This is a genomic window from Streptomyces sp. RKAG290 (assembly GCF_023701695.1).
In the GTDB taxonomy this organism is placed as follows: Bacteria; Actinomycetota; Actinomycetes; order Streptomycetales; family Streptomycetaceae; genus Streptomyces.
Window position 1 is genome coordinate 2,525,423 of sequence record NZ_JAJOZC010000001.1, and the last position, 57,312, is coordinate 2,582,734.

The following is a 57,312-nucleotide window of genomic DNA, read 5'->3' on the forward strand; positions in this document are numbered from 1 at the left end:
TTACCCGACAACGCGACCGAGTGGTGGATCTACCTCGGCGTACTCGCCCTCTACCTGCTCACCCGCTGGCTGCTGGCCTGGCGGCAGGCCAGGAAGGAGGGTGCCGAGCACCCGGCGCGTGCGGCGTTCGACGACGACGAGCCCCAGGAGACCCACTCCGTCGTCTACTCCCTGGGAGCGTTCCGCACCTACCGGCAGCTCTTCGGGTTCGCGGGCGGCGCGCTCCTGGTCGCCCTGGTGGCCGGCCTGACCGACGGGCGGCTGCAACTGGTCCTGATGTGCACCCTCGCCCCCGCCGTCGTCGTCGCCCTGGCCTACCTCGACTTCCACGCCGCCAGGAAGCGACGCGCACGCGCCGGGTCACCCGGGACGGCCTCCGTCTAGCGGCCCGGGCGCCGATCCCCCGGGCGCGCCCGGCCCCGCCTCCGCCCACACCGTCTTCCCTGGACCGAGCCGGTCGCTCACGCCCCAGCGGAGTGCGACGGCCTCGACGATCAGGAGGCCCCGCCCTCCGTCGGCGTCCGCGTCGGGCTGCTCGACGGCGGACCGCTCCGGCCGGTCCTCGTGCGTGTCGGACACCTCGACCCGCACGACGCCGGTCGCGTACGTGCACACGAGCCGCAGCTCGAAGTCGCGCCCCGGCACGCGTCCGTGCAGGACCGCGTTGGCGGCGAGCTCCGCGACGAGGAGGGCCACGTCCTCGGAGAGCGGGGTGCCGTACGGAATCCCCCAGGAGTCGAGCTTCCACCCGGCCAGACGCCGCGCGAGGGTCGCACCCAGGCGGGTGGCCGAACACCTCTGGACGAACACACTTACGGTTACGGGCGGTTGGGCCTGCAGAGCTGTCATGCGCCCAGCGTTCCGCCTCCACCGGCGCCACGAGCAGGAACGACGCCCATACAGATCCGGCTGTACTGGTTCACCCACTGGACCGGGCGGGTAACTTTCCGTAACTCTGGCCGGGTTGATCGATGCGCGGAGACGGGGCGGCGATGACGGCGGACCACGACAGCACCATGACGAGCACCGAACCCGAGCTGTCCGACAGCCTGAAGACGTTCGGCGCCGTCCTGAAGGCCCTGCGCGAGACCGCCGACCTCACCCAGGAGGAGTTCGCGCCCCGGGTGCGGTACTCATCGGCCTACATCGCCAAGATCGAACAGGGCAAGCGTTTCCCGCCGGAGTCCCTCCCGGAACGTGCGGCTGACGCGCTGGGCCCGGTCGCGGGCAAGGTCCTCACGGCGGCCGCGCGAAGCCTGCGGCGGAAGGCGGGACTGGCGTCCTGGTTCCTGCAGTGGGCGGGGATCGAGGAGGAAGCGATCACGCTGTACGCGTACGAGTGCCGGGGGATTCCGGGGTTGCTGCAGCCGGAGAGCTATATCCGAGCGGTCTTCGAGCGCCAACTGCCACCCCTGACAGAGGCGCAGATCGGGCGACAGGTGGCAGCCCGGATGGAGCGGCAGCGGCTGCTGACCGAACGCCCGAACACCGCCTTCAACTTCATCATCGAACAGGGCGTTCTGGAGCGCCGCCTGGGCGGAGCCGAGGTCACCGAGGTCGCCATCGACCACCTCCTGGGCCTCGGCCGGTACACGAACGTGGAGATCCAGATCATGCCGCTCAGGCAAGAGGACCACACAGGAATCGACGGTCAGATGTATCTGGCCGAAAGCCCGGACAACCAGTGGTTCGGCTACACCGAGGGGCACCGCTCAAGCGCCCTGCTCACCGCTTCGAGCGAAGTCAGCATCCTGCTTCAGCGCTATGGCAAGCTGCGTTCCCAGGCCCTGGATTGCCGGGCTACGGTGAGCTTGCTGGAACAGATGCGAGGAGCGCTATGAGCACCACCACGGAGCTGAAGTGGTTCAAGAGCAGCTACAGCGGCGGCGACGGCGACAACTGCATCGAGGTCGCCCTCGGTACCGAAGCCGTCCGCGTCCGCGACTCCAAGGACACCGGCCTCCGCCCGCTCAGCGTCTCCACCACCGCCTGGTCGGCCTTCGCCGCGTACGCCTCAGCCACCCGCACCTGCTGATCCTCACTCCGGCAGCAGGTGCCCCCGCCGTGAGAGCAGGAAGCGCTTGAACGCCGCCACCGGCGGGGTGTCCGGGTGGCCGTCCAGCCAGGCGACGCCGATCTCGCGGGCCGCGCGCGGGGCCGTGACGTTCAGCTCGACGACTCCGGGGCGGGCCACCGCCGGAGGCGGCAGGAGGGCCACGCCCAGGCCCGCCGCGACCAGGCCGCGCAGGGTCTCGGCCTCCTCGCCCTCGAAGGCGACGCGCGGGACGAAGCCCGCCTGCGCGCAGAGGTCGTCCGTGATGCGGCGCAGGCCGTAGCCGGGTTCCAGGGTGACGAAGGCCTCGTCGGCCGCCTCCGCGAGGCGGATGCGGCGGCGGGTGGCCAGGCGGTGGTCCTCGGGGACGACCAGGCGCAGCCGCTGCTCGTCCAGGCGCAGGGCGACCAGGTCCGGGGCGTCCGGGACGGGTGAGGTGAGGCAGAGGTCGAGGCCGCCCGCGCGGAGGCGTTCGATCATCGCCTCGCCGTAGTTCTGGACGAGTTGGAAGCGGACCCGGGGGTGGTCGGCGCGGAAGGCCCGGAGCAGGGAGGGGACGGTCTCCGAGCCCAGGGTGTGGAGGAAGCCGAAGGCGACCTTGCCCGCGGTGGGGTCGGCGTCGGCCCGTACCGAGTCGGCGGCCTTCTCCACCTCGGCGAGCGCCCGCTCCGCGGAGCCGAGGAAGGTGCGGCCGGCGGGGTGAGGGAGACGGTGCGGCCCTTGCGGGCGAACAGGGCGACTCCGAGGTCCTGCTCCAGTCTGACCATGGCGCGCGAGAGCGTGGACTGAGGGACGCCGAGCTCCTGTGCGGCGCGGGTGACGTGCTCGTGGCGGGCCACCGCCTCGAAGTAGGCGAGGCGTGGCGCGAGGACGGCACGAATGTCTTCTTCGTAACTGCTTGGTGACAGCCGCGGCTGTGAGCTGGGTTGATGCGCCATGGGATTGATTATCGCTGTTTTGTGCATTGGACGCATGAAAGCTGTGCGGCCTACGTTCGTCACATGCCTCCCGCCAGTACCGGGGCGTCCACCCTCATCGTGGCCGCCTCGTCCCAGTCGTCCCCCGTAAGCACCGTCACCGCCGCCGAGACCGCGGACCGGCTCGAGCCGGGCGGGCCCGGCTACCGCCGGATGAGCTTCGCGCTCTTCGCCGCCGGTGTCGCGACCTTCGCGCTCCTCTACTCCACCCAGGCGCTGCTGCCCGCCGTCTCCGCGTCCTTCGGCGCGACGGCCGGGCAGGCGAGCTGGACGGTCTCCGCGGCGACGGGGGCGCTGGCGCTCTGTGTGCTGCCGATGAGCGCGCTGTCCGAGCGGTTCGGGCGGCGGCAGATGATGACCGCCTCCCTGGTGGTCGCGGTGGTCGTCGGGCTGTTCGTGCCGTTCGCACCCTCGCTCGGCTGGCTGATCGCGCTGCGCGCCGTGCAGGGCGCCGCGCTCGCCGGACTGCCCGCGTCCGCGATGGCGTATCTCGCGGAAGAGGTACGGCCCAAGGCGCTGGTCGCGGCGATCGGGCTCTTCGTGGCCGGCAACAGCATCGGCGGGATGAGCGGCCGCATCCTCACCGGCTGGGTCGCCCAGCTGTGGGGCTGGCGCGCGGCGCTCGGCGCGGTCGGTGTGCTGGCCGTGGCCTGTGCGGTCGTCTTCCACTTCATGATCCCCAGGGCGCGCCACTTCACCCCGGGTTCGCTGAACCCGAAGGCGCTCGCCAGGACCGTCGGCGGGCACCTCGCCGATCCGCTGCTGCGCCGCCTGTACGCGATCGGCGCACTGTTCATGACGGTGTTCGGCGCGGTCTACACCGTGATCGGCTACCGGCTCGTGGAAGCGCCGTTCAACCTCCCGCAGGGGATCGTCGGCTCGATCTTCCTCGTCTATCTGGTCGGCACGGTCTCCTCCGCGGCGGCGGGGCGGCTGGTGGCCCGGCTGGGGCGCCGCGGCGCGCTGTATCTCGCCGTCTCCACCACGGCCGCCGGTCTGCTGCTCTCGCTGGCCGACCAGCTGGCCGCCGTACTCCTCGGCCTGGTCCTGATCACGGCGGGCTTCTTCGCGGGGCACGCGGTCGCCTCCTCGTCCGTGAGCCGTACGGCGACGAAGGGCCGCGCCCAGGCGTCGGCGCTCTACCAGTCGGCGTACTACCTGGGCTCCAGCGCGGGCGGCACGCTGGGTGCGGTCGCCTTCCACGCCGGCGGCTGGGCGGGCACGGTCACGCTGGGACTGCTCGCGGTCCTCGGTGTCGTCTCGATCACGCTGTACGGGTCCAGGTCGGCGCGCATCGAGCGTCGTCGTTCGGCCGTGATGGCTTCCGTACCGAACTGAGACATTCGGCGCACAACCAACCGCTCCCCCTCGCGCGTCTAGCAGTCGGAACCACCGCACTGCGCGCGAAGGGGAGTTGGCGTACATGAGAGTCACGGGGAACACGGGGAACATACGGGGCGTGCGGATGCGGCGCGGACTCGCGCTGTCCGTCGCGGGCCTGACCGCCGTACCGGCGCTCGTTCTCGGCACCGGCACCTCCGCGCAGGCGGCCTCCTGCACGGCGTCCAAGGGGCCGTACCAGAAGCAGGTCGAGAAGTATCTGCACCGGCCGGTGGACGGCAAGCAGTCGGCGGCCGACTGCAAGGCCATCCGGTCGTTCCAGAGCACCTACGGGGTCACCCCCACGATCGGTTACGCGGGGCCGGTCACCTGGCGCACCATGCAGACGCTCACCGCCCAGAAGGCGGCCGGCAAGAACCCGAACAAGGCCAAGAAGTGCCCCACGAACAAGGGGCGCATCGCGTGCGTGGACCTGACCCGGCAGCTGAGCTGGATCCAGGACGGCAGCAAGCTGAAGTTCGGCCCGGTGCCGGTGCGGACCGGGCGGGACGGGTACGAGACCCGCGGCGGGGCGAAGAAGATCTACTGGCGCCACATCAACCACGTGTCGTCGATCTACCACGTGTCGATGCCGTACTCCCAGTTCTTCGACGGCGGCCAGGCGTTCCACTCGGTGGGCGTGAAGATGTGGAACCCGCCGGGGTCGCACGGCTGCGTCAACATGCGCACCGCCGACGCGAAGTCATACTGGAATCTGCTGAAGAACGGCGACGACGTCTTTGTGTACGGGCGCAAGCCCGGAACGTGACCGCTTTCTGCTCTTCCTGCCCCCGTTGTCAGTGCCCTGCGGTAGCTTCCGAAGTGCTGAAGTGAGCGGTGTCACAGCGCAACAGGGGTGGAGCGAAGCGATGAGTGATCTGACGGCAACCACGGCGGACATCGACAGCCGTCTGGAGGGACACCGGGTCGAGCTGACCGGCTTCTGCTACCGGATGCTCGGCTCGGCCTTCGAGGCGGAGGACGCGGTCCAGGACACGCTGGTGCGTGCCTGGCGCAACTTCGACAAGTTCGAGGGCCGGTCCTCGCTGCGCTCGTGGCTGTACCGGATCGCGACGAACGTCTGTCTCGACATGCTGAACGCGGGCAACAAGCGGGCCAGGCCGGTCGATCTCACGGGTCCGACCCCGCTCGCGCAGGCGGCGCTCAATCCGCTGCCGGAGAACACCTGGCTGGAGCCGATGCCGGACGGGCGGATCCTGCCGTCGGTCGCGGACCCGGCAGAGGCGGCGGTGGCGCGTGAGTCGGTGCGGCTCGCGTTCGTCGCGGCGCTCCAGCATCTGCCGCCCAAGCAGCGGGCCGTGCTCATCCTGCGCGAGGTGCTCGCGTGGAAGGCGAGCGAGGTCGCCGAGCTGCTGGACACCTCGGTCGCCTCGGTCAACAGCGCCCTGCAGCGGGCGCGGGCCACGCTGACCGACCACCAGAGCGTGGCAGCCGACGCCGCCGACCCGCTCGACGAGGAGCAGCGCAAGCTCCTGGAGCGGTACGTGGCGGCGTTCGAGGGCTACGACATGGCGGCGCTGACCGCGCTGCTCCATGAGGACGCCATCATGACGATGCCGCCGTTCGACCTCTGGCTGCAGGGGCACGACGACATCACCGGCTTCATGCTCTCCATCGGCGCGAGCTGTGCGGGCTCCCGGCTGGTCGCGACGTCGGCGAACGGCACCCCGGCGTTCGCGCACTACAAGCCGAATCCGGACGGGCCGGGCTTCGTGCCGTGGGCGGTGCAGGTCATCGACATCTCGGACGGTGCGATCACCGGGATGCACTGCTTCCTGGACACCCCGCGCTGGTTCCCGCTGTTCGGGCTGCCCGACCACCTGGAGGCCGACGCCGGGTGAGGCGGCGGCTGGTGGCGGGTGGGTGGTGCTGGCCCGTCGCAGCGTGGGGCGTCACGCAGTGGGTCGGTGAGCCGGCGGCGACGCCGCTGGCCCCTGTCGCGCCCCCGGTCCCGGGTGCGGAGCCGGGGCCGCAGCCGGAGTTCGACTGCCAGCCGGTCTGAACTCCGCGCTGCCGATCATCTGGGTGACCGCTAATGCGGCCTACGGGCAGGAGCGCCCCTGCGGCGAACGCGGGAAGATGCCGACACGGTCCATGCCCTGGCGGTGCCCAAGTCGCAACAGACCAGCCGCCTAGGAGAAGCTGGCGCATCCGCCGTGTTCTGAGCCGTGCCCGGGCCGAGCCTGGCAGCGGATCTGCTGCCAGGCGACGGAGCGAAGGGGCGACGAATCTATTAGACCGTGTCCAAACTGCCTGCGTCGACGAGCGGCTCAGAGCCCACCCACCCATTACTGCTGGGTACTTTCCCACCGCTACCCAGCGCCGCACCTATCCCGATCAGTCGAGTCACGAACTACCGCCCACCTGACAGAGCGCCAGCCCGTCAATTCCCAAAATAGCCCTACGACCAGGGCAAATGGAGAAGCATGACTGGGGTGATAGGACGGGGCCGCCTGTCATCTGCGCCGCGGGGCTCTACTGCGGACGCCATATCATCGCGATCGCGGGCATCAGAAGGATCACGGACCGGCGGGCAAAACGACTGTCGAGCCGGGATGCAGCTGGCACCTTTCGGCCATTCCAAGTGATCACTGTTGCACACAGTGCGACCGACTCATATCTTTTGACGATCACCCGGGCAGCCGGGAAGCGGGCAACGCCTCAACGCATTGGTTTCCAGGCCATTGAGATGCGTTGAAGCACTGCCCGCTCACTTACCCGAGAGGAATAGTAGTGAACAGACGCCAGATTGGCATCGGTGTGGCGACAGCTCTCGCAGCGATGACCGTCGGATTCGCCGCGCCAGCCGCCACAGCTACCCCGGCGCAGCAAAGCCAGGCCTCTCCCGCGGCCTTCCAGGCCACTACGGACGAGATCGAGGTCAACTCGCACGCCACGTTCGTCTCCTACCTCAATACGGCCGAAGGTCAGGCCATGCTCGCCGAGGCAGAGCTGACCGCAGCTGAGAGCTCGGCCCTCTACTCCAGCGACGTAACCACCGACGCAGTGGTCCAGGGCCGCTTCTCGGCTCTTGTGAAGCTGGTGAAGAAGGTCAAGGGCTGCACCACCGCGGTCAAGGCCGGCTGGAGCACCTTCAAGGTCTGGTACAGCGACAAGGTTCCGCGGGCCGTCCGTTGGGCCATCGCGTGGAGCTCAGACATCTACACGATCTACTCGTACATCCGGTCCCACATCTGATCCGCACTCGGACACGGCCGTGGGGTGGGCCCTCGCGTTGCGCCCCCACGGCCGCCGTGCGGCGTCACCTTTCCATTAACACAGGCGCGCACTACCGCAGTCACACCAGATCCCGGGCCTTTCTGACCGGAGATACAGATGTTCACGATGCGCCATGAAGGCAAAGACCCCCACGCGTTCGTTGGCACTCTTGACTGGATCGTCACCGCGATCTTGTTCGGTTTCGCCCTAGCCCTGGACTACGGATTTGGTGCGCGCTCCAACGTCGCCTACGCGGCCTGGCCGCTGTGGGCTTGGAGCGCGGGACTACTCCTGACCCATTGGAGCACCATTATTCGAGGGAAGGACGCGGAGCTCTGGGGATTCTGGGCCGCCGCAGTGGCTCACCTCTTCGCCATATGGCACGTCATCGCAGTCGTCAAGGACGTGACATGAAGACCTTCAACACGTGCGCCGCAGCAATCGCAATAGCAGTCCTCGCGGCCGCATCTACCACCAGCCTGTCGTCAGCGACTGCGGCGACCAACCCCATCACCTGTCAATCGGGACCCATCGCGCCAGCGAGTGTCAACTACGTTGCTAGCGCCAGCATCTGCAAGAACAGCACCACCAAGCAGACCCGCATCACCGGAAAAATATCAGGACTCTCCAAAACTGGGGGCCACATCACTGTCCAGGTGAGCACCTACAGAAAGACCGTCTCGGTGTGCGGTGCGGAGGACAAGACGATAGACACCGGCTGGTTGTCAGGAAACGGGAATTGGATGGTCCAGTACGCCGACGGGGGCTGTCCCAGCCGGGGCTGACTTCACCTGCCAAGCCGTCGTCCAGATATCGGCAGAGCTAAAGAACGCGCAAGATTGGCCTCCCCCACAAGGACCGGTGGCCGGTTCTCCTCGCATCCGCGGGGCCAGCCGGCCACTTTCAGCTTCCCAATTCCCAGCGCCAGGTGTGCGGGGCGGCGAAGGCAAGGCGACGACCGTGGCGTGCGCTTGCCGGGCTTGACGCGATAGACGGACTTGCCGGGGTCGTCGTAGTAGAGGCGATCGGGAGCACACCCTGACCACAAGTTCCACCGCCAGGTCGGCCAGCAGCTGCGCCAGCCGGGGCACGTCGTAGCCAAAGTCCAGCATGATCATTGCGTCCGGGTCGTCCTCGTGGCGATGGCCGAGCCGGTGAGACGGTCCAAGATCTCGCAGATCTCGTCGGCGGCCAGTTCGGGGGCCTCGTCGCCCGATGCCGCGCGCACCGTGTCCAGGACGGCGGTCCAGGAGATATCCGGCCGGGCTCGACCGCGGCGACGAAGGAGCAGGGCCAGCCCGGAGCGTTCAGGCCGGCGTTCGCCCATGTCCGCTGACGTAGCAGAGCCTGCGCTCGGGGCGGGTGTCAGCATGCGGCCACTGCAACGAAGTCACGTCCACGGCCGGCACGACCCATCGTTCTCCTTGATCACCGGTGTGGTAGCCAACAGGGCGCACAGACGGCCGCTCTCCAGCCAGCCCGTTTTGACCGAGTTGTACAGGGAACCGTGACCGCGCCGGAACTCCAGCTCTAGGTGTTCTGTCCATGGAGGTTGGGTGCGGTAACGGTGGTCACCGTCTGGGGTTCTTGAACGGGTGAGGGCCTTCCGGGTTCGGTGTGGATTGCGACGTCTACACCAGCCCGAAAGGCCCTCATGCCCCACCGTAATGCCCCCTGACCGAGACCGCACGTCTGCGGCTGGCCCGCTTCGTGGTCGATGACGGGTGGCTTCTGCGTCGGGCAGCGGAGCGGTTCCAGATCTCGCCGACCACAGCACGGCGGTGGGCCGGGCGATACCGCAGGCTCGGCGAGGCAGGGATGGGCGACCGTTCCAGCCGCCCTCACCACAGCCCTCGACGCACGCCGACCCGGACCGAACTCCGGATCATCAAAGTCCACCTCGCACGCCGGTGGGGACCAGCCCGCATCGCGCACCTGCTGGGTTTGGTGCCCTTCACTGTGCACCGGGTACTGGTCCGCTTCGGCCTGACCCGGCTCAGCCATCTCGACCGGGCTACCGGCCGGGTCATCTGCCGCTACGAACGCGACCGGCCCGGCGAACTCGTGCAGGTGGACATCAAAAAAACGCGGCACCATCCCCGACGGCGGCGCCCAGGCAGTCGGAAACACTCATATCAAAGGCCGTTCTGGTTCCGGGAGATCGTCACTCCGAGAACACGACCGGCCGTCTACGTGTCACGGCCCTCCCCGCGGTATTCCCACCACGCCACTCACAACGGGGTTCGATTCCGAGCCAACGCGGTTAGAACGCAAGGTCAGACCCATCGGGGCGCTGGCGGACCGTGAGCTGCACCTTCCCAAGTCCTGGACCGACACCCTCGGCCTCCGCTTGAGAAGGCGCCTCCGCAATCTCGATCACCTCACCCAGCCCTACCAAATCGAGGAGGTGTTGGAATTCAGGCCGTGTCCCGAGCAGCCGCAGCTGCCTACCGCCCGATCTCCGTGCTACCAGCGACAAACGCGCGATCGCCTCCACAGACACCAGGTCCGGCTGGACGATGCCGCCGACGTCACAGTCCACCACGGTCGCGTCTGACGTGGCCAGTATCGCTTCCAAGTCGGAGCAAAGGTGGGGCACGCCAGCCCTGGTGACGCGTCCGGACACGATGAAAGTAGCCGGTGTCAAGAATTCCATACCAAGGTGACTGGCCCGGCAACGAGAACTCATCGCAGCGCCATGGTGCTTCTCGTCCAACGGGGAAGCCTTCGGTGTCCAGTCCCGGGGGCGAAGAGCCGAAAGAGGTCGACGCCCCTTCTCTCATGTCGTGCACCTTGCCCGATGCAGTCGTGGTTGGCGTTGTTCCGCAAGGGAGCCAGGGCCTGGGCAGCCTGGCACGAAAACGCCAAAGGTGTGGCGGATCCGCAATTCTTCGGCATGCGGTGTAAGGCCTGCGCTGGAGAGGTTCCGCGGCGGCGTTGTGCTCCTTGGGCAGCAGGGGCGACACGGTGGGTGCCTCAATAGGCTCTACCTTGCAGCACTCCGGCGCGACCGGCTCCACTTCGATCCGGACGAGCTCGACTCAGTCCTGGACGTGGCACGGCCGGGATCTTCGCTAACTACGCACATGTCGGTCCCGCCCTATCGGTGCGTCACCGAGTCCAGCATGCCGAACGGGACCGGCGGCAGTCCACCGGTCCCGTTCACCCGTATGGGGAAGCCGCAGGTCAGGCGATACGTTCCCGCACGACCGGGGTGGCGGTGAACGCCGTGCCGGCCGGTGCGATGTCGTAGGAGTCCGGCAGCGCCTTCAGCGCGTACTCGAACTTCTCCGGGGTGTCCGTGTGCAGCGTCAGCAGCGGCTGCCCGGCGGTCACCGTGTCCCCGGGCTTGGCGTGCAGCTCGATGCCCGCGCCGGCCTGGACCGGGTCCTCCTTGCGGGCGCGGCCCGCGCCCAGGCGCCAGGCGGCGACGCCGATGTCGTAGGCGTCCAGGCGGGTCAGTACGCCGGAGGCCGGGGCCGTCACGACGTGCTGTTCGCGGGCGACCGGGAGCGCGGCGTCCGGGTCGCCGCCCTGGGCGGAGATCATCCGGCGCCAGACGTCCATCGCGGAACCGTCCGCGAGGGCCTTCTCCGGGTCGGCCTCCTTGAGTCCGGCCGCGTCCAGCATCTCGCGGGCGAGGGCCAGGGTGAGGTCGATGACGTCCTGCGGTCCGCCGCCGGCCAGGACCTCCACCGACTCGCGGACCTCCAGGGCGTTGCCCGCGGTCAGGCCGAGCGGGGTGGCCATGTCGGTGAGCAGGGCGACCGTCCGGACTCCGCTGTCGGTGCCCAGCGCGACCATGGTGGAGGCCAGTTCGCGGGCGTCCTCGAGGTTCTTCATGAAGGCGCCGGAGCCGACCTTGACGTCCAGGACGAGTGCGCCGGTGCCCTCGGCGATCTTCTTGGACATGATCGAGCTGGCGATCAGCGGGATGGCCTCGACGGTGCCGGTGACGTCGCGGAGCGCGTACAGCTTCTTGTCGGCGGGGGCGAGCCCGTCGCCCGCCGCGCAGATGACCGCGCCGGTGGTGTCGAGGACGTTCAGCATCTCGGCGTTCGAGAGGTGCGCGCGCCAGCCGGGGATGGACTCCAGCTTGTCGAGGGTGCCGCCGGTGTGACCGAGGCCACGCCCGCTGAGCTGCGGCACGGCGGCGCCACAGGCGGCGACCAGCGGGGCGAGCGGCAGGGTGATCTTGTCGCCGACCCCGCCGGTGGAGTGCTTGTCGGTGGTGGGGCGGGAGAGCGCGTCGAAGTTCATCCGCTCGCCCGAGGCGATCATGGCGGCGGTCCAGCGGGCGATCTCCGTGCGGTTCATGCCGTTCAGCAGGATCGCCATGGCCAGCGCGGACATCTGCTCGTCGGCGACCTCACCGCGGGTGTACGCGTCGATGACCCAGTCGATCTGCTCGGGGGTCAGCTCGCCTCGGTCCCGCTTGGTGCGGATGACGGAGATGGCGTCCATGTCCTGGAGTCCTTCCGGCCGGTACGTACGCTTGAGTCCCGTTGACTCTACGCGCATAGAGGATGAGAGAAACCGCCGGACGGGGAGGAATTCCGGCCCGTCCGGCGGTGGTGAGGAGCGTGGTTCAGCCGAGGTGCCCGGGCCCGAACGGCTGGGGCAGCATCTCGTCGAGCGTGCGGAAACCGTCCGGTGTCTCCAGTACGAGTGCGGGCCCGCCGAACTCGTACAGCAGCTGCCGGCACCTGCCGCACGGCACCAGGATCTCGCCCGAGCCGTCCACGCAGGTGAAGTGGGTCAGCCGGCCGCCGCCGGTGGCGTGCAGCTGGGAGACCAGTCCGCACTCGGCGCACAGCCCGATGCCGTACGAGGCGTTCTCGACGTTGCAGCCGACGATCGTACGGCCGTCGTCGACGCGCGCGGCGACGCCGACCGGGTAGCCCGAGTAGGGCGCGTACGCCCGGGACATGGCGTCCCGGGCAGCGGCCCGCAGGGCGTCCCAGTCGGCCTCGGCCACGGCGGCCGCACTCGCACCGGCGGTCGGCGTCACTTGCCCTGGCCCTTGCGGTAGCGCATGCCGTCCGCCTTCGGCATCCGCAGCCGCTGCGCGGAGAGCGAGAGGACGAGCAGCGTGACGATGTACGGCGTGGCGCTCACGAACTCGGTGGGCACGGTGTCCGTACCGAGGTACCAGACGAGGACCGCGGCGGCGATGACCGCGCTGATCACACCCTGGAGGAAGCTCTTGCGGTAGAGCTTCCAGGCCGCGATGCCGGCCAGCACGACCACGAGCAGCAGGAGCAGCGCGTGGACGGACTCGCCGCCGTTGCGCAGCTGGAGCGCGTCGGCGAAGCCGAACAGGCCCGCGCCCATGGCGAGTCCGCCGGGCCGCCAGTTACCGAAGATCATCGCGGCGAGACCGATATATCCGCGGCCGCCGGTCTGACCCTCGTTGTAGATGTGCGAGGTGACCAGGGAGAGGAAGGCGCCGCCCAGCCCGGCCAGGCCGCCGGAGACGACCACCGCGATGTACTTGTACGTGTAGACGTTGACGCCGAGGGACTCGGCGGCCACCGGGTTCTCGCCGCAGGAGCGCAGCCGCAGGCCGAAGGCGGTCTTCCACAGGACGAAGAACGTCAGGACGAACAGGACCACGGCCACGATCGTCAGCAGCGAGACGTTGGTGACCAGACCGCCGATGACGCCGGCCAGGTCGGAGACGAAGAACCAGTGGTGCTTCTCGACGGAGTGCAGCCAGCTGGAGAGACCCGGGATCGTCACCGAGGTGATCTCGTCGGCCGGCGGGGACTGTTTCGGCGATCCGCCCTTGGCCGCCGCCTCGCCCGAGTTGAACCAGAGCTTGGCGAAGTAGGTGGTGAAGCCGAGCGCCAGGATGTTGATGGCGATGCCGGAGATGATGTGGTCGACGCCGAAGGTGACGGTCGCCATCGCGTGCAGCAGTCCGCCGAGCATGCCGCCGAGGACACCGGCGAGCACGCCGAGCCAGGGGTTGGTCTGCCAGCCGGCCCAGGCACCGAAGAAGCTGCCCAGGATCATCATGCCTTCGAGGCCGATGTTGACCACGCCGGAGCGCTCGGACCACAGGCCGCCGAGACCGGCCAGGCCGATCGGCACGGCCATCGCGAGGGCCGCGCTGATCTGTCCGGCCGAGGTGACGTCCTGCGCGCCGGTGATGGCGCGCACCGCGGACAGCGCGAGCAGCACGCCCGCGATGATCAGGAGGATGACGGGGAAGGAGAGGCGGGTGCGGCCGCCCTTGCCGCCGGCGACCTTGGGGGCCGCGGGGGGCGGGGTGGAAGTCGCCGTGACGGTCACGCCGACACCTCCTGCTGGTCGGAGTTACGGGCGGCCTGTGCGGCGAGTTCCGCGCCGACCTTGCTCTGCTGGCGCTTGAGTCCGTAGCGGCGGACGACTTCGTAGGCGATGACGACGCACAGGACGATGACGCCCTGGATCACGCCGACGATCTCCTTGTCGTACCCCTCGAACTCCAGCTTTCCGGTGCCGCGTTCCAGGAAGCCCCAGAGCAGCGCGCCGAGCGCGATGCCGATGGGGTGGTTGCGGCCCAGGAGCGCGATGGCGATGCCGGTGAAGCCGATGCCCACCGGGAAGTCGCCGCTGTACTCGTAGCTGTCGTTGAGCAGCGTCGGCATGCCGATCAGGCCGGCCACGGCGCCCGAGATGAGCATCGAGGTGACGACCATCTTCTTGACGTTCACCCCGCTGGCCTCGGCCGCGGAGCCGGACTGGCCGACGGTGCGCAGGTCGAAGCCGAACCGGGTGCGCGAGAGCGTGAACCAGTAGGCGATGCCCGCGACGACCGCGATCACGATGAAGCCCCAGACGGGCGACGGGGTGGTCGGGAACTCGAAGAAGTGCGAGGACTCCGGGAGCGGCTTGGTGGAGATCTTGGTGCCGGCCTCGTCGAGGTGGCCGAGCCGGTTCTGCTGGAGCAGGTAGCCGATGATCGCGGTCGCGATGGCGTTCAGCATGATCGTCGAGACGACCTCGCTGACGCCGCGGGTGACCTTGAGGACACCGGCGATGCCGGCCCACATGGCGCCGACGATCATCGCGGTGAGGATAATCAGCGGGATCTGCAGGGCGCCGGGCAGGGTCAGCGCGCCGCCGACCGCCGCGGCGAAGAACGCGGCGAGGCGGTACTGGCCGTCGACGCCGATGTTGAAGAGGTTCATCCGGAAGCCGACGGCCACCGCGAGACCTGCGAGGTAGTACGTCGTCGCCTTGTTCAGGATGTAGACCTGGCTGTCCGACTTCACCCCGTAGTCGAACATGATGCCGAAGGCGCTGAACGGCTCCTTGCCGGTGGCGGCGAGCACGAGTGCCGTCACCAGGAAGGCGACCACGATCGCGAGTACGGGGGCCGCGATCCCCAGGAGCAGCCGCTCCTTGTCGATCTTCTTCATCGGTCCTCTCCCCCGTCCCGGGGGTCGGTCTCGGTGCGGTCGGCAGCCGGGTCCTGCGGTGCCGGTGAGTCCGCCGGCCGCGGTGACGTCTCCGGTGCCGGTGAGTCGGCGGGCCGCAGTGACTTCGCCGGTGCCGCCGGTTCGTCGGGCGCTTCGAGGTGGCCGCTGGCGGCGCCGGTCATCGCCGAGCCGAGCTCCTCCGGGGTGACGGTCGCCGGGTCGGCGTCCGCGACGAGCCCGCCGCGGTACATGACGCGCAGCGTGTCGGAGAGCCCGATCAGCTCGTCCAGGTCGGCGGAGATCAGCAGCACCGCGAGCCCCTCGCGGCGCGCCGCACGGATCTGGTCCCAGATCTGGGCCTGGGCGCCGACGTCCACGCCCCGGGTCGGGTGCGCGGCGATCAGGAGCTTGGGCGAGTGGCTCATCTCGCGGCCGACGATCAGCTTCTGCTGGTTGCCGCCGGAGAGCGAGGCCGCGGTGACCTCGATGCCGGGGGTGCGCACGTCGTACTCGCGCACGATCCGCTCGGTGTCGGCGCGGGCCGCCTTGAGGTCGAGGAAGGCGCCCTTGCTGTTGGGGCGTTCGGTGACGTGGCCGAGGATCCGGTTCTCCCAGAGCGGGGCCTCCAGCAGCAGTCCGTGCCGGTGCCGGTCCTCGGGGATGACGGCCATTCCGTCCTCGCGGCGCTTGCGTGTCGCCGCGCGGGTGATGTCCGCGCCGTCCAGGGTGAGGGCACCCGCGTCGAGGGTGCGCATGCCCATGATCGCGTCGACCAGTTCGGACTGGCCGTTGCCCTCGACGCCCGCGATGCCGAGGACCTCGCCCTTGTGGATGGTGAAGGTGATGCCGTCCAGCACGGAGCGCACCACCCCGTCCGGGTCGGTGGCGGTCAGCCGCAGTCCGTCGACGGTCAGCATCGGCGTGTCGGTGACGGTCGACTCGCGGGTCTCCGGCGACGGCAGCTCACTGCCGACCATCAGCTCGGCGAGCTGCTTGGTCGTGGTGTGCGCGGGATCGGCGGTGCCCACGGTCGTACCGCGGCGGATGACGGTGATCTCGTCGGCCACCGACAGCACCTCGCCCAGCTTGTGCGAGATGAAGATGACGGTCAGGCCCTCCGCCTTGAGCTCGCGCAGGTTGTCGAAGAGCGCCTCGACCTCCTGCGGTACGAGGACGGCGGTGGGCTCGTCGAGGATCAGGGTGCGGGCGCCCCGGTAGAGGACCTTGAGGATCTCCACGCGCTGGCGGTCGGCGACGCCGAGGTCCTCGACCATGGCGTCCGGCCGGACGCCGAGACCGTACGACTCGGAGATCTCCTTGATCTTCGCGCGGGCCCGGTCGCCGATGCCGTACAGCTTCTCGGAGCCGAGTACGACGTTCTCCAGGACGGTCAGGTAGTCGGCGAGCATGAAGTGCTGGTGCACCATGCCGATGCCGCGGTCGATGGCGTCGCCCGGGTTGGAGAACGTGGCCTGTTCGCCGTCCACCGCGATGGTGCCCTCGTCCGGCTTCTGCATGCCGTACAGGATCTTCATCAGAGTGGACTTGCCGGCGCCGTTCTCACCGACGAGAGCGTGGACGGTGCCGCGGCGCACGGTGATGTCGATGTCGTGGTTGGCCACGACCCCGGGGAACCGCTTGGTGATGCCGCGGAGCTCCACGGCATGAGGACTGCTGGACGCGTTGATGGCGCACTCTCCTTGGCAGGAGCGGAGGGCAAAGGCGGTGGGGGTGCCGATAGCGGGGGCGGAAAAAGGTACCGCGCCGGAACGGGCGCTACGCGCGTAGCGCCACCGAATCGTTGGCCACCTGTTCACAGGTGGCGTACGGGGACCGGTGACGGTACGTGAATCGGGGCCCGGGAGAGCGGCCGAAGCCGCTCTCCCGGGCCCCGATTCGACGGGCCGGATCAGGTCGTGGTCTTGACCTTGATGCTGCCGTCGACGATCTTCTTCTTCGCCGCGTCGAGCTGTGCCTGGATGTCCTTGAGGTGGTCACCCGTGGTGGTCAGGCTGACGCCGCCCTTGGCCAGGGAGTACGTCTGCGTGCCGGTCAGCGGCTTGCCGTCCTTGACGGACTTGATCAGGTCGAAGACGCCGGCGTCGACGTTCTTGACGACCGAGGTCAGGATCGTGTCCTTGTACTTCGCCAGCGCCGGGTCCAGGGCCTGGTCGGAGTCGACACCGATGGACCAGGCACCCTTCTGGCCCGCGACGGCCTCGATCGAACCGGCACCCGAGCCGCCCGCGGCGGCGAAGATGACGTCGACGCCCTTGTCGAGCATGCCCTTGGCGGCGGCCTTGCCCTTGTCGGGGCTGCCGAAGCCGGACAGGTCCGAACCGGTGGACAGGTACTGGATCTGCACCTTGGCCTTGGGGTTCGTGTCAATGACGCCCTGCTGGAAACCGGCGGCGAACTTCTTGATCAGCGGAAGGTCCACACCACCGATGAAGCCGACCTGGCCGTCCTTGGACTTCAGCGCCGCCGCGACACCGGCGAGGTAGGAGCCCTGCTCCTCGGTGAAGACGATCGAGGCGACGTTCTTCGCGTCGGAGACCGAGTCCACCAGGCCGAAGTTGACCTTCGGGTACTTGGGGGCGATCTTGTCGACCGCGTCCTTGTAGGCGAAGCCGATCGCGATGACCGGGTCGTAGCCACCCTCGGCGAGCGACTGCAGCCGCTGCTCGCGGTCGGCCGGGGTCTCACCGTTCTTGGCGGTGAGCTCCTTCGTCTGCGCCTTGAACTCGGCCTTGGCCTTGTCCAGACCGCGGGCTGCGGAGTCGTTGAACGAGTTGTCGCCACGGCCGCCCACGTCGTAGGCCATGCCGATCTTCAGCTGGCCCTTGTCGGACGTGCTGCTCTCGTCGGACGAGCTGCCACACGCGGTGGCGGTGAGCGCGAGCGCCGCGGTAACGGCACACGCTGCGGTGATCTTGGATACCCGGCGCAAGGGAAGGCTCCTTCAAACCTGACCGAAGCGCCTCTTCCGGCGCTGGTTTCGCGGCGATCGTAACGCGCGTAGATGTCAGATAAAGCCCTGTACGGAAGCCGTTATCGGATCGTCGCGAACCGGGGGTGACCTGTCCTGTTACGGATGGTTGACATCCAGCAACGCGGAGGCGGTGAAGAGCTCCACCCCAACCGTGATCGCCTCCTCGTCCACGTCGAAGTTGCCCCGGTGCAGGTCCAGACCGCGCGTGTCGCCGGGGGTACGGACCCCGAGCCGGGCCATCGCGCCCGGCACGTGCTCCAGATACCAGGAGAAGTCCTCCCCGCCCAGGCTCTGTTCGGTGTCCTCGATCGCATACGAACCACGGCGGGCGGTCATCGCGCCGGCGAGCAGGTCGATCGAGGTGCTGTCGTTGACCACCGGCGGAACGCCCCGGATGTAGTTGATCAGCGTCTTCGCACCGTACATTCCGGCCACCTCGTCGATCGCGGCGTGCACCAGGTCCGGTGCGTCGCGCCAGGCGGTCAGATCCAGGCAGCGAACCGTGCCGGACAGTTCGGCGTGTTGCGGGATCACGTTGCACGCGTGCCCGGTCTCCAGGCGTCCCCAGGTCACCGCGAGCCCGGCCCGCGCGTCGACCCGGCGGGACAGCAGCGCGGGGACCTCGGTGGCCACCTTGGCGGCGGCGGTGACCAGGTCGGTGGTCAGGTGCGGGCGGGCGGTGTGCCCGCCGGGCCCGTCCAGGGACAGCTCCAGGCGGTCGCAGGCGGAGGTGATGGCCCCGACCCGCAGCCCGATCCGCCCCACGTCGACCTTCGGGTCGCAGTGCACCCCGATGATCCGGCCGACGCCCTCCAGCGCCCCGGACCCGATCGCTTCGGGCGCCCCGCCGGGCAGCACCTCCTCGGCCGGCTGGAAGACCAGCCGCACCGGGTTGGGCAGCAGCCCCTGCCGGTCGAGCTCGGCGAGCACGAGGCCGGCGCCGAGCACCGCGGTGGTGTGGACGTCGTGCCCGCAGGCGTGCGCCCGGTCGGGCACGGTGGACCGGTACGGGACGCCCGCCTTGGTGTCCGGGATGGGCAGCGCGTCGATGTCGGCCCGCAACGCCAGCATCGGCCGGGTCGCCTCGCTCCGCGTCCCCACGTCACAGATGAGCCCCGTCCCGGAGGCGAGCACCCGGGGCGCCAGCCCCGCCAGCTCCAGCCGGGCCTTGATGGCCGCGGTGGTGCGGAACTCCTGGTTGCCGAGCTCGGGGTGCATGTGCAGATCACGCCGGAAGGCGATCAGCTCGGCGCGCAGCGCCTCGGACAGCGTGCCGGGCAGTGCCTGGCCGCCCTGGCTCACGGCGTCGCTTCCGGGAAGATCGGCATCGGACTCGCGGGACATCAAGTGGTTCACCCGTTCAAGGTTAGGCCCACTGCCCCATCAACTGACCACAGATCAACAAAAGTTCAGCCGCATAGAGGAACAAAAAGCGGTGCCGGAGCGTGTGACGGGCGAGCGAGATGGGTACACTCGCCCGCTTTCTGGCCTGACGAGCACGGTGGGTGACGTCCTGCGCATGGAAAGTGCTGTGCCACTTCCGGGCCCACCGCCTACGCTACGGCCCCGGTGCGCAACCGGCCGCGCGAGCGGCGGCGCACCATGACGGTCTCCTGCGAGGAGCCGCGCGACGAGGGCCTCGGAAGTGACCAGCACAGTCGATCAGCGTGTTCAGTCGTGCCCGGACTGCGGGACGGAGGTCCGCACGCAGTACGGGTTCGTGCCCTGGTGCGCGGACTGCGACTGGAACGTGGACCCGGGCGGGGCCGGGGAGCCGGCCGGACGGCTGGAGACCCTGCGGCGGGGGCTGGCCCGGCGGCACGGTGAGCGGCTCTACGCCGAGGTGAGTGCCGACGCGGTCCTCCGGCCGCGGCGGGACCTGCACGGGATGCTCGCCCTCGCGCTCGCGCTCGCGGTGCACGGGGTCACCGCGGCGCTGATCGTGGGAGGGCTGCTCCTGGTGGTTCTGGGCTGGGGCACCGCGCTCCCGCTACTCGGCGCACTCTGCCTCGTCCTGGCCTTCGCCCTGCGCCCGCGGTTCGGCCGGCTTCCCGAGCACGGTCCGCTGCTCCTGCGCGGCGACGCACCGGAACTGTTCGCCCTGATCGACGAGGTCGCCGCGGCGGTGGGGACCACCGGGGTACACACCGTCGCGATCACCGACGAGGTCAACGCGAGCGTGTCGACGTACGGGATCCGGCAGCGCCGCGTGCTGACCGTGGGGCTCGGGCTCTGGGAGATCCTCACCCCGCAGGAGCGCATCGCGCTGCTCGGCCACGAGCTCGGTCACTACGCCAACGGCGATGCCCGGCACGGACTGGTGATCGGCAACGCGCTCCAATCGCTGGGCGCCTGGTGGTACCTGCTTGCCCGCACGCCGAACCCCACGTTCGCGGAGGCCGCGGTCAACGCCGTCTGCCTGCTGCCCCGTTGCGCGGTCCTGGGTCTCCTGATGCTCCTCGACCAGCTGACCCTGCGCGCCACCCAGCGCGGCGAGTACCTGGCCGACTCCTGGGCGGCCCGGTGCGGTTCCACGGAGGCTGCCGTCGGGCTGATCGACCGGCTGCTGACGTCCGACTCCGCCGCCACCACCCTGCTGCGGGAGTCCAACGCCCTCAAGGCCGGGCGACCGGGGGACGGCGGGGGCCGGGACGCCTGGCGCGGCCTGTGGGAGCGGCTCGCCGCGCACATGGACTCGGTCCCGGCGAGCGAGCACGAACGCCTGCTCCGGCGCGGCGCCCGGCACGGTCACGGCGTGGACTCCACCCACCCGCCGACGCACCTGCGCCGCTCCCGTCTCCTGGCCGCTCCCCCGGTGCCGGCGACGGTCACCGCGGACACGGCACGGCGGACCGCCCTGGACGCGGAACTCTGCGCGGCCCGCGACCGGGTGGCACGGCGGGTCGTGAACGGGCGGTAGTGCGGGCGCGTCATCGCCGGACGCGCCCTACGGGAGACCCGGTCGGCCCGGCGCCGGGTCACGCCTCCGTGACCGCCGTCGCGCGCCAGGGCGCCAGCCGCTGGACGTCCCGGGCGGTCTCGGTGACCCCCGCGAGGAAGCCCTGGGCCCTCGGGGACGCCGTTGCGCGCAGCCACTCCGGGGCGATGTCGCAGACCGCGACCTTCACCTCCGTGCCGACCAGGGCCAGCGGCAGGGTGTGGACCACCGTGGAGGGGAAGCTCAGGACCGTGCGGCCGATCGGGCCGCGGCGGGCGATGAGTTCCAGCGGGAGGTCGGGGCGCACGATCTCCAGGCCGGTGGCGGCTTCCAGGGCGTGGAGCTTCTCGGTGGATTCGCGGCGGTGGGCGAAGTAGCGGGTGGCGCCGTGGGTACGGGCCAGTGCCGCGACGGCCTCCAGGTACTGGGCGCGGTCGACCACGCCCGTCTCGACCAGGGAGGTGCCGACCAGGTCCGCGCCCTTGGTGAGTAGCGGCGGGCCGAAGCGGGAGCGGGTCCAGGAGAAGGTGTTGGGGATGAGCGTGATGCCGGGCGGCGGGATCACCGGCATGGCGGTGAAGAGCTCGACCTCGCGGGCCGCGGACGGGGTGAACCGGCGGCGGGCGGTGGCGGTGACCGGGGCCAGGACCAGGTCACGGGGGCCGGCGCCGCCGCGGCGGTGCCAGCGGGTGAGGCGCTCGCCGCGGGTCAGCTGGGCGACGAACTCGATGGTGGCGGTGCCGTCGTCCACCACGGTGAGGCGGCGGGGGCGGACCAGGGAGAGCAGGAGCTGTACGTAGCGGGAGAAAGGGTCGCCGATGACGATGTGGTCGGCGTTGCGGACGAGCCGGGTCAGGGCGCGCAGCGACTTCAGGGGGGTGCCCGAGTCGCCGCGCGCCTCCTGCCAGCGCACGGTGGCGCCCTCGTCGCGGGCCAGCTCCGCCATCCGGCGCAGCTGACCGCGCGACATCGGGTCGACCGGGGGGAGGACGACGACGGTGACGTCCGCGAGGACGCGGCCGCCGCCTCCCTCTGTGTAGGCCCACTCCAGGACGTTCAGGAGCTGGACCGGGCTCTCGACGAAGGCGAGGTTCACCGGTCTGCCCGTCAGACCGCGACCGGCTCGGCGGCCTGGGCCGTCTCGCCGTTCTCCGCGACGACGCCCGGGACCCGGCGGAGCTTCTTCATCGGGCCGAGCTCGGACTCGTAGACCTTCTTGACGCCGTCGCCGAGGGACGCCTCGATGGTGCGGATGTCGCGGACCAGGCGGGTCAGGCCCTGCGGCTCGACGGACGCGGCCTGGTCGGAGCCCCACATCGCGCGGTCGAGGGTGATGTGGCGCTCGACGAACGCGGCGCCCAGCGCGACGGCGGCGAGGGTGGTCTGCAGGCCCGTCTCGTGGCCGCTGTAGCCGATCGGGACGTTGGGGTACTCCTGCTGGAGGGTGTTGATGACGCGGAGGTTCAGCTCCTCGGCCTTCGCGGGGTACGTCGAGGTGGCGTGGCAGAGCAGGATGTTGTCCGAGCCGAGCACCTCGACCGCGTGGCGGATCTGGCGCGGGGTCGACATGCCGGTGGAGAGGATCACCGTGCGGCCGGTCGCGCGCAGGGAGCGCAGGAGCTCGTCGTCGGTGAGGGAGGCGGAGGCCACCTTGTGGGCGGGCACGTCGAACTTCTCCAGGAAGGCGACGGCCTCGGTGTCCCACGGGGAGGCGAACCAGTCGATGCCGCGCTCGGCGCAGTGCTCGGAGATGGCGCGGTACTCGGTCTCGCCGAACTCCACGCGGTGGCGGTAGTCGATGTACGTCATGCGGCCCCAGGGGGTGTCGCGCTCGATGTCCCACTGGTCGCGCGGGGTGCAGATCTCGGGGGTGCGCTTTTGGAACTTGACGGCGTCGCAGCCCGCTTCGGCGGCCACGTCGATCAGCGCGAGGGCGTTGTCGAGGTCGCCGTTGTGGTTGATGCCGATCTCGCCCGTGATGTAGACGGGGTTGCCGGGGCCGGCGGTACGGCTGCCGAGGGTGCGCAGTCGGGAAGTGCTCATGGTGCTTTTCCTTACTTGGGGAGGGGGGTGTGGTCAGCGGGAGTGGTGAGGGTGGGGCCCAGCAGCCAGGCCGCGATCTCGCGGATGGCACCGAAGCCGCCGGGGGTGGTCGTCACGGCGCGCGCCGCGGCGCGTACCGAGTCGTGGGCGCTCGCGACGGCGACGGGCCAGCCGGCGAGTGCGAAGCAGGGGAGGTCGTTGACGTCGTTGCCGACGTACATGACGCGTTCGGGGGCGATGGACTGTTCGTCGCACCACTGCTTGAGCGCGAGGTCCTTGCGGTCGATGCCGTGCAGGACGGGGACGCGGAGCTTGTGGGCGCGGGCGGCGACGACCGGGTTCTGTTCCGTGGACAGGATCAGGAGCGGCAGGCCGGCCTTGCGCAGGGCCGCGATGCCGAGTCCGTCGCCCCGGTGGACGGCGACGGTCTCGCGGCCGTCGGCGTCGATGAGGACCCGGTCGTCGGTCTGGGTGCCGTCGAAGTCCAGCACGACCGCGTCGATGTCGTCGCGGGTGGGCAGCGGGGCCGGGTCCAGGAGCGGGGCCAGGGCGCGGGCCCGGGCCAGGTCGTGCGGGTCGTCGATCTCCAGGACCCGGGCCGGGTCGGTGCGCACCAGCGCGGTGTGGCCGAAGAATCGGTGCCGGTGGGTGCGGAAGCCCGCCGCGTCCATCGCGTAGGCGGCTCCCGTCTCCAGCAGGTCCTCGGGGCGGTCCTGCCGGCGGGGGCGGACCGTCTTGTCGTGGTTCACGCCGTAGTTGTGGTCCTCGACCGCGCTGCCGTCGCGCCACAGGAAGCCGTGGAACGGGGCGACGGTGACGGCGGTGTCGGCGCCTTCACGGGCGACCGCCGCGGCGACGCCGTCGATGTCCTCCCGGGCGACGAAGGGGCTGGTGCACTGGACGAGCAGCACCACGTCCACGGTCCGGCCGTGCTCGCTCTCGTAGGTGTCGAGGGCGTGCAGCACGGCGGCCTCGCTGGTCGCGGTGTCGCCGGCGATGGCCTCGGGGCGCTGGATGCAGTGCACCCGGCCGGACTCGCCGAGCGCTTCGCCGGCGGCGCGGGCGGCTTCCGCGACGGCCGGGGCGTCGGTCGTCACGACGACGTCCGTCACCTCGGCGGACGCCAGGCAGGCGCGGACCGCGCGGACGACCAGCGGCACGCCGCCGACCTGGGCGAGGTTCTTGGCCGGTACGCCCTTGGATCCGCCGCGGGCGGGGATCACGGCGAGCACGGTGGGCTGCGTCATCGCTGCTCCATGAGGTGTCGTGGCTCCAGGAGGTGTCCTGGGGGTGGTTTTCACAGTTCGCCCATCCGTCGGATGACCGGGGCGACCCGCTGGACGCCGTGGCGGTACGCGCCCCGGGCCGCGTCCCTGACCGCCTCGCGCACCGCTCCCCTGACCCGGCCGGTCTCCCTGGGGGCGAGGGCGCCCGGCAGCGGATGGCCGTCGGGGGCCAGGTGGTGGCGGGCGAGGATGCCCGGGAGGTAGCCGGGGGCGGTGGCGGGTGTGTAGTAGGGCGCCGGGGCGGGCAGCCGGTCCGCCGCCAGCAGGGCGGTGACCTTGGCGCGGGCGGTGTCGTAGGCCGTGTCGTAGGTGCCGTCGGCGGCCACGCCCTGGCCGGCCAGCCACTGTGCGTCCGGCTGCGGGTGGGCGCCGCCGTCGAGGTGGTCCCAGGAGGTGAGCAGGCCGGAGCCGATGAAGTGGTGGTTGCCGAGGGTCTCGCGCACCCCGAGGTCGGTGAGGACCGCGGTGGGGATGCGCCGGTGCAGGGACTCCAGGGCGGCGGTCGAGGAGACCGTGACCAGCAGGTCGGTGCGGTCCAGCACCTCGCCCATGTGCCCGTACACCAGGCGGAAGTTGGGCGGCAGGCCGCCGGGCAGCCGCTCGGCGAGCCGCTGGTAGGGGAGCTCCTCGATGTGTGTGGTGTGCTCGCCGGGCTTGGAGCGCAGCTTGAGCAGCACCTCGCGCTTCGGGTGCAGCCTGGCGTGCTCGACGAGCCTGCGCAGCAGATACGTACGGTCGGCGCGGGAGGCGGGCACGGAGGGCTGGGCGGCGAACACGACGGTGTCGCGGCCCGGTTCGGGGCGGTGCGGGGCGCCGCCGAGGAACGGCAGGGCGGCCTCGGTGACGGCCGAGGAGTCGGCGCCCACCCCGTCGTACACCGCGCGGAACCGGTCCGCGTCGTGGCGGGAGTTGGCGAGGACGACGTCGGCACCGTGCCGCAGCAGCAGCCCGTCGGCGAGCTTCTCGTAGACGACGCCTACGTAGCCGGTGACGACGACGGGCCTGGCGGGCATCCGCAGGGCCGCGAGGCCGTGCAGCACGGCCTGGACGGCGCCGCCGACGAGGGCGAGGACCACGAGGTCGTATCCCTCGTCGCGCACGGTGTGCAGGAACTCCACGGCCGTCACCTCGCGCACCCGGTCGGTGTCGATGCCGACGTCGCCGACCTCGGCGAGCTGGCGCGGTGTCGGGGTGGCCCGGCCGCGCAGCAGCAGTCCGCTGATCTCCGCGCGCGGGGCGCCCGCACCGGGCGTGTCCGCACGGCCGGCGCCCGAGGTCAGCCGGCGCGCGGTGAGCGCGCCCCACTTCCATCGGGTGTCGGAGTCGGCGAGCACGGCCACCCGGAGCGCCGGGGACGGCGTGTCCGTGGATTCCAGGCCTGCTGGAGAAGCCGAATTGCTGTTACGAGGGGGCACGTCCAAGACGGTAGGAAGGCCCGGGGGTGGACAGCCCAACGTGACAGCAACAAAGGGTTAACAGCCTGCCGACGATTGCCGAACCAGCAGCCCAGCCCGTCGAAAGGGAAAGAAAAAGGCACCCGGCGGCCTGCCGGTTCACCATTTTGACGGGTGCCGTTCACTCTCCGGCCGCACGGCCGACAGGGCGAATGCCCGGCCCGGACATAGCGTGACGCGGGTGGTTAAGCTCTCCGTCATCGTGCCGTTCTACAACGTGCAGACATACGCGCCCGACACTCTCAGAAGCCTGCGGGCCAACGCCCGCGAGGACTTCGAATTCATCCTCGTCGACGACTGTTCGACCGACGGGACCGCGGACCTGCTGCGCCGCGCGGCGGACGAGATTCCGGGGGTGGTCGTCCGCAGACACAAGCAGAACGGCGGACTGGCCACCGCCCGGAACACCGGTCTGGACGCGGCCCGCGGCGAGTACCTCGCCTTCCTGGACGGCGACGACTGGCTCGCCCCCGGCTTCTACGCCGACCTGGTGGCCCGTACCGAGGCGCTGGGCTGCGACTTCGTCCGCACCGACCATGTGCAGGCCGACGGCAGGACCCGTACGGTCCACCGCGTCCCGCACGGCCGCAGGGGCGAGGTGATGGCACCGCGGGACGCGATCCTGCCGGCCACCCGCACCACCTCGGTCGACTACGCGTACGCCTGGGCCGGCCTCTACCACCGCCGGCTCCTGGACCGCGGTCTGCTGCACTTCACGGACGGCCTGCGCACCGCGGAGGACCGGCCGTGGATCTGGCGGCTGCACCGCGAGGCGGATTCCTTCGCGGTGCTGGGACTTCTCGGCATTTTCTACCGACGCGGCGTCGCCTCGTCCCTCACCCAGATCGGCGACATGCGCCAGCTCGATTTCATTCGCTCATTCGACCAGGTCATAAGCGAAACGGCGGCGGACCGCGATGCGCAGGCGCTGCTGCCGAAAGCGGTACGCAACTATTGCGCGATCATCGCCCATCACATGAGTTCGATGGAAAGGTTCGAACCTGCTGTGGCCCGCGCCCTGAAATCGATGAGCGCCGGCGCGCTCAAGCGGATGCCGCAGGATGTGCTGGACGACGCGATCGACTCGATGGACGCCAAGCGCGCGACCCTGCTGCGCCGGCTGCGCCGCCGGGCCGGCGCGAAGGAGGTGGCAGCCGCATGAGCAGCAGCCGGGCGCGTACGACGCAGATCTTCCTCGCCTCCACCCTCTACGGCACGGCCACGCTCGCCGCCGCCCTCGACTCGGGCGCCTTCGCGGACAGCGGCCGCCGCATCCTGCTCGTCGCCAACAACGCGGCGATCCCGGAGACGACTCCCGCCATCGACGCGATGCCCGGATTCGACGCGCTGCGCGGCCGGTTCGACGACGTCGTGTCGTGGAACGCGACGATCGCCCCCACCACCCCAGCGGCTGGTCCCCGCGCCCGGACGACGTACCGCTGTGGGAGAGGCACCTGCGGCTCGCCTGGGGGCTGGGTGACGACGACATCGAGATCGCCGTGGAGTCGATCCAGGTCAACCCGGCCATGGCACTCGCCCAGATCTTCACCGGCGTACCGATCGACGTGTACGCGGACGGGCTGATGAGCTACGGCCCTACCAGGAACAAGATCGACCCGCTGGTCGGCACCCGGGTGCGGCGGCTGCTCCACCTCGACCTCGTACCGGGACTGCGCCCCCTGCTGCTCACGGAGTTCGGGGTGGCGCCGGAGATCGTGCCGACCGAGGCCTTCCTCAAGGTGCTCGGTGAGCTGGGTGACGCGCACGACGTCGCGTCGGGCGTGCCGTCGGTCCAGGCGCCCGCGCTGCTGCTCGGCCAGTACCTCTCCGCCCTCGGTCTGATCAGCGCGGCCGAGGAGGAGCACCTGCACCTGCGGATGATGCGCGGCGCGGTCCGGCTCGGCCACACCCGCCTGGTGTTCAAGCCACATCCGACGGCTCCGGCGCAGTGGTCGCGGGCGATGGAGGCGCAGGCGGCGGAGCTCGGCGCGGAACTGACCGTGCTGGACTCGGGGGTGCACCTCGCCCCGGTCCTGGCCGAGGTGCTGTACCAGCGGATGCGGCCCGCCCTGGTCGTCGGCTGCTTCTCGACCGCGCTGCTCACGGCGTCCGCGTTCTACGGGCTGCCGGTGGCGCGTGTCGGTACGCAGACGCTGCTTGACCGGCTGACCCCGTTCGAGAACAGCAACCGGGTCCCGGTCACGCTGGTGGACGCCCTGGTGCCGGACCTCGACGACCGGGAAGCGGTCGCGCAGGCGCCCGCGGTGGCGCCGGCGGAGCTGAACGAGCTGGTCACCGCGGTCGGCTTCGCCATGCAGCCGAAGATCTACCCGCAGTTGCGCCAGGCCGCGGAGCGGTATCTCGCCGCCCGTCCCACGGCGGCGAGCGCGCGCTACTTCAAGCGCAGGCGGCTGACCGCGCTCGGGCTGCCGGGCGGGGTGCCCGATCAGTTCGCCTTCCTGCCGCGGAGTGCCGCGGTGCGCAGGGTCGCACGGCGGGCGAGGGCGCTGCGGCGGGTCGCGCGGCGGTGAGCCGGCCCGGTGGCCGGTGACAGCGTGAGCAGGGGCGGGACGCCGGCCGGCGTCCCGCCCCTGCTGTCGTGCCGTCAGACGCGTACGCCCGCCTGGATCAGCTGGAGGTCGGCCGCGTTCGCCTCGGTGACCTTCCACAGTTCCTGCTGCCGCCCGTGCACGTCGGCCACCGCCGCCGCATGGTCGTCCAGCAGCCCGGCGGCCCGCTCCACGAGCCGGGCCCCTAGGTAGCGGTCGTGGACGGAGATGCCCCACTCGGGCCGCTCGATGTCGGCCAGGAAGTACGCCATCTTGGGGTGTGAGATCAGGCTGATGATCGGTGTCCCGCAGCCGAACGGGATCATGCCCGCGTGCCCGCGCATCCCGATGACCAGCTTGGTCCGGGCGTACGTGTCCCGGATCTCGTCGTTCCCGAAGTCGTACATCGGGATCACCGGCAGTGCGATGCCGTGCTCGCGCCGCAGGTCGAAGGCGATCCGCTCGTCGTCCAGCGAGTGGGCGACGCAGCTCACCTCGGCCCGCTCGCCGAGCTCCTTCACCGCGGTCGCCATCTCGCCGAGGAAGTGCGCGTAGTCGTGGCCGAAGCGGAGCCCCGAGCGGTCGTACGCGGCGTTGATCAGCACGGTGTCCTCGCGCCGCACCGGGTCTCTCCAGCCGTCCACCAGCTGCCGGGTGACGGTGGTCGGACAGGGCTGGAAGCGGACCTTGTCGTGCAGCGCCGGCGGCAGCAGCTCGCGGACCTTCTCGATCGAGCCGTGGTTGCGCAGCCCGAAGAACGAGGAGCGCTCGACCAGTCTGCGCAGCGAGGACAGGAACCGGTCGCGGCCGTGGCCGTACGCCTGGCCGTCGAAGGCGTTGAACCCGACCGCGTACACCATGACGGGTACGTCGATCCGCTCCAGCAGCTCGTCGGGGACGTTCCACTGCCAGCCGCTGTTGCCGTTGGGGGCGGTGTCCGGGATGAAGAGCCCGCCGCCGCCGATGACCAGTCCGCGCCGGGCGTTGACCCGTTCCAGCGCGGCCTCGTCGAACAGCCGGTGGGCGTGGACGGAGTGCCAGCGGGCCGGGCCGGTGTCGCGGCCGAAGGCCAGCCGGACGCTCTCCGGGAGCAGCTTGTCCCCGGCGTTGCCCTGCCGGTCCATGTAGAAGGCGACGTGCGCGAGTTGCTGGCCGGACGGCCCCTCGACGGGTGTCTCGGCGTCCCTGGTGCGCTTGTACATCAGCCGGTTCGCCCGGTGGGTCGGGTCGACGCCGAGCCCTTCCAGGGCGTACTGCGCGGCGGTGGCGTCGTCGCCGTGGATCCAGGCGATCTGGGCGAGCCGTGAGAAGGCGGTGGCCGCCCGGTTCGGGGCCGCGGCGGCCAGCAGGAGCTGGGCGCGGGCCTCTTCGTAGCGGGAGACGCTCATCAGCGCGTTGCCGAGCACCTCGTGCGGCCAGGCCTCGTCGACGGGGATCCGGACCCCGCCGAGCACGTCGGCCGCCTCCTGGTACTCCCCGGCGCCGATGTGTGCGGCGGCCACCTTGCGGGCGCTCTCGGGGTCGGCGGTGCGGCGGACGTGCGGGGTGCCGTAGTGCACCAGCAGGTCGTGGTGCTTGGCGCCGGGCAGCGCCAGGTACGCGGCGTGGAACTCGGCCTCGGGCAGCTCGAACTCCCGCCAGCGGTCCTCGGCCAGGCCGTAGCCGGCCTCGCCACCCTGCCAGGGCTTGTGCCGGCCGGTGAAGTGCAGGATCGCGGTGGTGTCGGGCACCGGGAGGTCGCCGGAGAGCCGCCGCTTGACGAAGTTGTAGCGGGCGTCGAGCTGTACGAAGTCGCCGTCGAGCACGGCGTTCAGGATGCCCTGGTCGTGCTTGTCGAGTTCGTAGCCGCCCTGCCGGCCGACGTCGTCGATCCGCGCGCAGAACGCGTCGCTCAGATACTCGCGCTGGATGACCAGCAGCCCGCTGTTGAGCTTGTGCTGCCCGTAGAAGAACTGCGGGACGGCGGCGAGTCCGTCGCGCAGCCTCAGCAGTTCGCCCAGATCGCCGAGGACCACCATGTCGGTGTCCAGGGTGATCACGGTGTCGTAGTCGCGCACCCGGAAGACGTCGAGGATGAAGTAGGCCTTGCGCACCAGGTAGTTGTCCTGGTCGCCCTTGGCGTACGTGTCGTAGCGCGCGGCGTCGACCCGGCGGAAGTCGACGCGCGGGTGCAGCGCCCGGATCTGTGCGACGGATGCGGGGCGCAGCCCGTCGTGCAGCACGAGGAAGTCCTCGCAGACGGCCGGGTTGGACAGCGCGAGGCTGCGCAGCAGGGCGAGGAAGCCGGGCAGGTAGTTCTCGTCCACGAAGCTCGCGAAGGCGACGCGGCGCTTGCCGGTGAGCGTGTTGGCGGGGGCGGGAGCCTGTGGTGCGGGGGCGGCAGCGGGAGTCGTCATCGCAGTCGGATCCTCGTGTCGGTGACGCTCCGGGCACGGGCCATGACCCATGCCTTTTCGCTGGTGTACTCGTGGACGGAGGTGATGGGCATCTTCATCGCGGCGGGCAGCCGGTAGGCGCCGCTCTCGTAGAAGTCGAAGCCGATCAGGTCGAGCCGCGGGCTGACGTCCAGGTGGTCGAGCAGCCACAGCATGTTGAAGCCGCTGGTGGGGATGGAGGGCCAGACGTCCGTGCCGACCCGGCCGATGTCGCGCAGCGGCCAGCGCAGCGACTCGTCACCGAGGTACTGCTGGGCGCCCGGCACCAGCCGGTTGCGCAGCGAGTGCTTCCAGTCGCCGGAGACCCCGCCGAAGACCAGCCGGGTGTGGACCTTCTGGTCCCAGTTGAAGCCGTGCTTGTGGATGGTGGCGTGGATGTCGGTGCGCCTGCCGGTGGCCGGCGCGTCGATCCGGTACGAGTTGAAGCGGACGACCAGGTCGTACGCGTCGATCTCCTCGCCCATCGAACCGGTGCCGACCCGCTGGGAGTTGGCGACCAGGCAGATGGACTTGCCCGCGATGCGGTTGCGGAACTCGCCGAGCGTGGTCCATTCGACGCCGCCGAAGGTGGGGTCGGCGACCGGGCCGCGCATCCGGGACCGGCGCTGACCGGCGTAGAGCTCGATGACCTCCGCGAGGACGGCCGGTCCGGGGCTGCCCGCCGGGGTGCGGGGCCGGCGCCGCTGCCCGGCGCGCCGCCCGCCTCCAGCGCGAGGGCGACGTACTGGGCGAGCGCCTCCTGGATCTCCGGCACCGGCGCGCCGGACCGTTCCTGCGCCAGCAGTGCGCCGATCAGCCGGGACCGTGCCCGGTTCCAGTCCCCGCGCGCGTGCAGGGCGAGGCCCTCGGCCCAGGTGTCGGTGACCGGTCCCCCGGCGAAGGCCGCGGCCTCGGGGCAGTCCCGCTCCAGTGTCCGCAGCAGCTCGCTCCGGCGCTCGGCGCCGGCCCGCAGACCGGCCGCCTTCGCCGCGATCCCGAAGCCGTCCTCGTCGGTGAGATCGAGGTAGCGCTCGTACGCCTGGACGGCGTCGCGCTCCGCCCCCATCGCCTCCAGAGCGCGGGCCCGCAGCCGCCACGCCGCCCTGGAGTTCCTGCGCTGGGTCAGCACGGTGTCCGTGACCAGGATCGCGAGCTTCAGCTCGTCCTCGTAACCGCAGTCCAGGGCCTTGTTGCCGACCGCGAGCAGCGGGTCGAGCAGGGGGTCGCCGAGGACCAGCGCGGCGCTCGGCCCGCCCCTGGCGGCGCGGCGCAGCAGCGGGAGCGGAGTGGCGTCGACGGACGACGGCTGCTCCATGGCGGCGTGGGTGGCCAGCAGGTTCCGCAGCGCCTCGGCGAGCGCCGCACGCCGCCGGTCGAGCCCGGCGACCAGCTTCCCGCTGTGCGCGGCGCAGGCGCGCAGGCAGGTCTCCAGTTCCGTCGGGCGGACGGTGGCGAGGGAGGGCGTGCCGCCGCCGGGCGGGGCCGGTTCCTCCGCGTCACGCTGCCGTGGCCAGCGGGTGCGGGCTTTCGTCATGGCGCTCCAAGCGTCTGCCGCCCGTCGGGGAAGGGGCGTAGGGAGGGGTACGGATGTTCGTCGACCGTTTGTGGTTCCGTGGCACGTTAGGAAACCTGAACGGCCGCAGGATGAACTCGCCCTGTCGGCAGGGGAAACGGCCTTCTTCCGCTCGCACCTGCCCCCGGCGCGTCCCCGCCCGGGCGGCGCACCGGGGAGCCGGGCGCGCCCGGTGACCTGGCGGGGACCACCGCGTGAAGGGCGGCGGACCATCAGGTGAACCGCCTTTTCGCCCGCGGGATTTCACGATGTTCGATGACATATTCGACCCATCATGAGGACTCCGTCGCTTCTCCGATCGCCGCGCGGCCGGGGTGCCGCGCTGGCCGCCGTGCTCACGGTCCTGACCGTCTGTGCCGGCGACGCGGTGGCCCGCAGCTACCCCTTCGGCCCGCGCACCCGCAGCGTGAACGACCTCGGCAACCAGTTCGTGCCGTTCCACGCCCGGCTCTGGGACCTGCTGCACGGGCGGGCGGACGGCGGGCTGCTGCTGAACTGGCAGTCCGGCTTCGGCACCAGCTTCCTGCCGGACCTCGGCACGTATCTGACCAGCCCGTTCGCCCTGCTCGTCGGCGCGTTCCCGCGGGACCGGATCGACCTGGCCGTCTACGTGGTCACGCTGGTGAAGACGGGGACGGCCGCGGCCGCCATGACCTGGCTGCTGACCGCGCTGCGCCGGGGCCGTGGCCGGGAGTGGCTGGCGGCGGTGCTCGGCGCCTCGTACGCGCTGTGCGGCTGGTCGGTCGCCGAGGCCGTGTACAACCCGATGTGGCTGGACGGGCTGATCGCCTTCCCGCTGCTGTGCCTGGCCGGCGAGTGGGCGCGCACCGCGCGGCGGCCGGTGCTGGGGACGCTGCTTGTCACGCTCGCCTGGGTGTCCAACTTCTACACCGCGTACATGGCCACGCTCGGCGCGGCCCTGGTGCTGGTGGTGCGGCTGCTGCTGGCGGACGGGACCTCACGGGAGCGGTTGCTGGGGCTGCTGCGCGCGGCACGGGCGGTGCTCCTCGGCATCGGGCTGGCCGCACCGGTCCTGGTGCCGGTCTTCCTCGGTACCCGGCACGCCTACCCGGGCCTGACCCGGCAGTTCGCCCCGGCCGCCTGGCCGGACGTCGCCGCCCGGCTGCTGCCGGCCACCTACGGCTTCTTCAGCCCGGCGGTCTTCCTCGGCACCGGCTCCCTGCTGCTGGCCTGCGCGCTGGCCTTCCACCGGGAAGTGGCGCGCGCCGAGCGGTGGGTGTGGCCGGGCCTGGTGGCGGCCGTCGCGCTCTCGTTGCAGTGGGGGCCCACCCACCTGCTCTGGCATGCCTTCGCGACACCCAACGGGAGCCCGTTCCGGCAGACGTTCGTCCTCTCCGGCCTCGTGGTGATCGCCGCCTGGACCGCCGTCGCCGAGGCCTGGCCCGACCGGCGGGCGCTGCTGGGCGGGGCGGGGTGCTGGTGCTGATCGCCGCCGCTGCCGCGCCCAGCGAGCTGGTGACCCGGTGGACGTATCCGCTGTTCGCCGCGGGCCTGGTGGCGGCGGTCTGCGCGCTCGCGCTGGTGCGCAGCGGCAGGTTCGCCGTGCTCGCGGTGCTCCTGCTGGTCGGGGCGCAGGCCGGGCAGGCCGCCGCGACCACCGCGTACGCCGACCGGCAGCGTCTGGACCGGCTCGACGACTACGCCCCCTGGGGCGAGCGCCAGAGCGAGCAGGCCGCCGCGGTCGCCCGCGCCGACGGCTGGCCGCGCTACCGCACGGACCCCGGTGCGGAGCAGAGCACCGCCAACGATCCGCTGGTGGTCGGTGGGCAGGGCGGGGCCTACTACAGCAGCCATACGCCCGACGTGACGACCCGCACCTTCTCCGCGCTGGGCGGCGGCTGGACCTCGCGCGGCCGCGCCCTGCAGAGCCTGGACAACCCGGTGACCGACGCGGTGTTCTCGGTCGGCGCCCGGGTGCACGCGCCGCGCGATCCGCACCAGGTCTGGAACCGCCCGGACGGGCGGCCGGTGACCGTGACCCGGCAGGACGTGCCGCCACTGGTGACGGTGCGGCCGTCCGCCCCCGGTGCGTCCGGCTGGGGGCGCTCGCCCTTCCGCAACCAGGAGAAGCTGCTGGGCACCCCGGTCTACGCACTGCCCACGACCACGTTGCGCTCGGCGGACGGGGTGGTCGCCGCCGACCGGAACGCGTACGCCTACGAAGTGCGGCCCGGCGCCTACACCTTGCGCGCGAACTGTCCCGCGGGCAGCGAGGTGTTCCTGTGGACGCCCGACCTGTTCGGCACCGCCCGGCTCGGCGGGACCGGCGAACTGCTCGACGTCCGCGGCGACCTGCCCGCACGCCGGGCCGGGATGCAGCCGCTGGGCCCGGGGGCGGGGCAGGTCGCCGTGACCCTGCGGGCGGAGCGGGCGGGGACCGTCCCGCACGAGTCCGTCGGCTGCCTGGATCCGGGGCGGCTGGCCTCGGCGGTGGCCGGGCTGAAGCACACGGGCGCGACGCGGATCACCGTCTCCGGCAGCGGGGTGCACGCCGAACTCCCGCCGCGGACCAGGGGCGTCGCCGTGCTGGCGGCGCCCAGGATCGCGGGCTGGAGCTGCGACGGCCGGCCGGCCGACTCGTATCTCGGCCTCGTCGCGGTGCGGGTCGACGGTGGCCGGACGACGGTGGACTGCACGTTCCGGCCGCCGGGGCTGCGAGCCGGGACCCTCGCCGGGGCGGCCGCACTGGCGGCCCTGCTCGCCATGACGTTGGGGCCGGCGGCCCTGACGCGGGTACGGCGGTGGCGCGCGCGACCGTAGGCGACGCGACCGCCGGGGGGCGCGCCACGGACCCTGACGCGGGTGCGGCGGTACGCGCACGGGGGGGGGGGACGGCCGCCGGGGCGCGCTCTTCAGCGCACCCCGTACCGCGCCTCGACACCCGCGACGATCAGCCGCAGGCCGTCCTCGAACCGTTCGTCGTAGTGGGCGAAGATCTCGGAACCGGCCGCCGCGGCGAGCGGGTACCGGGCCAGCCGTTCCGCGCGTTCAGCGATGTCGAAGCCCTCGCGCTGCTGGTCGGGCAGCGGGCGGACGCCCTGTTCCTCGCTGACGAACCCCATCGTGAACGCGTACGCGGTGGTGCCCGCCCGTACGGCCTGCCACAGCTCGAAGCCGGCGTCGACCATGGTCCGCAGATGGCTTTCGAGACCGTCGGCGTGGTCGGTGCCGGTGAACTTCGCACCTCCGTAGACCTTGGCCCCGTCGCGGTAGCGCAACAGCCCGTTGCGCAGTCCGCTGTTGTACGCGACGAGCTGGTCCTGCCAGCTCTCCGGGGTGGGCCCCGGCAGGTCGTCGTCGAGCATCCGGCGGTACATCACCGTGGCCATCTCGTCGAGGAGCGCCTGCTTGTCCTTGAAGTGCCAGTAGAGCGCGGGCGCCTTGACGTCCAGCTCCTTGGCGATGGCGCGCAGGCTGAGCCCGTCCAGGCCCACCTCGTTCAGCAGCCGCAGCGCCGTGTCGGCCACCCGCGTCCGGTCGATCTTCGTTGTACCCACCTCGCCAAGTTAACAGCCCCTCCTTGACAACTTAACAGCGTTAAGCGCACACTCCGAACCATGGAACTTAACAACGTTAAGGAAACTGAGGTCCTCATCGTCGGCGCCGGCCCGTGCGGCCTCGCCCTCGCCTGCGACCTGGCCCGCCGCGGCGTCCCCGCCCTCCTCGTCGAGCAGGCGCCCGGACTCTTCCCCGGGTCGCGGGGCAAGGGCATCCAGCCCCGCACCCGGGAGGTCCTGGACGATCTCGGGGTCGGCGACGCGGTCCGCGAGCACGGCGGGCCGGCGCCGGTCGGGATGACCTGGCAGGACGGCGAGCGGACGGGCGAGCACCGGATGTTCCGGGTGGCGGCCCCGACGGACGCCGAGCCGTACGGCGAGCCGTGGATGATGCCGCAGTGGCGCACCCAGGAGATCCTGCTGGCCCGGCTGCGCGAACTGGGCGGCGACGTCGCGTTCTCGACCGCGCTGACCGGCCTCGGCCAGGACGCCGACGGGGTCACCGCGCAGCTGAGCACCGGCCCGGTCCGCGCCTCCTACCTGGTCGCGGCGGACGGCGGACGCTCCACCGTGCGACGGGCCCTGGGCATCGCGATGACCGGGGAGACGGTGGACCCGGCACCCATGCTGGTGGCCGACGTGCGGATCGCCGAGGCGGCGCTCGACCGGCTGAACTGGCACATGATGAACACCGACGCGGGGTACCTCGCGATCTGCCCGCTGCCCGGCACCGCGGACTTCCAGCTGGTCGCCCAGTTCAAGGAGGGCGAGCCGGACATCTCGCCGGCGGGGGTGCGCGCGGTCGTCGCCGAGCGCACGCACCTGGACGCGCGGGACGTCACCGAGGTGCTCTGGTCATCCGACTTCCGGCCGCGCGCCGCGCTCGCCGACCGGTTCCGCGACGGTCGCGTCTTCCTCGCCGGGGACGCCGCCCACGTCCACTCCCCCGCCGGTGGCCAGGGCCTCAACACCAGCGTCCAGGACGCGTACAACCTCGGCTGGAAGCTCGGCCAGGTGCTGCGCCACGGCGCGCCCGCGGCGCTGCTGGACAGCTACGAGCAGGAGCGCCGCCCGATCGCCGCCGAGGTGCTCGGCCTGTCCACCCGTATCCACCGCGGTCAGCAGGAACGCGGCGCCGCCACCCAGCAGCTGGGCATCGGCTACCGCGAGGGGCCCCTCTCGGTGGGCCGTGCGGGCGCACTGGAGGCCGGCGACCGCGCCCCCGACGGACCCACGGGCGGCCGGCGCCTGTTCGACGTCTTCCGGGGTCCGCACTTCACCCTGCTGGCGGTCGGCACCGACGCGGACCTGCCGGAGTTCGGCACCCCGGCAGTGCTGGTGCACCGCACCGACGCCTACGAGGCGTACGGCAAGGGGCTCTTCCTGGTCCGCCCCGACGGCTACATCGGCTGGGCGGGCGAGGACATGACCGGGCTCGCGGAGTACCTCGCGCCGCTGGGCCTTGACCTCGCGCGCGGTTGAGTTCCGACCCGCTGGGGAGCTGTGAACCAGCTCGCCGACGCGGATGCGACGGGACGCCCGCGCGCGGAGGCTGCGCATGCAGCGAGCCTCAAGCGCAAACAGAACTGCGACGGGACGCCCGCGCGCGGAGGATGCTCCCGCGCATGATCCACCACGCCCGCGGCAAGGCCTGGCACGAGTGACGCGGTGCCGGCGGCGCCCGGTCAGACGCTGCTGAGCGAGAGCTTCGCGGCGAACCCGAGGAACAGCACGCCCGCCGCCGAAGTGGCTCCGGCCGAGAGCCGCCTGCGGCGGCGGAACGCCGCGGACAGCCGGGTGCCGCCGAAGATCAGCGCCGACAGGTACAGGAAGCTGGCGAGCTGCAGCAGGGTGCCGAGCACCAGGAAGGAGAGCGCCGGGTAGGCGTACCCCGGATCGACGAACTGCACGAAGAACGAGATCAGGAACAGGATGGCCTTCGGGTTGAACAGGCTGACCACCAGCGCCCGCCGGTAGGGCCGCTCCATGGCGCCCGCGGACTCGGCAGCGTCCGCCCCCTCGCCGGTGAGCTCGGCCACCCGCCGGTGCCGCTCGCGCCACATGGACACCGCGGCCCGCAGCATCCCGATCGCCAGCCAGGTGAGATAGCCCGCGCCCGCGATCTTCACGACGGCGAAGAGCACCGGCGTGGTCTGCAGCAGCGACGAGGCGCCCAGCGCGGACAGCGTCATCAGCACGGTGTCGCCGGTCCACACCCCGGCCGCGGCCACATAGCCGGTCCGCACCCCGCGCCGGGCGGCGACGGACAGCACGTACAGCGAATTGGGCCCCGGCAGCAGAACGATGAGCACCAGGCCGGCGAGATAGGTCGGAAGATCTGTGACACCCAGCATGAAACGGAGTGTCGCATGTGGTCAGGACACCTCGAAAACGCGGGGTACCGCTCCCTGTGCCCCGCCGTCTCACCTCACCAGATTCGCGAAGGCGATGATGTTGTCGGGCCGGTGGCCACCCTTCAGATCTCCGCCGCAGGTGATCAGCCGGAGCTCGGGGCCTGCCGTGTCGCCGTAGACCTCGTCGGTCGGGAAGGCGCCCTTGTCGACCTGCTGGAGCCTGCGCACGGCGAACACCGCGTCGGATCCGTCGGCTCGCGTGACGGTGATCCGGTCGCCGACCCGGATCTTCGCCACGTTCTTCAGTACGGCCGGGCCCTCGGCGGTGTCGAAATGGCCGATGAGGACGGCGGGGCCCCTCTCCCCCGGGGTGACGCCCTTGGTGTACCAGCCGATCCGGTCCGCCTGCACGACGGTCGGGACCTCGACGGTGCCGTCGGCCGCCAGTCCCAGGTCCAGGACCGGGCCGGTGTCGACACCGGCCGAGGGGATGCGGACCCGGACCGGCTCGGAGGCCGGCATGGGGGTGGCCGCGCCGGTCGGCGCCGGCCTGGCCGGTGAAGTGGCGATGTGTGCGGGCGGGGTGGCGGGGGCGTCGTCGCCCGAGGCGCAGCCCGTCAGTACGGCAACGGCGCTGAGGGTGACGAGCGAGGCCGCCGTCAGACGGCGCGTGAACGAGGTGTGCATACGAGACTCCCGGCAGGCAGAACCGGGAGGGGCCGCCGCACTGCGCGACGACCCCTCCCCCGACGTGTGGCGAACGTGTCCGAGCGGCTCAGCGGCCGGCCGTTGCCGTGCGGCGGCGCAGGACGACGAAGCCGAGGCCCGCCGCCCCCAGCGCCGCTGCCCCGCCGACCTCGATCAGCACCGGATCGGCGCTCTGCGCCGGCTCCGCACCGGCCGCGACGCTGCCCTTCGGGACGACCGAGGTCTGGGAGGACTGCGTGTCGCTGCCGTGGCCGGTGCCCGACCCCGTGTCGTACTGGAAGCTGCATCCCTTGGGGAGCTTCGGGAAGTCCGCGTAGCCCGCCCGGTGTCCGCCGCCCTCCAGGTTGAACCTCAGGCGCGGGGCGCTGCTGTTCGGGTTGAGGATCTCGGCGTCGAAGCCGGCGCTCTCGGGCAGCTTCGGGTGCAGGCGGTTAAGGCTGTAGTCCAGGAACGGGCCGCCCGCCGCGTCCTGGAACCGGACGTACGGACCGCTCGGGCCGATGCCGAGAAAGGCAGCGGTGCCCCCTCCGACGTTCTCCTTGATCTCGGCCACGCACCTGGTGGGTGTCACGGGCCCCTCGCCGTGCCGGTACACCTTGGCGCTCAGCCCGCCCGTGAGCTTGTCCGTGCGGATCAGGGTGCCCTCGTCCGCCGGCTTCGTCGGCGCCGAGGTGGCCGTTGCCGGACCGGTGGGTGCCGGGCTGCTGGGTGCCGGCGTGGTCGGGGTGGTGTCGGCGAAGGCGGTGGCAGCCGGTACGAGGACGGCGCCGGCCAGGGCGGCCGTGGCGATGGCGGACCGCAGAGCGGTGCGGCGGATCGTGGGACGGAAAGACATGAACGACTCCGTGAAGAAGAGGGCCTTGTGGGCCGAGAGGTGTGGGAGAGTCGCATGCCGCTTCCTCTGTGGGTGGGGCCGCGAGGTGGGGCGGACACTGCACCCATGAATCTAGGCAGCCCGTACGGCGGAGCCGTCCGTTCCCTGTCACAGGGGTGTGACGGAGCCTCAGGTCCGACCTGTCGCCCCTTCCGGCGCAGGACACCACGGCTGCCGCCACCCCCCGTCCAGCGCACCGTCCGCCTCAGAACGCGTCCGCCGGTACGTACGCCCCCCACACCTCCCGAAGCGCGTGGCAGACCTCGCCCACCGTGGCGCGGGCCCTGAGCGCGTCCTTCATCGGGTGGAGCACGTTGTCCGTGCCGCCGGCCGCCTCGCGCAGGGCCGCCAGTGCCGTGTCCACCGCACCTTGGTCCCGTTCGGCGCGGAGCCTCGCCAGCCGGGCCGCCTGCTGGGCCTCGATCGCCGGGTCGACGCGGAGCGGCTCGTACGGTTCCTCCGTGTCGAGCCGGAAGCGGTTGACGCCGACGACGACCCGCTCGGCGCTGTCCGTCTCCAGGGCGACGCGGTAGGCGCTGCGTTCGATCTCTTCCTTCTGGAAGCCACGCTCGATCGCGTGGACGGCGCCGCCCATGTCCTCGACCCTGAGCATCAGCTCCAACGCCGCGGCCTCCACGTCGTCCGTCATCCTCTCGACCACGTAACTGCCCGCGAACGGGTCGACGGTGGCCGTCACGTCCGTCTCGTACGCGAGGACCTGCTGGGTACGCAGCGCGAGCCGGGCGGACTTGTCCGTCGGGAGCGCGAGGGCCTCGTCGAAGGAGTTGGTGTGCAGGGACTGGGTGCCGCCCAGGACCGCGGCCAGGCCCTGGACGGCGACGCGGACCAGGTTGACCTCGGGCTGCTGGGCGGTGAGCTGGACGCCCGCGGTCTGGGTGTGGAAACGCAGCATCAGCGACTTGGGGTCCCTCGCCCCGAACTCCTCCCGCATCACCCGGGCCCAGATCCGGCGGGCGGCACGGAATTTGGCGACCTCCTCCAGGAGCGTCGTGCGGGCGACGAAGAAGAAGGAGAGCCGCGGGGCGAAGTCGTCGACGTCCATGCCGGCCGCGACGGCGGTACGGACGTACTCGACGCCGTCCGCGAGCGTGAAGGCGATCTCCTGCACGGGCGAGGCCCCGGCCTCCGCCATGTGGTAGCCGGAGATCGAGATGGTGTTCCACTTCGGGATCTCGGTGCGGCAGTACTTGAAGATGTCGGCGGTCAGCCGCAGCGAGGGCCCCGGCGGGAAGATGTACGTGCCGCGCGCGATGTACTCCTTGAGCACGTCGTTCTGGATGGTGCCGGTCAGCCGGTGCGCCGGGACGCCCTGCTCCTCCGCGACCAGTTGGTAGAGCAGCAGCAGGAGCGCGGCGGGGGCGTTGATCGTCATGGACGTGGAGACCTTGTCCAGCGGGATCCCGTCGAACAGCACCCGCATGTCGTCGACCGAGTCGATCGCCACGCCGACCTTGCCCACCTCGCCGGACGCGATCTCCGCGTCGGAGTCGTGACCCATCTGGGTGGGCAGGTCGAAGGCGACGGACAGGCCCGTGGTGCCGTCGGCGATGAGCTGCTTGTACCGGGCGTTGGACTCGGTGGCCGTGCCGAAGCCCGCGTACTGGCGCATCGTCCACGGGCGACCGGTGTACATCGACGGGTACACACCGCGCGTGAAGGGGTAGCCGCCCGGCTCCCCCAGCTTCGCCGCCGGGTCCCATCCGTCCAGTGCGTCCGGCCCGTAGACCGGCTCGATGGGCAGTCCCGACTCCGACTCGCGCGTCATCTGCTCCGCCTCCCGCTGGAGTTCCTCACCGGTGACCCTTGGCTGTCGCGACGGACCGCTGCGGCGCTCCCGCGACCGTGGGAGAGGACCGGGCCTCCGGCCCCGCTCACAGCCGCGAGCCCGAAGCCCGCGGGCGCCCGTTACCGATTTCCCCATCATGCGCAGGATTCGGCAACCGGGCGGAGCGGGAATCCGTCCCAGGAGATACCGAAGAGCCAGGGGGCCGAGATGACACGCACCAGCAGGACAGGGCGCGGCCGCGCGCACCGAGGGGGCCGGGGGTCCGCGGCGGCCACCGCGGCCGTCGCCGTACTCGCGCTGGCCGCGGTGACAGCCGGGTGCAAGCCGCAGCCCGCGGGCGGCGCCTCGGCCGCACCGTCGGCGAGCAGCTCGCCCGGCGACGACGCCAAGCCGTCGGCGAGCGGACCGGCACCGGCCACACCGTCCGCGAAGCCCGCCTCTCCCTCGAAGGCCGCGCCCGACCCGCAGGGCAAGGTGCTGCTGGCGAGCGGCGCGCGGAACAAGCAGGTGCGCGAGCTCCAGGCCAGGCTGCGTCAGATCGGCCACTTCGACCGCAGCCCCACGGGCTATTACGGCACCGTCACGGTCGCCGCCGTGCAGTCGTTCCAGGGCAAGCGCGGGCTGTCCCGTACCGGGAAGACGGACACCCTCACCTGGCAGAAGCTGCTCGGCATGACGCACGCGCCGACGGCCACCGAGCTGAACCCGCCGACCACCCGCCCGGTCGCGAAGCCGGACAAGCGCTGTCTGACGGGCCGGGTGATCTGCATCAGCAAGAACAGCCGGACGCTGTCCTGGATGATCGACGGCAGGGTCGTCTCGTCGATGGACGTGCGGTTCGGCTCGCAGTACACGCCGACCCGCGAGGGCACCTTCTCGGTGTACTGGAAGTCCCGGCACCACGTGTCGACGATCTACCACACGGCCATGCCGTACGCGATGTTCTTCAGCGGCGGCCAGGCGGTGCACTACTCGTCGGACTTCGCGGCCCGCGGCTACAACGGCGCCTCGCACGGCTGCGTCAACGTCCGGGACGAGGGGAAGATCGCCTCGCTGTTCGCCCAGGTCCACAACGGCGACAAGGTCGTCGTCTTCGGGTGAGCGCCGTGGCGGCAGCGGTCGGATTTTGAGGGGCGCGGGCGGGACCGGGGGAACGTGTCCCGCCCGCGCCGTTGCGCCGAGCCGAAGGTACGGGGGGAACCCCGGCTCAGGACGCTGCCGATGACCAGTCGGCTCACTCTGTACTGCGTCCGCGTGCCGAAAAACGTCACACCCCGTGTCGGACGGGGCGGCGCGGGAGGTCAGCGGGCCGCGGCGGAACCGTCCGGCGCCGGGGTCTGCGGGGCCGTGGAGCCCGCCGGGGCCAGGCCCGTACCGGCGGACGGCACCGAGGACGCGCGGGAGAATCCGATCGACGGGAGGGAGCCCGCACCGCCGGCCGCCGAGCCGTCGCCGCTGCCCGGCGCTCCGCTGTTGTCGTCGCCACCGCTGTCGCCGTCGGCCTTGTCGAGCATCCGGTCGCAGAACCGGTCCAGGTTGCGGGCGCCCTTGGCCAGCGCTTCGAGGCGCCGCCTGCGGTCGTCGTCGAGCTTGCCGTCGCGGTAGTCGCGGCAGGCCTTCAGGGTCTTGGCGTACCAGGCACCGGAGGCGTTGTCGTCCTGCGGGTCCGCGGGCTGTTCCGTGCCGTCGTCCTTGTCCGTACCGCCGGTGTCGCCCGCCGAGCCGCTCGCCGTGCCGTCCTGCTGTCCGGCGCCGTCGTCCTTGCCGCCGGTGTCCTGGCCGGTGGGGGCGCTGCCGCCGGGGGGCCGGTGCTCGGCTCGTCCGGGCGGCCGGAGTCCGGGGCCGGCGACGACGCGGTCTTCGTACCCGGGGAGCCGGGCGGCGGTGCGGACGTCCCGTCGTCGTCCGGGGCGAGGCCGGAGCCGAGTTCCCCGGGGGACGCGGCGGCCGACACCGAGTTCGCGGGCGTGGGAGTCCGCCCCCGAACGGGCCTGGCAGCACCCCGGTCCCGGCGGCCACCGCCACCCCGCCGATCGCGCAGCACGCGAGGGAGGCGACCAGGCCGAAACGGATGGGCCGGCTCCAGCGCAGCGGGCGGGGACCGCGGGAGCCCGCGGACCCGGCCACCCTGCCGGAGGCGGCCCGGCCTATGTGTACGGGAGCGAGCACCCCGGGCTCATCGACTCCGTCCGCCGCGGCGGACGGTACGTGGTCCGGCCGCGCGGCCGCGGCAGGGGTACGGGACGCGGAGCGGGGGACTGCGCGGAAGGCGGCCAGCGCGGCGGCCTCGCCGGGGAGTTCACCGGTGGCCGGACGGGCGGTCCGGGCGGCGGCTTCCAGGGCTGCCGCGAGTCTTTCGGCCTGCTGTGCGGGGAGGCCGTCGGCAGGATCGACCGGTTCGCGGCGGAGCAATCTCTCCGCCGCTTCCCTGTCAAGCCATTCGTCGTGCTCGTCGGCCATCACATGTCCTTCTGCGTCCACAGACGCGAATGCGTCACACCGGCGGGCGCCGCCACGCCGGTGCGGGAGGGGCGCTGCGCGGGTACGGCACCGAGTTCCGCCGTCCGGGCTGCCGCGTTGCCGTGCGGGGACGACGCCGGGGCCGGGCTGTCGGCCGGCCCCCTGGGCGCACCGGCCCCGCCGGCCGGGGCGCCGCCGCGCGGACGGCCGTCCTGCGCGTGCTCCGTGGCCGTCAGATCTCCGCCGCCCCCGGGATGCTGCACGCTGTCCACGCTGTCCGCCCGCAGCAGTTCGGCGAGCCGCTTCAGTCCGCGGTGGGCCGCGGTGCGTACCGCGCCCGGCCGCTTGCCCAGCGTCTGCGCCGCGGTCTTCGCGTCGAGTCCGACCACCACGCGCAGCACCACGGCCTCGGCCTGGTCCTGCGGCAGCTGGGCGATGAGGGCCATGGTGCGGCCGGTGGCCAGCGCCTCGATCGCCTCGGTCGCCGTGTCGGACTCGGCCGGCTTCTCGGACAGCTCCGTCTCGTCGCCGCCGATCGAGGGCCGCCTGCCGCGCATCCGCAGATGGTCCAGGGCGCGGTTGCGCGCTATGCGGGCCGCCCAGCCCCGGAACCGGTCCGCGTCACCGCTGAACCGGTCGAGGTCCCGCGCTATCTGGAGCCACGACTCCGATGCCACGTCCTCCGCGTCCGGCTCACCCACCAGCGTCCTTATGTAGCCCAGCAACCGCGGCTGCACAGCGCGGTACACAGTACGGAAGGCGTCCTCGTCCCCGTCCTGTGCCGCGAGCACCGCGGCAGTAAGCCCCGCGTCGTCCCCCAGCACTCCCTCAACCCGCCCTGCTGTCCGCAATCGCAGCTGGTCACCACTGCCGCGCCACCCTGCGCGACTCAGCACGCTACGTCCTTCGCGGGCATCACGTCCATGACTTGTACAACCCGCAACATTCCGGGGACAGGCTGCGGTGTGACAGAAAACGCAGTCACGGCGCTGAGATGAGTACGGGGTCGTCCTGCGGCCCCGCGGAAGACGACCGGGGCCTCTCCTGTGGGGGGTGGCGGCCCCGGTCGTCCTCGTTCACCTCCACCGGCCCCGATGCCGCGTCAGCCGTGCACCCGGGCCCGCCGCGCGCAGCCGGGCGCTCCGCCGTCCTTGATGATCTTCACCGAGGCTGCTCCTCGTGGGGGCGGTAATGCCGCCCTGGCCGCTTCAACGGGCACGGCCATCCGCGACGGCGCGCTCTATTCGCTCATCCGCATACGCGAAGGCGACGCGGCCCGGTGCGAGTCCCGCGGGTCGCTGCTGGCCCTGGCCGGGCAAGACCGAACAGACCTCACGACGTTTCGGGCGTGATGAACTCCAGCGCGCTGCCCCTGAAGCGGCCACCGCAGACCGGGCACTCGTTGCGGTACGAGTGGGAGCGTGAGCGCTCGAGACTGTCGGAGAACAAGGGCACAACTGTGGTCATTTCGACCACCTGGAACCGCAGCCGGAACCTCCGTTGCGAACCCCGTGTGGGCTTGGGCGAGGACCCCGGGGACACGATCGGGGGCGATCCTCCCTCGCGATGCAGCTCGCAGTGCCGCCGAGCCGCTGCGCAGCACCCGCGCGAAAACGCCCCATGTCGAGCTCGGTCACCCGTTTCCGTAGTCCTCGACCATGGTGGCGATGAGGTCGAGCAGGACGTCGGCCCGGTGCCGGTCATCTTGTTGGTTGCGCAGGGCTTCGTCGGCGGCCCGGAGGCGGGCCAGAGCGGCGGGTTCGCCGTCCACCAGATCGTCGACCACCGGCGTGGTGATCAGGTCCAGGCACTCTGTGAGCAGCCGACGCGTGGCGTCGGAAGGCGGGGCGGGATCGGGGTCGGCGAACCCAGTGGACAAGTACCGGACCGGGTCGGTCAGATTCCAGCCGACGACGCTGCCGTGCTGGACGAGGAGCGCCACGTCCGGGGCGATGCCGATACAGGCCTCCAGCGGTTCGTCCAGGACGTCGAGGTCGCGCAGACAGATCAGCATGGCGTCGCCGGGAGCGCGGCACAGCACCGTGCACGTCTCATGCCGGAAGTCCCGGATCTCGTCAGCGCTGAGCCCGCCGGGGCGTACGGAAGGCAGGACGGGAAGGCGGGCGGAGGTCTCGGCGGCGGCGGACACGTACGGCATCTGGAGTTCGGCCCCGACCAGTTTTCGGCTGTCCGGGGCGAACCGGAAGACATCGGGCGTGTCCCACAGCCAGTGCTGGCTACCGAAGGTATTCGCGACGAACCGCTCACGCTCCTTCACGTCCGCGTAGTTCATGACGCGCACAGAGTCACCTGCGAAGCGGGGGGTGATGTGCAGCGGATCGTCCGTCACCGTTGCGCGCCAGTCGCCGTCGAACGACAGTTTCGTCATCATTCCTGCCTCATCTGATCTGCACTCCTGGGGCCAGGTTGCCGAACTTGCCGGGAATCCTGCCCTCCACGATGTCCTCGTGGGTGATTGGCTTGCCAGGGTCCGACGGGCTGCCGCCAAGCGCCCTCCAACCGGACTCACCCTTGATGCCCGACTCTCCGTAGGCCGTGATGGCCTGGCCTTGCTTGGGGCCGGGCCCGTAGACCACGGCAATGTCATTGTCCTTCCGGAAGATGAAGTTTCCTGACTGGCCCGATGACTGGTACACGGCATCAGGGTTCTTAAGGATCTCCAGAACCCGTTCGTCGGTGAAACCGTGCCCCGTGTCCCCGTGGTAGTCGGCGTGCTTCTTCAACTCGCCGTTCTGTGCCCTCGCGAGGACGTCGTCCACGATCTTGTTGATCCGCTTCTGGGCCTTCTCCTCGTTCGCGTACTTGGGCATCAGGCCCAGCGGGTCGCAACCCCTGTGGGGATTTTCCACGTACGCGACCGGGTTCCGAGCCGGAGCCAGCCCCAGCGGGTCCGGGGAGGCGTAGCGGCCGGTTTCGGGGTCGTAGTGGCGAAAGACGTTGTAGTGGAGGCCGGTTTCGGGGTCGTAGTACTGGCCAGGGAAGCGCAGCGGGGTGTATGCGCGACTGTTCCGGGACCAGGCCGTGGTACCCCAGAGCGTGGAGCGGGAGCGCCAGGCGATGTCGCCGGTCTCGTCGATCAGTTCGGCGGGGGTGCCTATGAGGTCGGTGGCGATGGCGAAGAAGCGGCGGTCGATCTCTGCCTGGCCGTCGTCGGCCGTGAGGATGCGCTCAGTCTGCGTCATGGGTGTGTTGCCGCGGTGGTCCCAGGTGAGGGCGACCGTGTTCGGGGTGTCCGGGTGGTGGGTGGTCTGTTCGCACAGGGTCAGGCCGTCCCAGGCGAACCGGACCTCCTCGGCCACGCTTCCGTCGGCGGCCGAGAGGCGCTGTTTCGCAGTGCGACGGCCAAGCGGGTCGTAGCGGTAGCGCCACCGTGTGCCGTCGGGGGTGATGACGGAGGTGAGACGGTTCTCCGCGTCCCACGTGTAGCGCCAGTTGTCGGGCCTGCGGGAGAGGCGAGTCTTCTGGCGCAGGGTGACCCGGCCGAGGGCGTCGTGCTCAAAGCGGACGTTCCCGGCGCGGGTGATGGTGGTGCCGGTGTAGGCGCGCGGTCCGGTGGCCTCGCTGCCGGGGTGGCCGGACGGCCAGGACGCCGAGGTCTGGTTGCCGGCGTCGTCGTAGGCGTAGCGCTCTGTCCAGCCCTTGGCGTGGACGGCGGTGACGCGGTCCGCCCGGTCGAGATCGAAGGTACGGGTACCTGAGAGCTGGTCGGCGACGGAGGTCACGTTTCCGTCGGCGCCGTAGGAGTAGGCACGGCTGTTGACGCGGCGTGCTCCGGCGGTGATGTGCTGCTCGGAGAGCCGTCCGGCTTCGTCCCAGGCCGATGTCATGGTGAGCGCGTCACCGAAGGCGCGGGAGAGCTCCCGGCCGACGGCGTCGTGTGTGAAGTCGATCCGGTGGCCACCGCTGGTCAGGCGCTGGGGCGTGCCATCGGCGCCGTAGGCGTAGGAGGTGACATGGCCGGTGGGCGTGGTGCGGCGTGTACGGCGGCCCAGGGCGTCGTAGGAGTAGGAGATGGGACGGCCGCCGACCAGCTCGGTCTTGACCTTTCCCCGGCGGTCGTACTGGTATCGGAGTTCGCTGTCCGGCCCCACCGCCTCCAGCAGGCGTCCCGCACCGTCGTAGGCGTAGGCCGTCACTTGGCCGTCGACGTCCTTGCTGACCACCTGGCCGAGCTGGTCGCGTTCGAACGATATGGTCCCGCCGAGCACGTCGGTGCGGGAGGCGAGCCGGCCCACGGCATCCACCCGGTAGGTGAGAGTGCGGCCGTCGAAGTCGGTCTCAGAGACGATGTTGCCGGCCGCGTCGTACGCGTAGCTCCAGACCAGTCCCTGCGGGTTGGAGACGCGGGTGAGGCGCAGTTCGTTGTCGTGCTCGAACTCGTAGCGGGCGCCGTCCGGTCCGGTGCGGGCGAGGGGCAGGTCGAAGTGCGTGTACTCGGAGCGGGAGATGCCACCGGACGCGTCGGTATGGGTCAGTAGGTTGCCCTCGCCGTCGTACCTCCACGATTCCGTGGCGCCGTCGGGTCCGGTACGGCGGGCCAGTTGGCCGTCGGTGTGCCACTCCAAGAGGGTGACACCGCCCACCGGATCGGTGACGCGGACCGGTCTGCCGAGGGCGTCCCGTTCCGTGCGGGTGACCGCGCCGGTCGGGCCGGTCACCACCGCGGGCAGGCCCGCCGCGTCGCACACCACCCACGTCCTGGCGCCGAGCGCGTCGGTGACCGAGGTGAGTCGTCCGGCGTGGTCATAGGTGTAGCGGGTCGTGGAGCCGGCCGGGTCGGTGACCGACGTGCGGTTCCCGCATTCGTCGAACTCGTGGAGCACCCGGCTGCCGTCCGGCCCAACGACCTCCACCGGCAGACCCAACAGCCCACGTATGGTGTGCAGTTCGCCGCCGTCGGGGGCGGTGGCGGAAATGAGGCGGCCGTCTTCGTCGTAGGCGAAGGCGGTGCGCAGGCCCAGCGGGTCGGTGCGGGCCCGGAGGTTGCCGCGCGGGTCGTAGGTGAACCGGGTGGTGTGGCCGAGCGGGTCGGTGACGGCCAGCAGACGGCAGCCGGGGCCGAAGAGGTAGCGGGTGGCGTGCCCGTCGGCGGTGGTAAGCGTGGTAGTGCGGTGGCCTGTCCCGGGATCCGGGTCGGTGTAAGCCAGAGTGATCTGGACGTGACCGGCCTCGCCGCCCTCCGCCACGACGCGGTCCCGGTCGTCGTAGACGTAATCGTAGCGGCTGTTGTTCGAGTCGATCCAGGCAATGACGCGCCGGCGGTCGTCGTAAACGTAGGTGGTGGTGGCGCCGGAGGGCTTGGTGACGTTGGTGAGATTGCCGTCGTCGTAGCCGTAGGCCATCAGGGGCAGGTCGGCGCCGTTGTCGCCCGCGCTGCCCAGTGCCAGTGCGGTAATCAGGCCGTCGGCGGCCGACAACTTCACCTGGTGGCCCGCCGAGTGGACCAGGGCCAGCGGCAGACCGTCCTCGCCGCGGTCGATGTGGATTGCGTGGCCGTTGCGTTCGGCCACTTCTGACAGCCATGCGGTTCCGTCACCCCCCGGTTCGTTGCCGGACGGCGCAGTGAAGTGGAACGTCAGGCCGCTGTCCAGGGCGGTGACCGTGTAGTCGCCGTCAACATCGCGGACCAGCAGGGTGCGGGCCCGACCGGTCGCCGGTGCGGTGGGCGAGCCGGGGACCGGGTGTGGGTACGGGACCAGGAGCCCTTCTGCGGTGACGTGGACGACGCCGACGGCGTCGATCTCCAGCCGCTCGTCGACGGTGGACGTCCAGGCGGGCCCCAGGAAGCGGCCGACGGCACAACCCGATTCGGTGCGGCGGGTAAAGACCAGCGGCAGGATGCCGGGGACTTCGACGTCGGTCTGCGGCAGGTACATGTGGCCCGTGGCGAGGTCCACTGGGTCGCCGCCCGGGTTGCGGTCGCCGTCCGGGGTGCTGTGGGTGCCTTCCGGGGCGTCGTCGACGAGCTTACGCAGCCGGTCGGCCTCGGCGGCCTCTTCGGCGACCTTGCGCAGCCGGGCGGCCTCGGCGGCCTCTTCGGCGACCTTGCGCAGCCGGGCGGCCTCTTCGGCGACGCGCGCGCCCTTCACCGCGGCGCCGCCGCCGCCGGTGGCGATGGTCATCGCGATGTCGGGTATCAGCCGGCCGAAGCCCTCGGCCGGGTCCTTCATGAAGTCCTTGGCCATCTGGATGCCGGTGCCGGTCGGGTCGTTGGCAGCGACCACCAGCCCGGCGGCCAGGCTGTTGAGGGACGTGACGTACTCGGCCGGGTGCGTGAGGTTGTACGGGTCCATGGGGTTGACGCTGCGGACGAAGTTGAGAGTGCCGGCCGTGGCCTTGATGATGCCGCCGTCCATGTGCACGCTCATGAGCTGGAACTCTTCCGCCCCGTCGCGCAACTGCTCGGCGTACGAAGGCTTCTGCGGCGCCATGTCGCGCGCGGCCTGAACCGCCGAGCGCGCGGTCTGTGCCGCCGAGTTCCGCTGCTCGCGGGCCTCGGCGAGAAGGTCCTGCGCATCCTGCATCAGCTTGATGCCGGGGTCGACGAACGTCGACGCGGGGCGGGGAGGCAGAGACGACGGGTCGCGCGTGTCGGAGGACTGGGCGTTGTAGCGGTCGACGGCACTATTGTAGTCGTCGACCTTCTTTCGATGGGCACCCGCAGCGTCCTCGGAGGCCTTGACACCCTCCTTCCACTTGTCGATCGCCGTCTGGGCCTGTCCCTGCGCCCAGGTGACGGTGTCGGCGAACGCGTCGAGGGCTCCGAGCGCCTTCGTGGTCGCATCGGCGGCGGCGTACCACTTGGGCGGCTGGGTACCCACCGCGGTGCGCAACGCGTCGGCCGTCTCCCCCTTGAGCTGACCGGAGTCCAGGCCCTTGAGACCGTCACCGGTGCCGTCGAAGGCCGACTGGAAGGCGCGAAGCTTGGTGACGGTGGCGTTGAGCTTGCTGGGGCTGCCGTAGATCAGTTTGGTCTTGTCCTCGGTCTGCCCGAGGTCCATCTCATCGACTTCCGCGCCCATCCGGTTGGCGACCGAACGGGACTGCTCGCGCACCCAGTCCGCACCGGAATCCCAGCCGACGTCATCCAGCCGGTCGGCGGTCCAGTTCCCGGCGTCCTCAACCCGGTCACCGGCCCACTCGACACCGTCCTCGACCACGTCCTCGACCGAGTCGGGCGTGAGGTCCTTGATGAAGTCGCCTATACCCACAGTCAGTTCCCCCCGGACTGGCTCTGCTGCTGCGCCTGCTGGGCGCGTTCCTCCGGTGACGGGCCGAGCGTGTCGTCCAGCGCCTGGTCGAACCGGTCGTCGGAGATGCCGAGCGCGTTGTTGAACAGGTCGGACTGTCGGCCGCCGTAGCCCTCGGTGAGGACGGTGCGGCCGGTGTCCTTCCAGGTCTGCCCCATGTCCTGGCCGGCCTTGTCGAACGACTCCGGGCTGTAGTCCGGGTTCAGATAGTCCGGCGTGAAGATGTCGCCCCAGTTCTGCTTGGCGATCTCCTCCTCGCTCGCGTTCGGGTTCCCCCCGAACATCGCGTTGGCACCCACCTTGAACGTGCCCGCGAGGTACTGGTCGTTCTCCCACTGGGTGCCCGCCGCCAGGCCGAGCCGGTTCGCAAGCCCACTGGCATCCCGCACCAGAGCACGCACACCCCACTCCCAGCGCTCGCAGAAGTCCTCGAAGTCGACCGCGAGACCGTGGTGCCCGGCCTCCATCCCGGTCATCGCCATCTCCGAGAAACCCTTGCCCATCACCGAACCAGTGGCCCCACCGAGATCACCGAGCTCGCCGATGGTCGCGCCGACGCCCTTCGTGAACTTGGTGACCGACTCCTTGTCGAGATGCAGGTCCGCCGCGTCACCGCTCATGACCGCTCCTCCCCCGCCCCACCCGCGTCGACGGCGACCGCCTCCGGAACGATGCCGACGACCGGCGGGAAGAACATCGACCCGTCCTCGGTGGCGACATCCACGGCCAGACCGGCGGGCTCGCCCAGGGCCGGCACCACCTCGTCCACAATCCGCGCGCCCAGCAGCGCCGCGTAGTCCATGGCCTGATCACCCCGCGCGTGATGCCGGGCGAACCGGGCGAGTGCCACCTCGTCGGTGAACCCGTAGATCCACCGCACCCCGCCCAACCGCGCAGACCAGAGCCCTTCACCCACGGTCGGCACCAGAAGAACCGAACGCCTCATCTCGCCGACCAGCGCCCGAGGATCACCAACTCCTCGTCGCAAGTCGGCAATTCGCACGGCAAGCGCTGCCCCAGGCTGATCCAAGACCCCTCCCCACGCTCGTCTCGGAAGGCACACTGTAGAACAACCTATTTGTGTTAGCAAAGCAGTTCGGGGTCGCCACCGACTCCACTGGCCTGAACTACGCCCAGTTGCCGAACCGCCCCCAACTGCCCGGCCAGTGTGTGGTTACACGCCCGCAGGGGCGCCTTTCCCGCACAAGGAAGTTGCCCCTCGGTCGGTTCCGGTCGGCCGGAGGGCGGCCGGTCGTCGTTCCGCTTCACCGCTCCGACGCGGGCCAGGGGGCCTTTTGCCCGTCGAGGCCGTGCACAGTGAACGGCGTGGTGCACGCCGGCGCCCGTAAGGCGCGATGCGTCCCGCTCGACCACGACACAGCCGCCGCCTCGGCGGTACGTGGTTCCATCGACGCGCCGGCACACGCGTTCGGCACCGCGTCAGCCGCGCACCCGGGCCCGCCGCGATACCGCGGCGCGCAGTACCCGCTGGCCCTCGGTCGAGACGTCCATCACCTGGCGCAGCCCGGCGCCCGCGGGGGCGTCGTCCGAGATCTCGGCGAGCATCTCCAGGATCCGGATCTGGCGCGCGCGCTCTCCGGAGAGCAGCGGTCCCGCGCCCTGCGGGTCGCCCGCCCGGCAGCGCCCCACCAGCTCCTTCGCGTCGTCGCGCGCGAAGTCGTGCCCCAGGTGGACCTCCAGGGCCAGCACCGAGCAGGCGTCCGCCCAGGCCCGCAGTTCCTCCTTGCCCGCCCGGTCCGCGGGCGCCTCGCCGAGCAGCTGCCGGATCCGGCCCACCGTCACCTCCGGGCCGGGCAGGGCGTCCAGCGCCGCGCGTGCCTCGGCGAGCCGCTCCGGCCACGCGGCGGCGTCCGCGCAGCCGGCCCAGAGCGGGCGCAGCGGATCGGGGTCGGCGTCGTCGGCGCGCAGGGGCAGGCACCGGTCGAGGCAGGCGGCCCCGCTCGCGGCCAGTCCCCGCTCGTCAGCGGCGGCGATCAGTTCCAGCAGACTCATCGGCGTCTCCCGTCGGCCCTCCCCATGCCAGGACGCATGGGGACGCAGCGCTTCCTGTTACCGCATTCAGCGCCGAATGGCTGAAAATCGTCACAGCCATCGGCTGATTACCGCCGCTTGGTTCCGGCCGGTTCCGGCTCTCAGTGCGCCCGGCGCCACTCGGCCCGCTGCGCCGGGAGCGGCGTGGCGACGGGGTTGGTCCCCAGCGCCGCCCGCTCACCCTGCATGGCGGTCAGCCGGCGCACGAACAGGATCGAGAGCACCGCGGCCACGATGCCGAACGCGTCGGAGGCCAGGACCAGGTCGACCGCGTCCATGAACTCGTCCGCGCCTCCGGCGTTGTCGTAGAGCCGTCCGGCGTACCGGGAGAAGAGCTCCGCGCAGATCAGCGCCGCCCACCAGAGGTGCAGCAGTCCGCGCGGGGCGGGCCGACTGCGGCCGGCCGGGGAGCTCGCGGTCCAGATCCCGCCCGCGACGCGGTGGGGCAGCCAGAAGTTGCCGAACGGGATGAACCAGGCGCCGATCGCCCAGCCGGGCCGCATCGAATGGGCGCGCGCGTCGAACACCTCCGCGTTGAGCCGCACCCGGCGGAACCAAAGCAGGAAGACGACGGCGGTGGCCAGGAGGGTGTACAGCTGCAAAGACGCGGCGGCCTGGTACAGCGTGTCGGCGTGGTCGGCGGCCGCCTCGTCGAACCTGAGGAAGTCATCGGCCGTCCCGGCCCCGTACACCTGCCGGGTGTTGATGTCGGCAGCCACCGCCAGCAGATCCGCCACGGCCACCGACCCGAACAGCACGCACGCCGCCGTGGCGAGCCCGACCGGTGAACGCAGGGGATCCAGCCCGACCGGCATCGGCATCAGCCCGCCGGCCCGTGCGCGGCGGAAACCGGCGCACATCGTGCACCGCCCGTCGGCGGTGCGGGCAGGTCTTGTACCGCAGAGTGAGCACAGCATGAAGTGGAACCCCCCAGGATTCGGATCTCGACGCGTGGAGCGCGCGTCCCTCCCCGGATCACGCAGCAAGCGGAAGTTAACCCCTGCCCGACTCGCTGTCCACGGAAAGCGCACTCACCCCTTGTCGATCTCCTTGGCCAGCGCCAGGAAGCCGTCCCAGCTCAGCTTCGGTTTCCCCGGGTCCCACAGCTTCTGGGACGTCGCGGCCAGGGGCATCCGGATGCCCGCGGCAACCTGCGCGGCGGTCTGGGCGTTCGGCAGGTCGCCCCAGACGGCGAACCGGCCGCCGAGGATCTGGTCGGAGTAGCGCTCCGGGACGGGGGTGGTGCCGCGCAGCACGAGCGGGGTCCACTGCTCGTAGATGCGCTTGCCGGTGGGGTAGACGAAGTCGTTGGGCTGGCCGAGCACGTAGTAGAGGAACTCGTCGTTGAGGTTCAGCACCTTGCGGCCCTCGCGCAGGTACTCCAGCGGCGAGCGGGCCCCGTACTCCTTGCCCGTCCAGTACTCGACCTCGATGTTCTTGTCCGCCTTGACGGTGCTGTCGCCGAAGAGGCCGTCGTTCCACGCCTTGGGCTGCTTGCCGTGCGGCCGGACCACCGCGGCGCGGTCGTTGAGCCAGCCGGTGGCGAGGTCCTCGATGCCGGCCTTCGCCCCGTACTTCTGCACGGCGGCGCGCTGGAGCTGGGGATAGGAGGCGGCCGGGTCCTGCGCCATCAGTGCGAGGTACTCGTCGGCGCCCACGTGCCAGTACTTGCCGGGGAAGAGCTCCGTGTACTCGCCGAGGAGTTCGTCGACGAGCTTGGCCGCGCCGGGCTTGGAGATGTCGAGCGAGCCGGCCGAGGCCACCCCCGACACATTGCGCAGCTGGAGGTCGGGGTGGGCGCGCAGCACCGCGCCGAGGTGGCCCGGGGAGTCGATCTCCGGCACGACCTGGACGTGCAGCCTCCCGGCCAGGGCGACGATGCGCCGCACCTGCGCCTTGGTCAGGTGATCGGGCGACACCACTTCGGGATGGGTGTCGGACTCGATGCGGAAGGCCTGGTCGTCGGAGAAGTGCAGACCGAGCTGGTTGAGCTTGAGGTCGGCGATCTCGTGCAGCCGGTCCTCGATCCAGCCGGCGGTGTAGTGCTTGCGCGCGATGTCGAGGTTGAACCCGCGCTGCGGGCGGTCGGGTCGGTCGCGCACCTCGCCCTCGGGCATGAGGCCGTCGGCCCGGACCGACTGCTTGAGCGTGCGGGTCCCGTAGAAGACGCCCGCCTGGCCGGGACCGCTGATCGTGACCCGGTTGTCGTGGGTCTTGAGGGTGTACGACTCGGACCCGCCCTTGTCCTTCGGTGCCAGGGCCAGTTCCACGTCGCCGGCCCGGGCCGGGACCTCGCCCCGGTAACTGATCTTCAGCTCGCCCGCGAGCAGCCGGCCCTCGTCGGCGAGCCCCTTGCTGCCGTCGGCGATCACCACCCCGCTGCTCGGGCCGGGCCGCCAGCCCGGCCCGTGGGCGGGGGTGTGCTCCCGTACGGCGGGAATGGTGCGGGGCGTCTTCGACAGCGGGTAGCTACGGGTCGGGGAGGGCGAAGCGGCGGCGGCGGAGGCGTGGGAGGTCTCGGCCGCAGCCCGGCCTCCGGGGTCGGAGTCCTCGGGCCACAGGACGACGGTGAGGGTGACCGCAGCCGCCGCCGTGACGGCCGCTCCGGCCGCCAGGACGCCGCGTGAGGGGGACATCGGTCAGAAACCTCCGGTTTTAGCGGGAAACAGAGCAGAAGTATGGAGATAGCCGGGCATTCTCCTCGCTGAACCGTCCATCAGGCATCCCGAAACTCTCCCGTCCGGGTGAAATTCGCGCATCCGTCGCCCGGCCGCTGCCCGGCCTCGCTAGGTTTGAGGCACATTCGTCTCTCCCTTCACCCTGCATCCACCTGGTCTCTCCCATCCCTCCTTACTCCAGGTTCACGGATGCCGCTGATCCGAGGAGCCCACGCTGTCCAGGTCCAGCGAGTCCCATGCCGGCCTCCCGGGGCAACCGCACCGGCCGGCACGACGGACCGCCGTGCCCGCGCAGAGCTGCGGACCCGCACCCGACCTGACCGGTTCGCACGGCTGCGACCTGCACCGTTTCAACAGCGCACCCGCCGCCGACGCAGAGGCCGCCCTGCTGGAATGCCTGGGCAGCCACCGCTGGGCGCAGCGGCTGACCGCCCACCGCCCCTTCCCTGACCTGGACGCGCTGCTCGCCGCCGCCGACGAGGCGGGCTACGACCTGTCCCCCACCGACCGCGCGGAGGCACTCGCCGCCGAGGTCTCCCCGGGGCTGCCGCCGGAAGCGCCGCGCTCCGCCCACCTCGCGCTGGCGGCCGCGCACGCCGCGTACGAATCCCGCTTCGGCCACGTCTTCGTGATCTGCCTCGACGGTTTCCGCCCGGCCGAGCAGCCCGATCAGGTGCTGTCCGGCATCCGGGCCCGGCTCGGCCACGACCCCGACCAGGAGCGGGTGGTGACGGCGGACGAGATGCGGCGACTCGCCCGGGGCCGCATCACCGGGCTGGTGTCGGGTCGGTAACGGATCGGACGCGGCGCGGGACGGCCCCGGCCCAGGGAACAAGGCGGTTGCTAGCCCGTCCGTGCCTGATTGATTGCCACTTTGATCACACCAGAGGCCCCGGGGCGAACGAACCGACAAACCGTCGCTACGATGGCCGGGGCCGGTGGACCGTACCCGGCCGGGTCAGACCGACAGTCAAGCCGGCCGACCCCAATCCCCGCTCCCGGAGGGTTCTTCCGTGCCGGCTGGAACGCTGTACCGCGGCCGGGAAGGCATGTGGTCCTGGGTGGCTCATCGAGTCACCGGTGTCCTCATTTTCTTCTTCCTGTTCGTACACGTCCTGGACACCGCTCTCGTTCGTGTCTCCCCCGAGGCCTACGACGACGTCGTGGCCACGTACAAGACGCCGATCGTCGCGCTCCTCGAATACGGCCTCGTGGCCGCCATTCTCTTTCATGCGCTGAACGGTCTCCGCATCATCGCCGTGGACTTCTGGGCCAAGGGCGC

Annotated in this window: 45 protein-coding genes and 4 pseudogenes (2 of these 49 only partly in view); 18 read left to right on the top strand and 31 right to left on the bottom strand. The window is 71.1% G+C overall.

What is annotated here, in order from left to right:
* On the top strand, nt 1-384 hold the 3' portion of the coding sequence (locus LNW71_RS10680) for a hypothetical protein (RefSeq protein ID WP_250968036.1). 18 nt of this gene lie to the left of the window's left edge; 384 of the gene's 402 nt are visible here — the last part of the coding sequence; its start codon lies off the left edge, out of view; its stop codon occupies nt 382-384.
* Here the strand turns inward: LNW71_RS10680 and LNW71_RS10685 are convergent.
* Nucleotides 361-849, bottom strand: coding sequence for an ATP-binding protein (locus tag LNW71_RS10685; protein ID WP_250968037.1), 489 nt, complete (start codon nt 847-849; stop codon nt 361-363). The genes LNW71_RS10680 and LNW71_RS10685 overlap by 24 nt on opposite strands.
* Nucleotides 850-1,016: 167 nt before the next feature.
* On the opposite strand from LNW71_RS10685, the gene LNW71_RS10690 reads away from it, so the two are divergent.
* Nucleotides 1,017-1,841 (top strand): helix-turn-helix transcriptional regulator, encoded by an 825-nt coding sequence (locus LNW71_RS10690; RefSeq protein ID WP_250968038.1) that lies wholly within the window; start codon nt 1,017-1,019, stop codon nt 1,839-1,841.
* Entirely contained in the window at nt 1,838-2,035 is a 198-nt protein-coding gene (locus LNW71_RS10695) for a DUF397 domain-containing protein (RefSeq protein ID WP_250968039.1), read from the top strand. Before LNW71_RS10690 ends, LNW71_RS10695 begins: the two co-directional genes overlap by 4 nt.
* Before the next feature lie 3 nt (nt 2,036-2,038).
* On the opposite strand, the pseudogene LNW71_RS10700 reads toward LNW71_RS10695, so the two are convergent.
* Nucleotides 2,039-2,991, bottom strand: a pseudogene (locus LNW71_RS10700) (LysR family transcriptional regulator).
* A gap of 63 nt (nt 2,992-3,054) precedes the next feature.
* Between LNW71_RS10700 and LNW71_RS10705 the strand changes: the two are divergent.
* From LNW71_RS10705 to LNW71_RS10730, 6 genes are all read left to right on the top strand, one after another.
* Nucleotides 3,055-4,368, top strand: coding sequence for an MFS transporter (locus LNW71_RS10705; protein ID WP_250968040.1), 1,314 nt, complete (start codon nt 3,055-3,057; stop codon nt 4,366-4,368).
* Nucleotides 4,369-4,453: 85 nt separating this feature from the next.
* Nucleotides 4,454-5,179 carry a L,D-transpeptidase family protein gene (locus LNW71_RS10710; RefSeq protein ID WP_250968041.1) on the top strand — a complete coding sequence of 242 codons (726 nt, stop codon included), beginning with the start codon at nt 4,454-4,456 and terminating at the stop codon, nt 5,177-5,179.
* A gap of 100 nt (nt 5,180-5,279) precedes the next feature.
* Nucleotides 5,280-6,272, top strand: a complete 993-nt coding sequence (locus LNW71_RS10715; protein WP_250968042.1) for a sigma-70 family RNA polymerase sigma factor — start codon at nt 5,280-5,282, stop codon at nt 6,270-6,272.
* Nucleotides 6,273-7,164: 892 nt separating this feature from the next.
* A complete protein-coding gene (locus LNW71_RS10720) occupies nt 7,165-7,629 on the top strand; it encodes a hypothetical protein (RefSeq protein WP_250968043.1) in 465 nt (154 codons plus the stop codon).
* A gap of 138 nt (nt 7,630-7,767) precedes the next feature.
* Entirely contained in the window at nt 7,768-8,064 is a 297-nt protein-coding gene (locus LNW71_RS10725; RefSeq protein ID WP_250968044.1) for a hypothetical protein, read from the top strand.
* The gene (locus tag LNW71_RS10730; RefSeq protein ID WP_250968045.1) at nt 8,061-8,435 is read left to right on the top strand and encodes a hypothetical protein; all 375 of its coding nucleotides are present in this window, start codon (nt 8,061-8,063) and stop codon (nt 8,433-8,435) included. The genes LNW71_RS10725 and LNW71_RS10730 overlap by 4 nt, the downstream gene beginning before the upstream one ends.
* A 329-nt stretch (nt 8,436-8,764) precedes the next feature.
* Here LNW71_RS10730 and LNW71_RS10735 read toward each other — a convergent pair whose 3' ends face one another.
* Nucleotides 8,765-8,977, bottom strand: a complete 213-nt coding sequence (locus LNW71_RS10735) for a hypothetical protein (protein ID WP_250968046.1) — start codon at nt 8,975-8,977, stop codon at nt 8,765-8,767.
* Nucleotides 8,978-9,304: 327 nt separating this feature from the next.
* On the opposite strand from LNW71_RS10735, the pseudogene LNW71_RS10740 reads away from it, so the two are divergent.
* Nucleotides 9,305-9,808, top strand: a pseudogene (locus LNW71_RS10740) (leucine zipper domain-containing protein); the annotation flags it as partial.
* A gap of 1,028 nt (nt 9,809-10,836) precedes the next feature.
* On the opposite strand, the gene LNW71_RS10750 reads toward LNW71_RS10740, so the two are convergent.
* From LNW71_RS10750 to LNW71_RS10780, 7 genes are all read right to left on the bottom strand, one after another.
* Complete coding sequence (locus LNW71_RS10750) at nt 10,837-12,114, bottom strand: thymidine phosphorylase (protein ID WP_250968047.1); 1,278 nt, start codon at nt 12,112-12,114, stop codon at nt 10,837-10,839.
* A 124-nt stretch (nt 12,115-12,238) separates the two neighbouring features.
* Nucleotides 12,239-12,661, bottom strand: coding sequence for a cytidine deaminase (locus LNW71_RS10755; protein WP_308294475.1), 423 nt, complete (start codon nt 12,659-12,661; stop codon nt 12,239-12,241).
* Nucleotides 12,658-13,947, bottom strand: coding sequence for an ABC transporter permease (locus LNW71_RS10760; protein WP_250968048.1), 1,290 nt, complete (start codon nt 13,945-13,947; stop codon nt 12,658-12,660). The genes LNW71_RS10755 and LNW71_RS10760 overlap by 4 nt, the downstream gene beginning before the upstream one ends.
* Nucleotides 13,944-15,059, bottom strand: coding sequence for an ABC transporter permease (locus LNW71_RS10765; protein ID WP_250968049.1), 1,116 nt, complete (start codon nt 15,057-15,059; stop codon nt 13,944-13,946). Before LNW71_RS10765 ends, LNW71_RS10760 begins: the two co-directional genes overlap by 4 nt.
* Nucleotides 15,056-16,720 (bottom strand): ABC transporter ATP-binding protein, encoded by a 1,665-nt coding sequence (locus LNW71_RS10770; RefSeq protein WP_250968050.1) that lies wholly within the window; start codon nt 16,718-16,720, stop codon nt 15,056-15,058. The genes LNW71_RS10765 and LNW71_RS10770 overlap by 4 nt, the downstream gene beginning before the upstream one ends.
* A gap of 248 nt (nt 16,721-16,968) precedes the next feature.
* Nucleotides 16,969-18,009 (bottom strand): BMP family ABC transporter substrate-binding protein, encoded by a 1,041-nt coding sequence (locus LNW71_RS10775; RefSeq protein ID WP_250968051.1) that lies wholly within the window; start codon nt 18,007-18,009, stop codon nt 16,969-16,971.
* 138 nt (nt 18,010-18,147) lie between these two features.
* Nucleotides 18,148-19,395 (bottom strand): amidohydrolase, encoded by a 1,248-nt coding sequence (locus LNW71_RS10780; RefSeq protein WP_250971965.1) that lies wholly within the window; start codon nt 19,393-19,395, stop codon nt 18,148-18,150.
* A gap of 301 nt (nt 19,396-19,696) precedes the next feature.
* Between LNW71_RS10780 and LNW71_RS10785 the strand changes: the two genes are divergently transcribed.
* A complete protein-coding gene (locus LNW71_RS10785; RefSeq protein ID WP_250968052.1) occupies nt 19,697-20,971 on the top strand; it encodes a M48 family metallopeptidase in 1,275 nt (424 codons plus the stop codon).
* Nucleotides 20,972-21,029: 58 nt separating this feature from the next.
* Here LNW71_RS10785 and LNW71_RS10790 read toward each other — a convergent pair whose 3' ends face one another.
* From LNW71_RS10790 to LNW71_RS10805, 4 genes are read right to left on the bottom strand one after another with little or no spacing between them, the layout of a single operon-like run.
* Nucleotides 21,030-22,085 carry a hypothetical protein gene (locus LNW71_RS10790; RefSeq protein ID WP_250968053.1) on the bottom strand — a complete coding sequence of 352 codons (1,056 nt, stop codon included), beginning with the start codon at nt 22,083-22,085 and terminating at the stop codon, nt 21,030-21,032.
* Between the two features lie 11 nt (nt 22,086-22,096).
* Nucleotides 22,097-23,032 carry an N-acetylneuraminate synthase family protein gene (locus LNW71_RS10795; RefSeq protein ID WP_250968054.1) on the bottom strand — a complete coding sequence of 312 codons (936 nt, stop codon included), beginning with the start codon at nt 23,030-23,032 and terminating at the stop codon, nt 22,097-22,099.
* Between the two features lie 11 nt (nt 23,033-23,043).
* A complete protein-coding gene (locus tag LNW71_RS10800) occupies nt 23,044-24,279 on the bottom strand; it encodes an acylneuraminate cytidylyltransferase (protein ID WP_250968055.1) in 1,236 nt (411 codons plus the stop codon).
* A gap of 50 nt (nt 24,280-24,329) precedes the next feature.
* Nucleotides 24,330-25,733, bottom strand: a complete 1,404-nt coding sequence (locus tag LNW71_RS10805; protein WP_250968056.1) for a DUF6716 putative glycosyltransferase — start codon at nt 25,731-25,733, stop codon at nt 24,330-24,332.
* A 220-nt stretch (nt 25,734-25,953) separates the two neighbouring features.
* Between LNW71_RS10805 and LNW71_RS10810 the strand changes: the two genes are divergently transcribed.
* Nucleotides 25,954-26,934 carry a glycosyltransferase family 2 protein gene (locus LNW71_RS10810; protein ID WP_250968057.1) on the top strand — a complete coding sequence of 327 codons (981 nt, stop codon included), beginning with the start codon at nt 25,954-25,956 and terminating at the stop codon, nt 26,932-26,934.
* A pseudogene (locus tag LNW71_RS10815) lies at nt 26,931-28,303 on the top strand (polysialyltransferase family glycosyltransferase). The gene LNW71_RS10810 and the pseudogene LNW71_RS10815 overlap by 4 nt, the downstream one beginning before the upstream one ends.
* A gap of 74 nt (nt 28,304-28,377) precedes the next feature.
* Here LNW71_RS10815 and LNW71_RS10820 read toward each other — a convergent pair.
* Together LNW71_RS10820 and LNW71_RS10825 are read right to left on the bottom strand one after the other, a co-directional pair.
* A complete protein-coding gene (locus LNW71_RS10820) occupies nt 28,378-30,717 on the bottom strand; it encodes a glycosyltransferase (RefSeq protein ID WP_250968058.1) in 2,340 nt (779 codons plus the stop codon).
* Nucleotides 30,714-31,349, bottom strand: a complete 636-nt coding sequence (locus LNW71_RS10825) for a glycosyltransferase family 29 protein (protein WP_250968059.1) — start codon at nt 31,347-31,349, stop codon at nt 30,714-30,716. Before LNW71_RS10825 ends, LNW71_RS10820 begins: the two co-directional genes overlap by 4 nt.
* Nucleotides 31,350-32,582: 1,233 nt before the next feature.
* Between LNW71_RS10825 and LNW71_RS10830 the strand changes: the two are divergent.
* A pseudogene (locus tag LNW71_RS10830) lies at nt 32,583-35,089 on the top strand (YfhO family protein).
* Nucleotides 35,090-35,181: 92 nt separating this feature from the next.
* On the opposite strand, the gene LNW71_RS10835 reads toward LNW71_RS10830, so the two are convergent.
* Nucleotides 35,182-35,826, bottom strand: a complete 645-nt coding sequence (locus LNW71_RS10835; RefSeq protein ID WP_250968060.1) for a TetR/AcrR family transcriptional regulator C-terminal domain-containing protein — start codon at nt 35,824-35,826, stop codon at nt 35,182-35,184.
* A gap of 60 nt (nt 35,827-35,886) precedes the next feature.
* Between LNW71_RS10835 and LNW71_RS10840 the strand changes: the two genes are divergently transcribed.
* The gene (locus LNW71_RS10840) at nt 35,887-37,308 is read left to right on the top strand and encodes an FAD-dependent monooxygenase (protein WP_250968061.1); all 1,422 of its coding nucleotides are present in this window, start codon (nt 35,887-35,889) and stop codon (nt 37,306-37,308) included.
* Between the two features lie 203 nt (nt 37,309-37,511).
* Here the strand turns inward: LNW71_RS10840 and leuE are convergent, their stop codons facing one another.
* From leuE to LNW71_RS10860, 4 genes are all read right to left on the bottom strand, one after another.
* Nucleotides 37,512-38,180 (bottom strand): leucine efflux protein LeuE, encoded by a 669-nt coding sequence (leuE, locus tag LNW71_RS10845; RefSeq protein ID WP_250968062.1) that lies wholly within the window; start codon nt 38,178-38,180, stop codon nt 37,512-37,514.
* Between the two features lie 69 nt (nt 38,181-38,249).
* Nucleotides 38,250-38,867, bottom strand: a complete 618-nt coding sequence (locus LNW71_RS10850; protein WP_250968063.1) for a class F sortase — start codon at nt 38,865-38,867, stop codon at nt 38,250-38,252.
* Between the two features lie 88 nt (nt 38,868-38,955).
* Nucleotides 38,956-39,723, bottom strand: coding sequence for a hypothetical protein (locus LNW71_RS10855; protein WP_250968064.1), 768 nt, complete (start codon nt 39,721-39,723; stop codon nt 38,956-38,958).
* Nucleotides 39,724-39,967: 244 nt separating this feature from the next.
* On the bottom strand, nt 39,968-41,548 hold the full coding sequence (locus LNW71_RS10860; RefSeq protein WP_250968065.1) for a methylmalonyl-CoA mutase family protein: 1,581 nt from the start codon (nt 41,546-41,548) through the stop codon (nt 39,968-39,970).
* Nucleotides 41,549-41,776: 228 nt separating this feature from the next.
* On the opposite strand from LNW71_RS10860, the gene LNW71_RS10865 reads away from it, so the two are divergent.
* Nucleotides 41,777-42,670 (top strand): L,D-transpeptidase family protein, encoded by an 894-nt coding sequence (locus tag LNW71_RS10865; protein WP_250968066.1) that lies wholly within the window; start codon nt 41,777-41,779, stop codon nt 42,668-42,670.
* A 200-nt stretch (nt 42,671-42,870) separates the two neighbouring features.
* Here the strand turns inward: LNW71_RS10865 and LNW71_RS10870 are convergent, their stop codons facing one another.
* The 10 genes from LNW71_RS10870 to LNW71_RS10910 all read right to left on the bottom strand — a co-directional run bounded on the left by LNW71_RS10870 (nt 42,871) and on the right by LNW71_RS10910 (nt 55,988).
* On the bottom strand, nt 42,871-43,083 hold the full coding sequence (locus tag LNW71_RS10870; RefSeq protein ID WP_250968067.1) for a hypothetical protein: 213 nt from the start codon (nt 43,081-43,083) through the stop codon (nt 42,871-42,873).
* Nucleotides 43,084-44,028: 945 nt separating this feature from the next.
* Nucleotides 44,029-44,853 carry an RNA polymerase sigma factor gene (locus tag LNW71_RS10875; RefSeq protein ID WP_250971966.1) on the bottom strand — a complete coding sequence of 275 codons (825 nt, stop codon included), beginning with the start codon at nt 44,851-44,853 and terminating at the stop codon, nt 44,029-44,031.
* Between the two features lie 508 nt (nt 44,854-45,361).
* Entirely contained in the window at nt 45,362-45,496 is a 135-nt protein-coding gene (locus tag LNW71_RS36120; protein ID WP_285802093.1) for a hypothetical protein, read from the bottom strand.
* A gap of 166 nt (nt 45,497-45,662) precedes the next feature.
* On the bottom strand, nt 45,663-46,421 hold the full coding sequence (locus LNW71_RS10880) for a hypothetical protein (protein ID WP_250968068.1): 759 nt from the start codon (nt 46,419-46,421) through the stop codon (nt 45,663-45,665).
* A 7-nt stretch (nt 46,422-46,428) separates the two neighbouring features.
* Entirely contained in the window at nt 46,429-51,261 is a 4,833-nt protein-coding gene (locus LNW71_RS10885; protein ID WP_250968069.1) for a putative T7SS-secreted protein, read from the bottom strand.
* Nucleotides 51,262-51,263: 2 nt separating this feature from the next.
* A complete protein-coding gene (locus LNW71_RS10890; protein ID WP_250968070.1) occupies nt 51,264-51,920 on the bottom strand; it encodes a hypothetical protein in 657 nt (218 codons plus the stop codon).
* Nucleotides 51,917-52,330 carry an SseB family protein gene (locus LNW71_RS10895; protein ID WP_250968071.1) on the bottom strand — a complete coding sequence of 138 codons (414 nt, stop codon included), beginning with the start codon at nt 52,328-52,330 and terminating at the stop codon, nt 51,917-51,919. The genes LNW71_RS10890 and LNW71_RS10895 overlap by 4 nt, the downstream gene beginning before the upstream one ends.
* A 410-nt stretch (nt 52,331-52,740) precedes the next feature.
* Nucleotides 52,741-53,313, bottom strand: a complete 573-nt coding sequence (locus tag LNW71_RS10900) for a hypothetical protein (RefSeq protein WP_250968072.1) — start codon at nt 53,311-53,313, stop codon at nt 52,741-52,743.
* Nucleotides 53,314-53,453: 140 nt separating this feature from the next.
* Nucleotides 53,454-54,167 carry a DUF4328 domain-containing protein gene (locus LNW71_RS10905; RefSeq protein ID WP_250968073.1) on the bottom strand — a complete coding sequence of 238 codons (714 nt, stop codon included), beginning with the start codon at nt 54,165-54,167 and terminating at the stop codon, nt 53,454-53,456.
* 216 nt (nt 54,168-54,383) lie between these two features.
* Nucleotides 54,384-55,988 carry a glycoside hydrolase family 20 protein gene (locus tag LNW71_RS10910; RefSeq protein ID WP_250968074.1) on the bottom strand — a complete coding sequence of 535 codons (1,605 nt, stop codon included), beginning with the start codon at nt 55,986-55,988 and terminating at the stop codon, nt 54,384-54,386.
* 325 nt (nt 55,989-56,313) lie between these two features.
* On the opposite strand from LNW71_RS10910, the gene LNW71_RS10915 reads away from it, so the two are divergent.
* Together LNW71_RS10915 and sdhC are read left to right on the top strand one after the other, a co-directional pair.
* Nucleotides 56,314-56,823, top strand: a complete 510-nt coding sequence (locus LNW71_RS10915; protein ID WP_250968075.1) for a 2-oxo-4-hydroxy-4-carboxy-5-ureidoimidazoline decarboxylase — start codon at nt 56,314-56,316, stop codon at nt 56,821-56,823.
* Nucleotides 56,824-57,043: 220 nt separating this feature from the next.
* Nucleotides 57,044-57,312 carry the 5' portion of a succinate dehydrogenase, cytochrome b556 subunit gene (gene sdhC, locus LNW71_RS10920; protein WP_308294476.1) on the top strand. 112 nt of this gene lie beyond the right edge of the window, so 269 of the gene's 381 nt are visible here — the first part of the coding sequence; the start codon lies at nt 57,044-57,046; the stop codon falls past the right edge of the window.

Excerpts from the sequence above, each read along its gene's own strand:
- leuE (WP_250968062.1), bottom strand. The coding sequence starts at position 38,180 with ATGCTGGGTGTCACAGATCTTCCGACCTATCTCGCCGGCCTGGTGCTC.
- LNW71_RS10860 (WP_250968065.1), bottom strand. The coding sequence starts at position 41,548 with ATGACGCGCGAGTCGGAGTCGGGACTGCCCATCGAGCCGGTCTACGGG.
- LNW71_RS10685 (WP_250968037.1), bottom strand. The coding sequence starts at position 849 with ATGACAGCTCTGCAGGCCCAACCGCCCGTAACCGTAAGTGTGTTCGTC.
- LNW71_RS10865 (WP_250968066.1), top strand. The coding sequence starts at position 41,777 with ATGACACGCACCAGCAGGACAGGGCGCGGCCGCGCGCACCGAGGGGGC.
- LNW71_RS10820 (WP_250968058.1), bottom strand. The coding sequence starts at position 30,717 with ATGACGACTCCCGCTGCCGCCCCCGCACCACAGGCTCCCGCCCCCGCC.
- LNW71_RS10715 (WP_250968042.1), top strand. The coding sequence starts at position 5,280 with ATGAGTGATCTGACGGCAACCACGGCGGACATCGACAGCCGTCTGGAG.
- LNW71_RS10730 (WP_250968045.1), top strand. The coding sequence starts at position 8,061 with ATGAAGACCTTCAACACGTGCGCCGCAGCAATCGCAATAGCAGTCCTC.
- LNW71_RS10780 (WP_250971965.1), bottom strand. The coding sequence starts at position 19,395 with ATGTCCCGCGAGTCCGATGCCGATCTTCCCGGAAGCGACGCCGTGAGC.
- LNW71_RS10800 (WP_250968055.1), bottom strand. The coding sequence starts at position 24,279 with ATGACGCAGCCCACCGTGCTCGCCGTGATCCCCGCCCGCGGCGGATCC.
- LNW71_RS10850 (WP_250968063.1), bottom strand. The coding sequence starts at position 38,867 with ATGCACACCTCGTTCACGCGCCGTCTGACGGCGGCCTCGCTCGTCACC.
- LNW71_RS10725 (WP_250968044.1), top strand. The coding sequence starts at position 7,768 with ATGTTCACGATGCGCCATGAAGGCAAAGACCCCCACGCGTTCGTTGGC.
- LNW71_RS10900 (WP_250968072.1), bottom strand. The coding sequence starts at position 53,313 with ATGAGTCTGCTGGAACTGATCGCCGCCGCTGACGAGCGGGGACTGGCC.
- LNW71_RS10695 (WP_250968039.1), top strand. The coding sequence starts at position 1,838 with ATGAGCACCACCACGGAGCTGAAGTGGTTCAAGAGCAGCTACAGCGGC.
- LNW71_RS10890 (WP_250968070.1), bottom strand. The coding sequence starts at position 51,920 with ATGAGCGGTGACGCGGCGGACCTGCATCTCGACAAGGAGTCGGTCACC.
- LNW71_RS10840 (WP_250968061.1), top strand. The coding sequence starts at position 35,887 with ATGGAACTTAACAACGTTAAGGAAACTGAGGTCCTCATCGTCGGCGCC.
- LNW71_RS10750 (WP_250968047.1), bottom strand. The coding sequence starts at position 12,114 with ATGGACGCCATCTCCGTCATCCGCACCAAGCGGGACCGAGGCGAGCTG.
- LNW71_RS10690 (WP_250968038.1), top strand. The coding sequence starts at position 1,017 with ATGACGAGCACCGAACCCGAGCTGTCCGACAGCCTGAAGACGTTCGGC.
- LNW71_RS36120 (WP_285802093.1), bottom strand. The coding sequence starts at position 45,496 with ATGACCACAGTTGTGCCCTTGTTCTCCGACAGTCTCGAGCGCTCACGC.
- LNW71_RS10870 (WP_250968067.1), bottom strand. The coding sequence starts at position 43,083 with ATGCTCGACAAGGCCGACGGCGACAGCGGTGGCGACGACAACAGCGGA.
- LNW71_RS10905 (WP_250968073.1), bottom strand. The coding sequence starts at position 54,167 with ATGCCGGTCGGGCTGGATCCCCTGCGTTCACCGGTCGGGCTCGCCACG.
- LNW71_RS10705 (WP_250968040.1), top strand. The coding sequence starts at position 3,055 with ATGCCTCCCGCCAGTACCGGGGCGTCCACCCTCATCGTGGCCGCCTCG.
- LNW71_RS10825 (WP_250968059.1), bottom strand. The coding sequence starts at position 31,349 with ATGCGCGGCCCGGTCGCCGACCCCACCTTCGGCGGCGTCGAATGGACC.
- LNW71_RS10795 (WP_250968054.1), bottom strand. The coding sequence starts at position 23,032 with ATGAGCACTTCCCGACTGCGCACCCTCGGCAGCCGTACCGCCGGCCCC.
- LNW71_RS10735 (WP_250968046.1), bottom strand. The coding sequence starts at position 8,977 with ATGGGCGAACGCCGGCCTGAACGCTCCGGGCTGGCCCTGCTCCTTCGT.
- LNW71_RS10710 (WP_250968041.1), top strand. The coding sequence starts at position 4,454 with ATGAGAGTCACGGGGAACACGGGGAACATACGGGGCGTGCGGATGCGG.
- LNW71_RS10765 (WP_250968049.1), bottom strand. The coding sequence starts at position 15,059 with ATGAAGAAGATCGACAAGGAGCGGCTGCTCCTGGGGATCGCGGCCCCC.
- LNW71_RS10880 (WP_250968068.1), bottom strand. The coding sequence starts at position 46,421 with ATGATGACGAAACTGTCGTTCGACGGCGACTGGCGCGCAACGGTGACG.
- LNW71_RS10855 (WP_250968064.1), bottom strand. The coding sequence starts at position 39,723 with ATGTCTTTCCGTCCCACGATCCGCCGCACCGCTCTGCGGTCCGCCATC.
- LNW71_RS10910 (WP_250968074.1), bottom strand. The coding sequence starts at position 55,988 with ATGTCCCCCTCACGCGGCGTCCTGGCGGCCGGAGCGGCCGTCACGGCG.